Raw genomic sequence first — 56,540 nt, forward strand, 5'->3', positions numbered from 1 at the left:
CGATCTGGTCGTGCTCGACGGACCGCTCGGCGCCGGCAAGACGGCGCTCAGCCGAGGCATCGCCGCCGGTCTCGGGGTCACGGGACGCGTGACGTCGCCCACCTTCGTCATCGCGCGCGAACACCGACCCGGCGCCCGTCCCGACGGTGGCCGGGGCCCCGGCATGATCCACGTCGACGCGTACCGGCTCGGCGAACGCGGCCCGTCGGCGCTCGACGAACTCGACGCCCTCGACCTCGACACGGATCTCGAATCGGCCGTCGTGGTGGTGGAGTGGGGTGAGGGGCTCGTCGAGCAGCTCACCGACCGGCATCTGTGGGTGCGATTGCGCCGGGAGCCCGAATCGGATGTGCGGACGGCCGAGTGGGCGTGGTCGTCGTGACACCACCCGAGACTGTGGCAGGTTCGACTGGCTGAAGCGGCCGGCCGGCGCGCGTCGTCGGTCCGTGGCGCGCGAGTACCCTGGATCAACGTGCTCGTCCTCGCTCTCGACACCGCTACGCCCGCCGTCACCGCGGGCGTCGTCCAGCTGTCCCCGGACGGGGTGCGTACCGAAGCCGTCCGCGTCACGGTGAACGCCCGCGCGCACGCCGAAGTGCTCACGCCACACATCCTCGAGTGTCTCGCGGAGTCCGGGCACACCCCTGCCGATCTCGACGCCGTCGTCGTCGGCACCGGGCCCGGGCCGTTCACCGGCCTGCGCGTCGGGATGGCGACGGGCGCCGCGTTCGCCGACGCACTGTCGATCCCGGCCTACGGCGTGTGCAGTCTGGACGCGATCGCTGCCCGGGAGAGCGGCGCAGGCGAGCTCCTCGTCGTCACCGACGCGCGGCGTCGCGAGGTGTACTGGGCGCGCTACCGCGAGGGTCGGCGAGTGGAGGGGCCGAGCGTCGACCGCCCCGCCGACGTCGTTGCCGCGCCGTCGACCGCGGTCGCCGGATCGCGCGCGCACGCCGAGCCGTTCGCCCTGCCGGTGCTGCCCGCCGACGTGCCGACCCCCGAGTCGCTCGTGACGGTCGCCGCGGCCGACATCCTGGCGGGCCGCGAGCCCGAACCCCTCGAACCGCTGTACCTGCGCAGGCCGGACGCGGCGACACTCGCCGAACGCGAGGCCGCCAAGCTCGCCGCTGCCCGCACGTCGTGACACCGCTGCCATGACGGAGATCGTCCACCGGCTCGAACCGATGACGCACGCCGACGCCGCGCGCTGCGCCGAACTCGAGCGTGCCCTGTTCGACGGCGACGGTCCGTGGCCCGAGCCCGCCTTCCACGCCGAGCTCGACGCGCCGCACGTGCGGTACTTCGTCGTGCGCGGAGACGACGGCGTGGTGGTCGGGTACGCGGGCATCGGCTTGCTGGGCTCCGGCCCGAACGTCGAGTCGGAGGTGCACACGATCGGCACCGACCCCGCCCGTCGGGGCCGGGGCATCGGGACGGCGCTGCTGCACGAGCTGTTGCGCGTCGCGGATCGGCACGGGGGACCGGTATTCCTCGAGGTGCGCACCGACAACGAGCCCGCCCTCGCGCTGTACCGGCGCGAAGGGTTCGAGATCGTCGGAACCAGGAAGAAGTACTACCAGCCCAGCGGGGCCGATGCGTTCACGATGCGCAGGCCCGCACGCGACGAGGAGACCGCCCGATGATCGTCATGGGAATCGAGAGCTCGTGCGACGAGACCGGCGTCGGCATCGTCCGGTGGAACGAGGACGGCACGTGCACCCTGCTCGCCGACGAGGTGGCCTCGAGTGTGGACGAGCACGCGCGCTACGGCGGTGTCGTGCCCGAGGTCGCGTCGCGCGCGCATCTCGAGGCGATCGTGCCGACGATGCGCCGCGCCCTCGCGACCGCTGACGTCGAGCGGCCCGACGCGCTCGCGGTCACCATCGGCCCGGGCCTGGCGGGTGCGCTTCTGGTCGGTGTGGCCGCGGCGAAGGCGTACGCGGCCGCGTGGAACGTCCCGTTCCATGCCGTCAACCACCTCGGCGGGCACGTCGCGGTCGACACCCTCGAGCACGGCCCGATGCCGTCGTGCGTTGCGCTGCTCGTGTCCGGCGGGCATACGCACCTGCTGCACGTCGACGATCTGTCGAAGCCGATCGTCGAACTCGGCACGACAGTCGACGACGCCGCGGGCGAAGCCTTCGACAAGGTCGCCCGGCTCCTCGATCTCGGCTATCCCGGCGGGCCGGCGCTCGACCGCGCTGCCCGCGAGGGCGATCCGCACGCGATCGAGTTCCCGCGCGGTATGACGGGCCCGCGTGACGCCCGGCACGACTTCTCGTTCTCGGGCCTCAAGACGGCCGTCGCCCGCTACGTCGAGTCGTGCGAGCGGGCCGGAAAGGCCGTGAACGTGCCGGATGTCGCGGCGAGCTTCCAGGAGGCGGTCGCCGACGTGCTCACGATGAAGGCCGTGCGTGCGGCGGCCGATGTCGGCGTGGACACGTTGGTGCTGGGTGGCGGTGCGACCGCGAACTCGCGTATCCGGTCGCTCGCCGAGGAACGCTGCGCGGCAGCGGGATTGACGCTGCGTGTGCCGAAACCGCGGCTGTGCACCGACAACGGTGTGATGATCGCGTCGCTCGGCGCGCATCTGATCGCGGGCGGTGCGCCCGCCTCGCCGCTCACGGTTGCGAGCGACCCGGGCCTGCCGGTGGGCACGAGCCAGCTGCTCGCCTGACGCGCGACCGTTCCGTCAGCCGGCAGGCGGCGGCGTCGTGGTGGACGTGGTGGGCGCAGGGGGCTGGGGCGCAGGGGACTCCGGTGCCGGAGCCGGCGACTGGGCCGCACCGGGCATCTGGAGGGGCGGTGCGAGTTCGAGGGTCGGCCTCAGCGCCGGTGCCGGTGCGGTTTCGGTGGTCTCGACGGACTCCGGCGGCACCGTCTGCGGTGCGGAGCCGGACTGGTTCGGGCCTGTCGCATTCGGATCGGGCGCGTTCGGATCGGCCGGGCTCGGGGACGCCGGAGTCGATTCCGACTGGCTGGGATTCGGTCGGAAAGGATTGTCCGGCAACGGCAACGACGGCACCGTGGGCCAGAACGTCGGCACGTCCGGCCACTCGATGATCGACGGCTCGCTCGTCGGCGAGGTCGTCGTGGTGGTGGGCGGGGCTTCCGTGGTACCCACGTCGGTGGTGGTCGGCGGCGGGTTCTCCGTCGTCGACCACGAGGGCGCCTCCGACGGTGCCCACAGGCCGCCGGGTAGCGGGTCGAAGGTGTCACTCGACTGCACCGACGTGGAGGTGGTGGCCGGATCGTGTGAGGGGATGACCGTCGCGTCGTCCCGGTCGTCGGAGTCGGTCGGTTCGGCCGGGGTGCTCCCGTCGTCGGTCACGTCCTGCACGTCGGTCGCCGCAGGGGCGACGTCGGGTGAACCGATCGGCGTGAACTCCTTGACCCCGTAGCCCAGGGCGAGCGCGCCGAGCACGGCCACGCCGAGCACCGCGCCCGACGTCTTCGCGGTGAGTGCGGGACGCGCCGGATCGGTCGAGCTGATCGCCGGATACAGCCCGATCGAGTCGGAGGCTGCGAGCAGCGCGGCGCCCTTGGCCGTCGCGGCGTCGGGTTCGTCGACCGCAACGGTGGGGACTCCTGCGGCGTCCGTGATCGCGGCCGCCACGGCGTGCACGTGCGCGCCGCCGCCGACCAGTGCGTACGCGTCGGCGCCCCGGGGGGACGCGGCGACGGCGGATCGGACGAACTCCGCCGCGCGCGCCGCGAGGGGAGCGACGAGGAGGTCGAAGTTCTCGCGGTCGAGTGTCTTGGTCTGGACGCGACGCTGACGGTCGGTGGACGTCGCGGCCGAGTTGAGGCCCAACTCGATCTGTGCGGCGGGTGCGTCGGCGTCGGACAGCATCTCCTTCGCGAGCCGGCAGCGCGACAACAACAGGTCCGAGTCGAGCGTGCGGCGCGTCGACATCGGGACATCTGCGGTGACGTGTTCGACGACGAGTCGGTCGACTGCATCGCCGCCGATCTCGCTCGACCGTTCGGAGTGCAGTACGGTGCCGTCCGCCTGGTCGACCACCGCGACCGTCGTGCCGGATGCGCCGAGGTCGACGATCGCGACCGTGCCGTAGGGCGCGATGCGACCGGTGTGACGCAGGAATGCGAGGGTGGCCGACGCTTCCGGCACGACGTGCACGTCGTGCTTCTGCCGCCATGCCGCGGTACGGACGCTGCGGTACTGGTCCTGTGTGCGGTAGGTGACGGCGATCGTGTCCGGCGTCGAGGGCCGGCTGGGCACCTGCGTGGTCATCAGCCGGATCGACGAGCGCATGAGATCGCCGAGGTCGGTGTTCGCCGAGTCGGCCGACACGTAGCGGTACTCGACGGTCTGGGTGCCGATCTCGGAGGTGTGGACGAGTGCGGAGCCGACGCCCGCGGCGCCGGTGGCCATGCCCAGCGACGATCTCATGCTCGGCACCTCCTCACTCGTGGCTCGATCCGGTCGCCGTGACGTGCATGCGTCGGCCCCGGCTCGTCGTGCTCGCGATTGGTCGTGCTCACGTGTGCCGTGCAGCGGTGAACATTCGCAGCGGTGTTCGCCTCAGCAGCGGTGAACACTGATGTCATCGGTACAGGCCGTCGATCGTGACCAGCCGTTATCCGAACGTTACACAACTTCGCGCGCGCGTGCGTCGGGGTTTTCCCTGATTCCGGTCAGGATGGGGGCGACGCACGACGTCTCACCTGCGATGTCGATCGGTCATCTCGAACGAAAATTTCTGTGGAGGGACGGCCATGTCGGACGGCTTCCGCGCACTCGGCGACGCGCCGGCCCCGGCAGGCGCGAGGCTCGGCAGGCTCCGGATCGGTGTCGCTCTGGCGCGCGCGCTCGCGGTCGTCGTGGTGAGTGTCCTCGTCTATTTCGTAGTGCCGTGGACCTCCCTCGACGGTGCGCCGGAGATCGCCTGGCTCGTGTTCGGAGCCGTCGTGCTCGCGGTGCTGTTCGTGTGGCAGATCCGCGCGATCGCCCGGTCTGCCGTGCCGGTCGCGCGTGCTGTCGAATCTCTCGCGACCCTCGTCACCGTGCATGTGCTGGGATTCTCGGTGGTGTACTACCTGCTCGCAGCGGCGATGCCCGACTCCTTCTCCGAGGCGGTCACCCGGGTGGGTTCGTTGTACTTCACACTGTCGGTGTTCGCGACCGTCGGATTCGGCGACATCGCGGCCACCACCGACGCGTCCCGGGCGGCCGTGATCGTGCAGATGGTGGGCAATCTGGTGTTGCTCGGATTCGGTGTGCGCGCCGCCGTCGTCGCCGCGCGGTGGTCGCGTGAGCGCCCGAACGGCCCGCGAACCACCCCTCGACCTTGAGGGTTGGCACTCTCGCGTATAGAGTGCCAAATGGCGCCGATCGAAGCTCCGGCACCCGCGACGACGGGGCTCCTGTGAAGTGCCGCACTCATCAGCACCAGCAGCTGTTCGAGGCGACCAGACCTCGAACCGGATACCCCAAAGTGGAGGGCTCATCGTGGCGAGCGTCAACATCAAGCCGCTCGAGGACAAGATCCTCGTCCAGGCCAACGAGGCCGAGACGACGACTGCCTCCGGCCTGGTCATTCCCGACACGGCCAAGGAGAAGCCCCAGGAGGGCACCGTCGTCGCAGTCGGCGAAGGCCGTGTGAACGAGCAGGGCAACCGCATCCCGGTGGACGTCAAGGAGGGTGACGTCGTCATCTACTCCAAGTACGGCGGAACCGAGATCAAGTACGCCGGGCAGGAGTACCTGATCCTGTCGGCTCGCGACGTCCTCGCGGTCGTCGGCAAGTAAGCCCTACGTGACCCGCCCCGGCATCCGAACTCGGATCCGGGGCGGTGCGCGTTGAGCAGACCTTCAGTTCCGCACCTCCCTCAGGAGCAGACCCAACACATGTCCAAGCAAATCGAGTTCAACGAACACGCGCGTCGTGCTCTCGAGCGCGGAGTCGACCAGCTTGCCGATGCCGTCAAGGTGTCGCTCGGGCCGCGTGGTCGCCACGTCGTGCTCGCGAAGGCGTTCGGCGGCCCCACCGTCACCAACGACGGCGTGAGCATCGCGCGCGAAATCGAACTGGAAGACCCGTTCGAAAACCTCGGCGCACAGCTCGTCAAGAGCGTCGCCACCAAGACCAACGACGTCGCAGGCGACGGCACCACCACCGCGACCGTGCTCGCGCAGGCGCTCGTCAAGGCGGGCCTGCGCAACATCGCCGCGGGCGCCAACCCGATGGCACTCGGTGTCGGCATCTCGAAGGCGGCCGAGAAGGTCGTCGAGGCGCTGCAGGCGGCCGCGACGCCGGTCGAAGGCAAGAAGTCGATCGCCCAGGTCGCCACCGTGTCCTCGCGCGACGAGGAGATCGGCGAGATGGTGGGCGCGGCGCTCACCCGCGTCGGCACCGACGGCGTCGTGTCCGTCGAGGAGTCCGGCGCGCTCGACACCGAACTGGTCGTCACCGAAGGTGTGCAGTTCGACAAGGGCTTCCTGTCGCCGTACTTCGTCACCGACATCGACGCGCAGAAGGCGATCTACGAAGGCGCGTACATCCTGCTGTACCGCGACAAGATCAGCTCGCTGCCCGATTTCCTGCCGCTGCTCGAGAAGGTCGCCGAGACCGGCAAGCCCCTGCTGATCATCGCCGAGGACGTCGAGGGCGAGGTGCTCTCGACGCTCGTCGTCAACTCGATCCGCAAGACGCTCAAGGCCGTCGCCGTCAAGGCGCCGTTCTTCGGCGACCGCCGCAAGGCGTTCCTCGAGGACCTCGCGGTCGTCACGGGCGGCACCGTGATCAACTCCGACCTCGGCCTCACCCTCAAGGATGCGGGACTCGACCTGCTGGGCTCGGCCCGCCGCGTCGAGGTCACCAAGGACGAGACCACGATCGTCGACGGCGGCGGTGCGCAGGCCGACGTGGACGCGCGCGTCGCGCAGTTGCGTCGCGAGATCGAGAGCACCGACTCCGACTGGGATCGCGAGAAGCTCGAGGAGCGCCTCGCGAAGCTCGCGGGCGGCGTCGCGGTCATCCGCGTCGGTGCGGCCACCGAGACCGAACTCAAGGAGCGCAAGTTCCGGGTCGAGGACGCGGTCAACTCCGCCAAGGCCGCCGTCGCCGAGGGCATCGTCCCCGGCGGTGGTTCGGCGCTCGTCCAGGCTGCCAAGGCCCTCGACGGTGACCTCGGCCTCACCGGCGACGAGATCACCGGTGCCGCCGTCGTGCGCGACGCGCTCACCGCACCGCTGTTCTGGATCGCGTCGAACGCGGGTATCGACGGCTCCGTCGTCGTCAACAAGGTGTCCGAGCTCCCCACCGGTCAGGGCTTCAACGCCGCGACGCTCGAGTACGGCGACCTGGTCGCCCAGGGAGTCGTCGACCCGGTCAAGGTCACGCATTCGGCGGTCGTCAACGCGGCGTCCGTCGCGCGCATGATCCTCACCACCGAGAGCGCAGTCGTCGACAAGCCCGAAGAGGAAGAGCCTGAGGCCGGCCACGGCCACAGCCACTGATCCGGTCGCGGCCGCCGGTTCGTCCGGCGACCGTTCGAACGAAGGAAGGCCCCGCACGTGATGCACGTGCGGGGCCTTCCTTCGTCGGTAGGGCGGGATGGTGCCGGGCCGGGATGTATCGGAAGATAGCGATCATACGGCGATGCGGCCGCGCCGGTGGCGCACGTGCAGCTCACGTTCGGTCTCCGACATGCCACCCCAGATGCCGTATGGTTCGGCGACGCTGAGCGCGTGGTTGCGGCACTGGACGAGGACGGGGCAGCGGCGACACATCTCCTTCGCGCGGGTCTCGCGCTGCGCGCGGGCACGGCCGCGTTCCCCGTCCGGGTGGAAGAACACCGAGGAGTCCACTCCGCGACACAGGCCGTGCATCTGCCAGTCCCAGACGTCGGCGTTGGGGCCGGGCAGGTGTTGGGGTGCAGGCATGTCGACTCCTTTGCTGCTCGCCTCCCGTGGCGAGCGGACCAGTGGACCCGGGTGGATTTTCCGGGCCCCTCACCGTTCACGGCGCTAACGGTAAAGGCGTCGAGGAAATCGCGTCAATAGTTGTTCACCATGTGAATTCGAACGCTGAACAGCACGAAGAATTAACCCGAGAAATATTTACTTCCCGGCGATTCTGTGATTTCGGTTCGGGTTGTCGAGGTGTCCGATCCGGGCGACGATGTGCGGGTGACCGAACCCGACGCGCCGACTCCCGACGGCGCCGGCGACGTTCTCACGGTGTCGGTGTCCGCGCTGGCCAGACGGCTCGGCGTCGCGCCCTCCACGCTCCGGACGTGGGACCGGCGTTACGGTATCGGTCCCTCGGCACACCGGCCGGGAGACCACCGCCGGTACACCCCGGAGGACGTCGCCCGACTCGAATGTATGCGTTCTGCACTCGCGGGCGGGGCGCACTCGGCGGAGGCCGCGAGGTACGCGCTTAACGTCACGGCTACATCGCCGTCAGAAAGTGGTAATCCGGCGGGCGGTGACGTTCTCGTTAATTCGATGCAAACGGGGATTTCTTCCGGCGGCTCGGGTCTGTCGGCCGATTCGGCGCACACCCGCGAGCTCGCGGCTGCGGCGCGGGCTCGCGACGTCGTCGGGATCCGTCGCGTCGTCGAAGGTCGCGTCGTCGAACACGGAGTGGCACGCGCGTGGGCACACACCGTGCAGCCGCTGCTCGACGCGGCACGGACGCCGGGGCTGCAGGACGTCGACGTCGCGCTCCTCGCCGAGGCCCTCGGCGGCGTGTTCGCGACGCTCACCGTCGACGCGCCGATCGGCACCGGTCCCGCAGTGCTGTTGTCGACCGTTCCCGGTCGTGCGCCGGTGACCGGACCGGCTGCCGTCGAGTTCCACGCTCTCGCAGCCGCATTGGCCCGCGTGCCGGTCAACCTCCGGGTCACGGCGCCGGTGTCGCGGTCGGCGCTCGGCGCGACGCTCGCCGGATCCGCCGCGGACGTCGTCGCACTGTGGTGGGCCGCGCACACCGAGGACGCGGACACCTGCACCGACACCGACGCCGCCGACGTCGCGTCGCTCGTGCCGTGGCTGCGGCGCAGGCGCCGCGGTGTGACGATCGTCGCCGGCGGACCGGGCGCTCGCCCGGGCTCGCAGGGGCTACCGCGGTCGGTGCGGGGATTCGGCGACGTGACATCGGCCGTCGAATGCATCGTCGAGGCCGTCCGCACACGGTGACCGGGGCATGCGTTCTGCACAGGTGACATCATGTGCGCGTGCCGACGCCCGTGGACGATCAATGCCTGCACCGGATCGCATTCGGTGACCGGCCGGGCGAGCCGGTGCCGCCCGCGCGGCCGGGGGACACGCCGTACAGCAGGTGGCTGCGTGCCGTCGCGCTCGGTGCGCAGGGTTGGTACGCGTCGGCCCGAGTCGTCCTGGACTCGGTGCTCGTGTCGGTGCCGTCGCACCACCCGGTGCACGCGCTCGCCCTCGCGACGCGCGCGTCGCTGCTGCGGCAGCTCGGGGACCACGCGGCGGCCGCGCCGCTCGACGGCCGCGCGTTCGTCGCCGTGAGTTCGACCCCGCGGGGCCCTGTGGATCGCGCCGCGCGGTGCGATGCGCTGACGGGGCTGGCGGCCGATGCGCTCGGTTGCGGACGCCTCGAGCTGGCGGACCGTCTCCTCGCCCGCACACAGGCGGAGTTGACGGTGGATCTCGGACCGCGTGACGGCCTCGCCCGCGCCCGGATTCGGTTGCACTGGGTCCGGGCCGAGGTGGCGCTGGCGCGTGGGCAGTTCGGCAGTGCGGCCGAGGACGCCGCGACGGCGCTCGGTGCGGCGCGCGAGTTCGGCTCGGTGCGGCACGTCGCCAAGTCGCGACTGCTCGCCGCGGCGGCGCTCACGGGCACGTCCCACGCTGCGGCGGCGTCCGCAGGCGAGGAGGTCCTCGAGCTGTGCGACGAACATCACCTGATGCCCCTCGCCTGGGCCGCGGCGATGCTCGTGGCAGGCGTGAGTTCGGACACGGCGCGCGCCGCGCGCGCCGAGCGGATGCGCCGGGACTACGAGCGCGTGCTCGCCCGCCGCGGGGGCCGATTCCGTCGGTGAACCGCGGTTCGGCAGCGGACGCAGGGGATATGACGCGGCGGGCGGGCGAGCGCAGACCGTGTGGTCTGCCACCGCTACCCTGGGAGCGTTCCGCTTCGCGCGGGAGCACGCCCGATCGGGGGAGGTGCCGACGTAACAGCAGGATATTCACTCACGATGACTGATTCGAGCGACGAGCTGGACTCCGCGGTCGCCGCGGCGGTACGCGGCGACCGTGCCGCGCTGTCCGTCGTGCTGGAGAATGTCCGGCCGCTGGTGGTGCGGTACTGCCGCGCACGTGTCGGCTCGGCGGAGCGGGGCCAGATCTCCGCAGACGACGTCGCGCAGGAGGTGTGTATGGCCGTGATGACCGCGCTTCCGCGTTATCAGGATCAGGGCAGGCCGTTCATGGCCTTCGTGTACGGCATCGCGGCACACAAGGTGGCAGACGCGCACCGCAGCACCGCGCGTAACAAATCGGACCCGGTTGCCGACATACCGGATGTAGTGGTCGCTGAAGGTGGCCCCGAACAGCGCGCGCTCGAGGCCGAAGCCGGTCGCGAAATGCATGCGCTGCTCGCGACCCTGCCCGACAAGCACCGGGAGATCCTGGTCCTCCGGCTCGTTGTGGGGCTGTCCGCGGAGGAAACCGCCGCGGCAGTCGGCAGCACTGCGGGAGCAGTTCGCGTGGCCCAGCACCGGGCCCTCGCGAAGTTGAAGAAGGAAGTTATGAAGGCAGGTGAGAGCAGTGGCAAGGGGCCGTGACGACGCACCTGATCCCGATGACATCGAGCCCACCGATGTTGCCGCTGTACGTCGAGACGACGCGTTCGTCGATGCGATCGCGGGCGACGGTCCGGTTGCGACCGACAGCCCGGAGCAGTACGAACTTGCCCTTCTGCTGACCAACTGGCGAGCCGACGCGCTGTCTGCGCCCATGCCCGCCGGGCCCACGCTCGACGAGGTCGTCGCGGCGATGCCCACGCAGCGCGAGTCACGTCGGCTTCGCGTCGTGCGTCCGTTCGCGGGTGCGGCCGCGGCAGCCGCCCTCGTACTGGGCGGTGCCACGATGGTGTCGGTGAACGCCGAGCCGGGCGACCCGTTGTGGGGCGTCAAGTCCGTCGTGTTCAGCCAGCAGGCCGACGCGACGCTCGCGCGCACCGACGTGCGTGCCGATCTCGACGCCGCCGAGGCCGCACTCGCCGCGGGGGAACTCGACCGCGCGGGAGTACTCATCGACTCCGCGTCGCTGCGCCTCGCCGACATCCGCGACGACGGCGTGCGCGCCGAGCTCCAGGCAATGCTCGACCAGCTGATCGACGAGTACGACGCCGCCGTCGAGGCACGGCAGGTCGGTTCCTCGAGTCCGAATTCGACGGTCCCGTCGCCGCGCACGAGCACGGCCGATCCGCAGGAGACCACGCCCGCACCGCCCGAACCCCCGACGTCGGGTGCCGTGGTGGTGCCGCCGCCGCCGACGTCGGTGCCGGGACAGACCGAGCAGACCCCCTCGTCGTCGCCCACCACCACGTCGTCGGAGACACCCGACATCTCGATCATGCAGGCACCGGTCGAGTCGAGCACCACACCCGGTGTGCCCACCACCACGGCGGGCGGGTCGCCCACGACGACGACCACCACCACACCTCCGCCCGGGAGCTGAGCTCGGACAATCGCTCACCCGAATACGACGAAACCCCGATCACCTGCACGGTGGTCGGGGTTTCGTCGTTGGAGCGGGTGGCCGCGTTCGGGCGTCGTCAGGCGTCGAAGCTGTCGCCGTGCACCGCGTCGTTCATCGACGCGTCGGCGTAACCGCGGCAGTAGTCCCACGTGACGTACGCGTCGGGCGTGGGGTCGTACGCGGGCTCGTGCGGACGGACGGTGCCGTCGACGAGCAGTTGCAGAAGGTTGGCGCGGAGCATGTCCCAGTCGTGGTAGTGGTCCTGCTGGCAGTCGTCGCAGCACACGACGAGGCCGCGGATGCCACGGTGGGCGAGCAGGGCTTCGTAGACCGCGAGGTCGGCGAGATCCTCCTCGACGGCGAGGCGCTCTTGAGGGTCCAGGGGTTCGCCCGGCTCGATGGCGTCGAGCGCTGCCGACGGGTCGGCAGGGTCGCCGGCGAACGGGTCCGGGGGCAGTCCGGGAGGCAGTTGATCGCGCACAGCACCACGGTACGCAGTGACCCGGCTCTCGCGCCAGCGGTAGCGCGCACGCCCCGCGCGGGTGGGGCGCGGGCACGGCGACAACCTGCCGATATCATGGAGACAGGCCCAAGGAATACAGGTTCTCTTCGGCGCCTTGTCCGTATCAGGAACGTTCGACCGGCCTCACGCGACCGGCTGTTCGTTCGCGACGATCATCCGCAGTCCCGCAACGACTGCACCCGAGAGCCAGGGAGGGCGCGAGCCGCATGACCAACACTGCAGGACATGTACACACCGGCGGTGACGACCCGAACAAGGTCGCCATGCTGGGCCTGACCTACGACGATGTCCTGCTCCTGCCCGCGGCATCGAACGTCATCCCCAGTCAGGTCGACACGTCGAGTCGGATCACTCGTGACATCCGGCTGCGCATCCCGCTCGTCAGCTCCGCGATGGACACCGTCACCGAGTCCCGCATGGCGATCGCGATGGCGCGCGCGGGCGGCATGGGCGTGCTGCATCGCAACCTGTCGATCGAGGCGCAGGCCGCGCAGGTCGAAACGGTCAAGCGGTCCGAGGCCGGCATGGTCACCGATCCGGTCACGTGTTCGCCGTCCGACACGCTCGCCGACGTCGACGCCAAGTGCGCCCGGTTCCGTATCTCCGGTCTTCCGGTCGTCGACGACGCGGGCCAGCTGGTGGGCATCATCACGAACCGCGACATGCGCTTCGAGGTCGACCAGAACCGACCGGTCGCCGAGGTCATGACGAAAGCGCCACTCGTCACCGCGCAGGAAGGTGTCACCGCCGAGGTCGCGCTCGGCCTGCTGCGCCGGCACAAGATCGAAAAGCTCCCGATCGTCGACGGAACCGGCAAGCTCACCGGTCTCATCACCGTCAAGGACTTCGTCAAGACCGAGCAGCATCCCGACGCGACGAAGGACCGCGACGGTCGGCTGCTCGTCGGTGCCGCGGTCGGTGCGGGCGACGAGGCGTGGGGCCGGTCGATGGCGCTCGCCGACGCGGGCGTGGACGTCCTCGTCGTCGACAGTGCGCACGGACACTCTGCGGGCGTGCTCGACATGATCGCGAAGATCAAGGCCGAGCTCGGCGGACGCATCCAGATCATCGGTGGCAACGTCGCCACGCGTGCCGGGGCAGCAGCGCTCATCGACGCGGGCGTCGACGCCGTCAAGGTCGGTGTCGGTCCCGGTTCGATCTGCACCACACGCGTCATCGCGGGTGTCGGTGCGCCGCAGATCACGGCGATCCTCGAGGCCGTCACCGTCGCGAAGCCGAGGGGCATCCCGGTCATCGCCGACGGCGGCCTGCAGTTCTCGGGCGACATCGCGAAGGCGCTCGCGGCGGGTGCGTCCACCGCGATGCTCGGCTCGCTGCTCGCGGGCACGGCCGAGTCGCCGGGCGAGCTGATCCTCGTGGGCGGCAAGCAGTTCAAGAGCTACCGCGGCATGGGGTCGCTCGGTGCGATGCAGACGCGCGGCGCCGCCAAGTCGTACTCGAAGGACCGGTACTTCCAGGACGACGTGCTGTCCGAGGACAAGCTCGTGCCCGAGGGCATCGAGGGTCGCGTGCCGTTCCGTGGCCCGCTCGAGCAGGTCACGCACCAGCTCACCGGCGGCCTCAAGGCGGCGATGGGCTACACCGGGTCGACCACGATCGAGGAGCTGCAGAACGCGCAGTTCGTGCAGATCACGGCCGCGGGTCTCAAGGAGAGCCACCCGCACGACATCACGATGACGGTCGAGGCGCCCAACTACGCTGCGCGCTGACCTTCGATCACGCTGACGGCAGGCCCGGGACACGGAAATCCGGGCACACGAGAAAGGGAGGCGCGTGCGCGACCTCGTGGAGATTGGCATGGGCCGTACGGCCCGACGGAGCTACGAGCTGGACGACATCGACATCGTCCCGTCGCGGCGCACGCGGTCGTCGAAGGAGGTGTCGACGACGTGGCAGCTCGACGCCTACCGGTTCGAGATCCCGATCGTCACGCATCCCACCGATGCACTCGTGTCGCCGAGCTTCGCGATCGAGCTCGGCAAGCGCGGTGGCCTCGGCGTGCTCAACGGCGAGGGCCTGTGGGGCAGGCACGCGGACGTGGAAGCGAAGCTCGAGCGTCTGTTCGAGATGGCCGATTCGGACGACGACGATCGCGCGATCGCGTATCTGCAGGAGCTGCACGCGGCGCCGCTGCAACCGAACCTGCTCGCGGCCGCGGTCGCGCAGGTGCGTGACGCGGGCGTCACGACGGCGGTGCGCGTGAGCCCGCAGAATGCGCGTGCGCTCACGCCGCAGCTCGTCGAGGCCGGTATCGACCTGCTGGTCATCCACGGCACGATCATCTCGGCCGAGCACGTCGCGCACGGCGACAGCGAGCCGCTGAACCTCAAGACGTTCATCGGCGGGCTCGACGTTCCCGTCGTCGCGGGCGGCGTGAGCGACCACCGCACGGCGCTGCACCTGATGCGCACCGGCGCGGCGGGTGTCATCGTCGGCTACGGTTCGACGCCCGGCACCACGACGACGGGTGAGGTGCTCGGCATCGGTGTGCCGATGGCGACCGCGATCGCCGACGCCGCGGCCGCCCGCCGCGACTACCTGGACGAGACGGGTGGCCGGTACGTGCACGTCCTCGCCGACGGCGACATCCTCTCGTCGGGAGATCTCGCGAAGGCCATCGCATGCGGCGCCGACGCGGCCGTGCTCGGCGCGCCGCTCGCGGTGTCGGCCGAGGCGCCCGGCAACGGCTGGTACTGGCCGTCGGCCGCCGCGCATCCGTCGGTGCCGCGTGGCGCGCTGCTTCCCGTCGCGCTCGGCGAGCGGCCCACTCTCGACCGGGTCCTCACCGGCCCGTCGGACGATCCGTTCGGTTCGCTGAACCTCGTCGGCGGCCTGCGCCGGTCGATGGCCAAGTCGGGCTACTCCGATCTCAAGGAGTTCCAGAAGGTCGGGCTGTCCGTGCACGGCTGACCTCGCCGTCACCACCACGGACACTGGTTTCTGCGACACCGCGTAACAGGTAAGGCCACCCTTGTGGCTGTTGTCACAGCGCGTGGGTGCATACTGGCGAGTAGCAACCAGTTCCGTGGTGGAGGTCTCGCGCATGAGTAAGAAGTCGGCACAGGGTCGCACTGATTTCGACGTCCTGGTCGTCGGGTCCGGGTTCGGGGGGAGCGTCACGGCGCTCCGGCTGGTCGAGAAGGGTTACCGCGTCGGCGTCCTCGAAGCCGGCAGGCGCTACGCCGACGCCGACTTCGCCAAGACCAGCTGGGATCTGCGGAAGTTCCTGTGGGCCCCGGCGCTCGGCCTGTTCGGCATCCAGCGGGTCCACCTGCTGCGCAACTGCCTGATCCTCGCGGGCGCAGGCGTCGGCGGCGGCTCGCTCAACTACGCCAACACGTTGTACAAGCCGCCCGCGCCGTTCTTCGAGGATCCGCAATGGTCCGGCATCACGGACTGGCACGACGAGCTGAGCCCGTACTACGAGCAGGCACGCCGGATGCTCGGCGTCGTACAGAACCCGCACATGACGCCGGCCGACGAGGTGATCAAGTCGGTCGCCGACGAGATGGGTGTGGGCGAGACGTTCATCCAGACGCCGGTCGGCGTCTTCTTCGGCGAGCCCGGCAAGACCGTCGCCGACCCGTACTTCGGCGGCGTGGGCCCCGATCGCACGGGCTGCATCGAGTGCGGCGAGTGCATGACCGGATGCCGGCACGGCGCCAAGAACACGCTGCTCAAGAACTACCTGGGCCTCGCCGAGCGGGCAGGTGCGCATATCGTGCCGATGACCACGGTGACCCGCCTGCACGAGCGCCCCGACGGCACGTGGGAAGTCGACACCCGCCGCACCGGGCCGATCAAGAAGCGTGGCCGCAAGACCTACACCGCGAAGAATGTCGTGCTCGCCGCCGGCACCTGGGGTACGCAGCACCTGCTGTTCGAGCAGAAGGACACGGGCGCGCTGCCGCGTCTGTCGGATCGTCTCGGGGTGCTCACGCGCACCAACTCGGAGGCGATCCTCGGCGCGGCGCGCAACAAGGTCGACCCGAACATGGACCTCACCAAGGGCGTCGCGATCACGTCGTCCTTCCATCCGTCGTCGGACACGCACATCGAACCCGTGCGGTACGGCAAGGGGTCGAACGCGATGGCGCTGCTGCAGACCCTGCTGACCGACGGCGGCGACGGCCGCCGGTGGGTGAAACTGCTGCGGCAGTTCGTCACCGAGCTGAAGCGGCCCAAGACGCTGCTCGCGCTCACGCCGTACCGGTGGAGCGAGCGCACGATCATCGCCCTGGTGATGCAGAACCTCGACAACTCGATCACCACCTACACCAAGAAGGGGCTGTTCGGGCGGCGCCGGGTCACGAGCAAGCAGGGGCACGGTCAACCGAATCCGACGTGGATCCCGTCGGGCAACGACGCGACTCGCCGCATCGCCGACAAGATCGACGGCAAGGCGGGCGGCACGTGGGGCGAGGTGTTCGACATTCCGCTCACCGCGCACTTCCTCGGTGGCTGTGCGATCGGCGCGGACGCGTCGACCGGCGTCATCGATCCGTACCACCGTGTGTGGGGCTACCCGACACTCAGCGTCGTCGACGGCTCGTCGGTGTCGGCCAACCTCGGCGTCAACCCGTCGCTCACGATCTCGGCGCAGGCCGAGCGCGCGGCGGCGCTGTGGCCGAACAAGGGCGAGGCGGACGCGCGTCCCGAGCAGGGGGAGCCGTACCGGCGGGTCACGCCGGTCGCGCCGCAGCGGCCGGTCGTGCCTGCCGATGCGCCTGGCGCGCTGCGTCTTCCGATCGTGGAGGTCCGCACCGGTGAGGGTGCGGCCGGGGCGGGCACCGGCGTCGCGTGACGCCGGTCGGGACGAGGGCGCGCCCCCGTTAGACTGGACAGGTGGCACACACCGAACAACAGGGGCATCCCGAGCAGCCGGAACCGCAGCGTCCCGTCCTGGTCGTCGACTTCGGCGCGCAGTACGCGCAGCTGATCGCGCGGCGGGTCCGCGAGGCGAACGTCTACTCGGAGGTGGTTCCGCACACCGCGACGGTCGACGAGATCGCGGCCAGGAATCCGCGGGCCGTCGTGCTGTCGGGCGGACCGTCGAGTGTGTACGCCGAGGGCGCGCCGTCGCTCGATGCGGCGCTGTTCGAGCTCGACGTCCCGGTGTTCGGCATCTGCTACGGCTTCCAGGCGATGGCGAACGCCCTCGGCGGCACCGTCGCGAAGACCGGCACCCGCGAGTACGGCCGCACCGACCTCACGGTGGAAGGCGGCAGGCTGCACGAGGGCCTTCCTGCGCGCCAGCCCGTCTGGATGAGTCACGGCGACGCCGTCACCGCGGCGCCCGAGGGCTTCGAGGTCACCGCCACGAGTGAGGGTGCGCCGGTCGCGGCCTTCGAGAACCGCGAGCGGCGTCTGGCAGGTGTGCAGTACCACCCCGAGGTGCTGCACTCGCCGCACGGCCAGCAGGTGCTCAGCCGGTTCCTGCACGACATCGCGGGGATCGCGGGCGACTGGACCGCCGCCAACATCGCCGAGTCGCTGATCGAGCAGGTGCGCGCGCAGATCGGCGACGGTCGCGCGATCTGCGGTCTGTCCGGTGGCGTCGACTCCGCCGTCGCGGCCGCGCTGGTGCAGCGCGCGATCGGCGACCGCCTCACGTGTGTGTTCGTCGACCACGGGCTGATGCGCGAGGGCGAGCGCGAGCAGGTCGAAAAGGATTTCGTCGCCGCGACGGGCGCCAAGCTCGTCGTCGTCGACGCGTCGGAGAAGTTCCTGTCGGAACTCGACGGTGTGTCCGATCCGGAGACCAAGCGCAAGATCATCGGACGCGAGTTCATCCGCACGTTCGAGGGCGCGGTCGCGGACGTGCTCGGTGAGCAGGCCGAGCAGGGGGCCACGGTCGACTTCCTGGTCCAGGGCACGCTCTACCCGGATGTCGTCGAGTCGGGCGGCGGTACCGGCACCGCGAACATCAAGAGCCACCACAATGTGGGTGGGTTGCCCGAGGATCTGCAGTTCACCCTCGTCGAGCCGCTGCGACTGCTGTTCAAGGACGAGGTGCGCGCGGTGGGCCGCGAGCTGGGTCTGCCCGAGGAGATCGTGGGACGCCAGCCGTTCCCGGGCCCGGGCCTCGGCATCCGCATCATCGGCGCGGTCACGCGTGAGCGGCTCACGATCCTGCGCCAGGCCGATTCGATCGCCCGCGAAGAACTCACGGCAGCCGGCCTCGACGGCAAGATCTGGCAGTGCCCGGTCGTGTTGCTCGCGGACGTCCGCAGCGTCGGTGTCCAGGGCGACGGCCGCACCTACGGCCATCCGATCGTGCTGCGGCCGGTGTCGAGTGAGGACGCGATGACGGCCGACTGGACGCGGCTGCCCTACGAGGTTCTCGAGCGCATCTCGACGCGTATCACCAACGAGGTCGCCGACGTCAACCGCGTCGTGCTCGACGTCACGAGCAAGCCGCCGGGCACGATCGAGTGGGAGTGATCGCCCCGGCGGCGTGCACGGAATTCAGCGTGAGCGCCGCCCGGGCGTGAACACCAGCACGAGTCCGACCACGACGGCGACGCCCACCACGATCCATCGGAATGCGCCGTCGCCCAGTGGCTCGAGCGAGAACGGGCCCGCCAGGGCCCAGCCGCTCACGAGCAAAGCGAGGACACCCGTCACGAGCAGTACGGCCGACGGCCGTCTGCTGCGGGGCGCGTCGCTCGCCTGATCGGTGTCGCCTGCGCTCCCGGTGTGCTGATCAGGGTTTCCGTGTTCAGCCACGGTGCACCTCCACATTTCCGAACTGGTTCTCGATGTCGAGGGTGAGCAGCGGCCCGTCGCCCGGTGGGGTGTCGGGCAGGCACTGTGCCTCGCCGAATGCGCTGTCGCAGTGGTTGGCGACGTTCATGCCGTCCGGCACGTACACGATCACCTCGCCGAACCGGTTCTCGACCGCCACCGTGCGGTCCTCGGTGAGGGTGAGTCCCCGCAGGTCCAGCTCGGCCGATCCGAACGTGCTGCGGTAGTCGCCCTGCAGCGCGGCGGTCGTGGTCGGTGCCCAGCGTTGTTCGCCCATGTGCGACGTATCGAAGTCGATCGGGCCCACGAGCGACGCGAGGATCACGAAGCCGGCGAGTGGACCGGTGACGACGAGCAGTCCATGACCGCGCCGGACGAACGCGCCGACGACCAGTCCGAGCCCGACGACGGCGAGTGCGACAGCGCCGATGCGTGCGGGCGTGAGCCATTCCGCGTCGGTCGCGACGGCGATCGCGCTCGCGGCTGCGGCCGCGATGATCGCGAGACCCAGGAACAGCGGGGTGATGCGCGAGCGCTGCTTCGGCTGCACGTCCGGCGTGAGGTCGGGAGCCGGTGTCGGCAGATCCCACGCGAAGGGCGCGACACCGAGCGGGTCCCAGCTCGGTGGCTCGGGGTGCTCCATGCTGTTCGGGCTCGCCGTGCTGTTCGCGGGCGCAGTCGCGGTCCCGGACGTACTCGGCGCGCCGTCGGTCCCGGCCCGCTGCTCGCGGTCGGGTGCCGGTTCCGGGGTGTAGCTCTCGGGGAGCCGGACGTAGGGCCCGTACGTGGTGAACGGTGACCCGAAGGTGCCGGGTACGGGCGGATACGTGCCGGCGACGGGGGGCGTCGTCTCGTGCGGAAGCGACGGTGCGACCGGTTGCCGTTGGTACAGCAGCCACCAGCCGGCGAGCATCAGCAGCAGCCCCACCATGCCGGAGCCGCCGAGCCCGATCCCGGCCGGGCCGAGCGTGCTGAGCGCCACCACCAGCGCGACGAGGAGCACGACCGTCCTGGTGCCGGAGTCGGAGCTGTGACCTCGCCCGACGAGTGCTTCGGCGGCGGACGAGTCGTCGCCGGTCCTGGGCAGCACGAGCCATGCCGCGAGGTACAGGACGATGCCGGATCCGCCGAACACGGTCGCGACGACGAACGCGACGCGCACCAGCACGGGATCGACACCGTAGCGGTGTCCGACACCCCCGCACACGCCCGCGATGTGGCCCTGTCCGGGCAGGCGCGCGGGCCGCGTCCGCCAGAGGTCGGCGAGTTGCTCCTGGAGACTGCGCTCTGTCATGACATCCATCGTCGGTCGCATGCGCCTTCCGCACATCCGGGTGTACCCCTGATCTCGAGGCGCGTCCCGGTGAACCCGAACTCAGGGCCCAACCCTGATGCTGCGCTCGGGGCCGCGTGCCAGTATCGAAGACGTGCGCCCTGTTTCCCATGCCCAGGCGGAGGACCGGCTCGTCCCCCGACTCGAGCGACGGTCGGGTGGACGCATCGTCGGTGGCGTCGCGGGTGGTATCGCAGACCACCTCGGCGTCGACGTCATGAAGGTGCGCGTCGTGTTCGCGCTGCTCGCGGCGCTCGCCGGGGCAGGCATCGCGGCCTACGGTCTGCTGTGGATCTTCACGCCGCAGGGCAACGACACCGCTCCGCCGTCGCCTGCCGAACGGAAGAGGGCGTACGGGCTCATCGCGCTCGGACTCGGTGCGTCGGTCGCCCTGTCGTGGCTGTTCAGCGGAAATGCGGGATCGGTCATCGGTCCGGTCGTCGCGGTCGCCGTGGGTGCTGCCCTGGTATGGCGCGAGTTCGACACCGAGGGGCCTCGGTCGGCGATCGGGCTCCCGCGCAGGCCCACGGTGCTCACGTGGGCGCGGGTGCTGGGCGGTATCACGCTCATCGTGCTCGGCCTCGGTGTCGTGATCCTCGCGCAGGTCGACGTCGATGCACTGCGGTCGTCGCTGCTCGCGGTCGTCGCGACGCTGATCGGTGCCGGCCTGCTCACCGTCCCGCTGTGGCTCAAGCTGTGGCGTGCTCTCGAGTCGGAGCGGGCGGCGCGCATCCGCACCGACGAGCGCGAGGAGATCGCGTCGCACCTGCACGACTCGGTGCTGCAGACGCTCGCGCTCATCCAGAAGCAGTCGGGCGACGCACACGAGGTCGCACGGCTCGCGCGTGGCCAGGAGCGCGAACTACGCAGGTGGTTGTTCGGTGGCGGCGACACGGACCACACGTCGCTCGCCGAGGCGCTGCGCACGATCGCGGGTGAGGTCGAGGACCAGCACGGTGTCACGGTCGGAGTCGTCACGGTCGGCGACGTCGTCCTGCACGAGGACATGGCGAAGGAAGGCTTCACGGCGGTGCTGGGTGCGGTGCGCGAATCGTTGGTCAATGCCGCCAAGCACTCCGAGACGACCGAGTCCGATCTCTACATGGAGGCCGAGCCCGAGCAGGTGAGCGTGTTCGTGCGCGATCGCGGTGTCGGTTTCGATCCCGACGCGGTGCCCGGCGGCAGGCAGGGGCTCGCGAAGTCGATCCGCGGCCGTGTCGAACGCCGCGGCGGCCGGGTCGAGGTGCGGTCGTCGCACGGCAAGGGAACCGAGATCCGTATCCACATGCCGCGCAACGGCGGTGCCGCACAGGACGTGGGAGAAACGGGTGACGCGGGACAGGCGGGCGAGTCCGACGAGTCCGGTGCCGGTCTACAGTGGGAGGGTCTTGCCGCCGACCGCGAGGAACAGGCCCAGTGACCGCACCTGCCGCGCCGCCCTATCGAGTTTTCCTGGTCGACGATCACGCCGTGTTCCGTTCGGGGGTGCGTGCCGAGCTGGGGCGCGAACCCGACATGGAGATCGTCGGCGAAGCCGGTGGGGTAGCCGAAGCGATCGCGGGAGTGAAGGCGTCGCGCCCGCACGTCGTGCTGCTCGACGTCCACATGCCCGACGGCGGGGGAGTCGCGGTGCTGCGGGGTCTCGATCCGGGCCCGGTGTGCTTGGCGCTCAGCGTGTCCGACGCGGCCGAAGACGTCATCGCGGTCATCCGGGCGGGGGCGCGTGGGTACGTCACCAAGAGCATCTCGGGTCACGAGCTCGCCGACGGCGTGCGCCGCGTGGCCGGGGGAGATGCGGTGTTCGGGCCGCGGCTCGCGGGTTTCGTGCTCGACTCGTTCACCGGCCGGTCCAGCGTGCCGGAGCCGCCGCTCGATCCCGAACTCGATTCGCTCACCCCGCGTGAACTCGAAGTCCTGCGACTGCTCGCGCGTGGCTACACCTACCGGGAGATCGCCGAGGAACTGTTCATCTCGATCAAGACGGTCGAGACGCACGCGTCGAACGTGCTGCGAAAGACTCAGCAGTCCAACCGCAATGCGCTCACCCGGTGGGCACACCGCCGCCGGATCGACTGATCCCCGTCCCGGCCGGGAGGGGGGCCGCTCAGGGCTGCATGATGAGCACGATGAGTGCGACCACGGCGGCGAGCACCAGGATCGCCACCATCACACCCATGGCGATGGGTGCCCACGCCACCACACGCTCGCGTAGCTCGGCCTGTTCGGTGGGGGTGCGCGGCGGCCACTGCAGCTTCCCGACGGGACGCGCGACGGCGCCGAGCGGCGTGCCGTGTTGGACGGCAGGCAGTCCCGCGACGGTCGAGCCGATGGGCCTGCGTCGCGACTCCTGCATCGGGGTGCCGCGGTGGGCCCAGCGGGGCACCGTGCCGTCGGCCGACACGATGGGAGCGTCGAGCAGCTGCGCGACGCGGCCGCCGGGGCCGAGCACGACGTGCGCGAGTTCGTCGCGCGCCTGCGCCATCGTGGGACGGCGCGCGGGATCGGGCTCGAGCATGTGCAGCAGTGCGTCGGTGAGCGGGCCCGCCCTGTGCGGCGCGCGGATCTCGCCCTTGGCGACGCGGTGCAACAGTGCGATCGAGTCGGAGTCGATACCGAACGGCGGCTGGCCTTCGACGACGGTGTAGAGCGCGGAGCCGAGTGAGAACACGTCGCTCGCCTCGGTGGGGTCCTGACCGCGCGCCACCTCGGGTGCGAAATACGCAGGGGTGCCGGTGATGACGCTCGCGTCGGCTTCGGACGTGTCGCCCTTCGCGCGGGCGATGCCGAAGTCGCTGATGCGGGCCTTGCCGAGGTCCTTCCCCCGGTCGGCGACGAGGATGTTGCCGGGTTTGATGTCGCGGTGCACGATGCCCGCCGCGTGCGCGGCGGCGAGTGCGTCGGCCACCTGTGCGCCGATCTGCGCGGCCTCGAGTGGCGGGATGGTGCCGGTGCCGTCGGTGCCCTGCACGATTCCGAGCCCCTGCGCGAGGCTGCGGGACGGCACGTACTCCATCACGAGCCACGGCTCGCCTGCCTCGAGCGCGACGTCGTACATCGCGATCGAGTGGGGGTGGGTGAGCTTGGCGGCATTGCGGCCCTCGCGCAGTGTGCGATCGCGCACCGCGCGCGCCTCTGTGGGATCGAGGTCCGCGGTGGTGGTGACCTGTTTGACGGCGACGTCGCGGTGCAGCAGCGTGTCGCGGGCGAGCCACACCGCGCCCATGCCGCCACCGCCGAGCTTGGAGCGCAGACGGTAGCGGCCCGCCACGAGGTAGTCGGGCCCGATGCCCCGCTCTGTCTGCCCCTGCTCGGTCACGAGATCAGCCTAATTGATGTGCGGGCGTGCCCCGTGCAGGCGGATCGGTCGGCGCGCGAGCAGCGGTTTCCTGGATCGCTTGACGTTCGGGCCGGTCATCGGCTTAAACTTGCCAGTGGTTCGAAAACGTGTTCGAACCGGTTCGAGCTGCGTCTTCCCCGTGGCGTCGATCACCGGAGGTGCCCCAGTGGCACGGGATCGAGGTGCGTATGGGTGGAACGGAAGGTGCCGTGGACGCTGCGGGAGCGGTGGGCGCGGGCATGTCGCGGCGCGAGCGGCTCGCACAGTTGCGCAGACAGATCGCGGCGGTCCCCGCGCGGGGCGGCGAGACCACCACGACACACGCCGGTGCGGGTGTCCCGGTGCTGCCCGTTCCCGAGCCGCTCGCCGCGCTCCTGCCGCACGGCGGGCTTGTGCGCGGTTCGGTCGTGTCGGTGTCGGGTGCCACGTCGCTGTTGCTCGGTCTCGTCGCGTCGATCACGGCGTCCGGCGGGCATGTCGCGGTGGTCGGCAGGCCGCAGCTCGGTCTCCTCGCGGCCGTCGAGATGGGCACGCGGCTGGACCGCCTCGCGCTCGTCCCCGAACCCGGTCCCGATCCCGTCGAGATCGCGGCCGTGCTGCTCGACGGCATGGACCTGGTGGTTCTCGGGCTCGGTGGCGGTGCGGTCGCGCCGTCGCGGGCTCGGGCGGTCATGGCACGTGCGCGCAGCAAGGGCTGCACGTTGGTCGTCACCGACGGCCGGTGGGACGGCGCGGAGATGACACTCGACGCCGAAGTCGACGGGTACGACGGGCTGGGGGACCGGCACCGGCGCGACCGGGGCCGGGTGTGCTCGGTGCGGTTGTCGGTGCGTGCGGGCGGCAAGACGTTCCGGCCGCGAACGACGCGTCTCGACGTCCGGTCGGCGCGTGGGCGCGTGGAGTGGGGGCAGGCGGCCGGGCCCTCCGCCGTCGACGGCCCCGCCGCCGGGGTCGCGAGCGCATGACCGGTGCACGGGTCATGGCGCTCTGGTGCCCGGATTGGCCGGCCGTCGCGGCGGCGGCCTCGGTCGACCTGTCGCCCGCCCACCCGGTCGCGGTGCTCGCGGGCAGCCGTGTCGTCGCGTGCTCGGCGCCTGCACGTGCCGAGGGTGTGGTGCGCGGCCTACGCAAACGCGAAGCGCAGGCACGATGTCCGCGGCTGCACGTCGCCACCGCGGACGACGACCGCGACGCGCGGCTGTTCGAGACGATCGTGGCGGCGGTCGATGCCGTCGCGCCGGGTGTCGAGGTGCTGCGTCCGGGGCTGATCGTGTTGTCGGCGCGGGGCGTGGCGCGATACTTCGGGTCGGAGGAGGTCGCGGCGGAGCGGTTGATCGACGAGGTCGCGGCGCAGGGCGTCGAATGCCAGGTCGGGGTCGCCGACCATCTCACGGTCGCGGCTGTCGCGGCACGTCGCGGCATGCTCGTCGCTCCCGGATGCAGCGCCGATTTCCTTGCACCGCTGCCCATGTCGGAACTCGCCGCCGAGCCGTCGCTGTGCGCGCCCGACCGCGGCGACCTGGTGGATCTGTTGCGGCGTCTGGGCATACGTACCGTTGGCTCGTTCGCCGCGCTCGCGTCCGTCGACGTCGCCACGCGGTTCGGTCCCGACGCGGTGCGCGCGCACCGGGTCGCGCGCGGCGAGGACGAACGTCCGCCGTCGGCGCGTCGTGTGCCTCCCGATCTCGACGTCGAACTGCGGTGCGATCCGGTGATCGAGCGCGTCGACGCCGCGGCGTTCGCGGGCAGGCGGCTCGCCGAGCGTCTGCACGGTGTGCTGTCGGCCGCGGGCGTGGCATGTACCAGGCTCACCGTCACCGCCGTCACGGAAACCGGCGAAACACACGTCCGCACATGGCGTCTCGCGGAACCGCTCACCCCGGAGGGCACGGCCGACCGGGTGCGCTGGCAACTCGACGGCTGGTTGAGTGGGCGTGGGGCGCCGCGGCCGAGTTCCGGTGTCGCGATGCTGCGGCTCGAGCCCGTCGAGGTCGTCGCGGCAGGCACGCTGCAACTCGGGCTGTGGGGCGGGGTCGGCGAGCAGGAGGAACGCGCCCGCCGCGCGCTCGTCCGGGTTCAGGGCATTCTCGGCGGCGAAGCCGTCCAGGTGGGAGTGCTCAGTGGTGGCCGCGGGCCCGCCGAACGGATCACCTTGCTGCCGTTGGGCGAAGAGCGGGTGCCTGTCACCGATCCGGCACAGCCGTGGCCCGGCAGGCTCCCCGAGCCCGCCCCCGCGTCGCTCCCGGTCGGCTCTCCCCGCATCGAGGTGACCGGCGCGGACGGCACGCCGGTCACCGTCTCCGAGCGGGGCCTGTTCAGCGACGCCCCCGAGCGGGTGCGCTGGGGCAGTCGCGAATGGGCGGTGCAGGCGTGGTCGGGTCCGTGGACGGCCGACGAGCAGTGGTGGGATCCTGCCCACGCTCGTGCGATCGCCCGCGCACAGGTCCTGCTCGAGGACTCGCGTGCCCTGCTGGTGCGCTACACGGCGGGGACGTGGACGGTCGAGGGGATCTACGAATAGCCGCACCGGCGCGCGGGTCGTCATCGACGAGTGGAATCCTGGAAGACCGTGAACACCGGCACCACGTCTCTCCCACTCGGCGGTATCGACATCTCGTATCGCGATTCGGGTCCCACCGAGCATCCGGTTCCGGTGCTGCTGGTCCACGGCATGGGCGGCGACGGCCGCACCTGGGACCGCTTCGCGCGGACGCTACGCGGCGAGGGGCGCCGGGTGCTCACGATGGATCTGCGTGGCCACGGCCGCAGCGCGAAGGCGACCAGCTACCGATTCGAGGAGTTCGGCTCGGACGTCGCCGAGGTGTGCGACGAGCTGGGGATCGAGCGGGTCGACCTCGTCGGCCACTCGCTCGGTGGGCATGCCATCGGCTTGGTCGCGCGGGAACGTCCCGACCTCGTGCGACGCCTCGTGATCGAGGAGGCGCCGCTGCCGCTGCGCGACGGTTCCGACACGCACGACGAGACGCCGCGCAGGCCGACGCCGCAGGAACTGTGGCATGCCACCACGAGCCTGCTGCGCAGCCCGCGCGCGCTGTTCGCGTTCGACCGGGCGATGACCGGGCCCGCGCTCGAACAGTTCCACACGCCGGACCCCGAGTGGTGGGAGCGGTTGTCGTCCATCGAATCGGACGTGCTGTTCCTGCGGGGCGGGCCGACCGGCATGGTCGATCCCCAGCGGCTCGAGCACTTCACGCAGGCACTGCCGCGCACCCGTGTCGTGTCGTTCACCTGCGGGCACAGCATCCACCGGGACCGCTACCGCGAGTTCGAGAAGGTGGTCGTGCCGTTCCTGATGCGTCCGGACGGCCGCTGACCCGCGCGCCTGCCGGAGCATGTCGTTGTGATGTGCACCACTGGTTCGAGGACTAGTGTCGGGGACGGCGACGATGCCGGCGGCATCGTCGCGTCGTAGCGGCAGCCGTCCGGAGACAGGAGCGCTCATGACCACCATCACCCCTCACCCGTCTCGCGAAGGGTTCAGCTCGCTGCGTGCGGGCGGCTTCAACTGGGATTCGTTTCCGCTGCGCTTGTTCGTGAAGGGCAACGGCAAGTTCTGGAACCCCGCGGACATCGACTTCTCGCAGGACGCGCGCGACTGGCAGGAGCTGAACGACGAGCAGCGGCGCAGCGCGACCTATCTGTGTGCGCAGTTCATCGCGGGCGAAGAGGCGGTCACCGAGGACATCCAGCCGTTCATGAAGGCGATGGCCACCGAGGGTCGGTTCGGCGACGAGCTGTACCTCACGCAGTTCTGTTTCGAGGAAGCCAAGCACACGCAGGTGTTCCGGTTGTGGATGGACGCGGTCGGTCTCGACGGCGACCTGCATCCCTATGTCGCCGAGAACCCCTACTACCGCAAGCTCTTCTACGAGGAGCTGCCCGACTCGCTCCGCGTCCTCGAGACCGACCCCAGTCCGGTCAACCAGATCCGCGCCTCGGTCACCTACAACCACGTCATCGAGGGTTCCCTCGCGCTCACCGGCTACTACGCGTGGCAGAAGGTGTGCGCCACCCGCGGCATCCTCCCCGGCATGCAGGAACTGATCAAACGCATCGGCGACGACGAACGGCGGCACATGGCGTGGGGCACGTTCACATGCAGGCGGCATGTCGCGGCCGACGACAGCAACTGGGCGGTGGTGGGCGAGCGGATGGGCGAGCTCATGCCGCTCGCGCTCGGCATGATCGAGTGGGTGAACGACCAGTTCGAGGAGCAGCCGTTCGGTCTCGACAACCAGGAGTTCCTGTCGTACGCGGCCGATCGCGCGCAACGGCGGCTGTCGGCGATCGAATCCGCGCGGGGCAAGCCCGTCGATCAGATCGACGTCGACCACTCGCCCGAGACGCTCGAGGACAAGTTCGGTGAAGAGGATGCCGCCGCGCTGGAAGGGGCGTGACGTCGACGGCTCTGGAGGGGCGTGACGACAAGGCGCGCAAAGGGAATGATGGCGGTATGGAGCCTCCGAAACTCACCTCCCTCGACCGCGCGCTCGTCGGGTGGTCGCTCGTGTTCGTGGTGTCGCAGTCGCTCATCGCGCGGCTGCTCGGCCCGGTCGCACCGCGCGTGCTCGAAGTGCAGACCGCGTGGTCGGCGCGCCGGTACGCCGCGATCCTCGCGAAGATGGACGACGACGAACTCGCGCGCTACCGCAGCCATTTCTATCCGGACTTCGTGCACCCGCTGATCTATGCGATCGCGCTGCGCACCGGGGTGGCGCGACTGCACGAACTCGCGCCGACCGGCCGGACGGCACACGCGCTGCTCTCGGCGGCCCCCGCGGTGTCGGCCGCGGGGGATTACGTCGAGAACGTCGCGGGCCTGTATCTGCTCGCCCATCGCGATCGCGCGACCGACGGTGTCGTCCGGGCGGTGTCCACCGTGAGTATCGTCAAGTGGATCCTCGCACTCGGTGTACTCGGTTATCTCACACAGGGTTTCGCGCGGATATGGTTGCGCGCCTTGCGGCGGGGGTGACCGGTGCCCGAACTCGAGACGCTCACCTTCGCCGATCGCGACCACTTCGCGTCGTGGCTGGCCGAGCACGGTGCGTCGTCGCCGGGTATCTGGCTGCGGATGGCGAAGAAGGCCTCTCCGCACTCGACGATCGACTACGCGAACGCTCTCGAAGTGGCGTTGTGCCACGGCTGGATCGACGGCCAGGTGAAGAGTCTCGACGCGGACTTCACCTTGCGGCGCTTCACTCCGCGCACGGCGCGCAGTCCGTGGTCGAAACGTAACTGCGCACTCGTCCTCGACCTCGACGCCAGGGGGCTGCTGACCCAGGCCGGCCGCGCCGAAATGGAACGTGCCCAGGCGGACGGCCGTTGGGACCGGGCCTACGAGGGGCAGGCGAAAGCCGAGGTGCCGCAGGATTTCCTCGACGCGCTTGCGCAGAACGACGCGGCCGCGGAATTCTTCGCGACGCTCGACCGCCGGAACCGGTATTCGGTCGTCCACCGATTGCAGCAGGCCGTGCGCCCCGAGACCCGTGCGCGACGGATCGCGCAGTTCGTCGAGATGTTCGCGCGCGGCGAAGCGATTCACCGAGCCGGCCGGTAGGCGGCGAAGCGACTCACCGAGCCGGCCGGTAGGCGGCGATGCGATTGACCGAGCAGGCCGGTCGCGCAATGCGCCGGTGCGTGTCGGGCATGCGGGCTATCGTCGGTGCATGATCGATCACTTCGGGTTTCCGGTCGCCGACGCCGCCCGTTCGGTGCCGTTCTACCTCGACGTCTTCGGGCCGGTGGGGTTGGCCGAGATCATCAGGGTCGACACCGCGGAGGCGCTCGTCGTGGGCATGGGCACCGACCAGGCCCCGTACTTCTGGCTGCATCAGGCGCAGGCCGTCGAGCAGGAACTGCACATCGCGTTCTCGGCCGCGAGCCGCGAGATCGTCGACCAGGTGCATGCGCGGGCAGTCGCGGCGGGCGCCGAGGTCCTGCATGCCCCGCGGTTGTGGCCGGAGTACCACCCCGGCTACTACGCGGTCTTCCTGCGCGATCCCGACGGTCACAATGTCGAGGCCGTGCACCACAGCTTCTGACGTCCGGGTGAGCTGCGGCGCGGCGGCCGAGCCGGTCACGACCTACGACGCACGGGTGCGAGGCGGGCCGACCTGATCCGTGGTCACCAGTGTGCTCCCGGGACCAGGCGGCCGAGCCGTCGTGCGGCCTTCGTCCACGGCGTCGAGTCGTGGCGGCGGGTGAGCGGTTCCGGTCCGTCGGGTACGTCCGGCGTCGGAGCCTTTTCTCCGCGTGCGGCGGGCGCGTCCGGGTACGCCCGGTACATCTGGTGCAGAGTGCGGTCTTTCAGCTTGGGTGCGAACATGTGCCCGAACTCGCCGAGCGTGCCGATCGGCACGTCGATCCGCTTGGGCTTGTCGATCAGCGCGCGCACGACCATCGCGGCCGCCTTGTCGGGGGTCGCGACGGGGCCCGCGTTGTAGTTCCCCGACGGGGCGATCATCGGTGTCTGGACGAGCGGCATGTGGATCGTCGTGAACGTGATGCCGTCGGACAGGGTCTCGGCCGCGGCGACGTCGGCGAAGCCGTCGAGCGCGGCCTTGCTCGCGACGTACGCGGCGTAGCGGGGCGTGCGTGCCTGCACGCCCGCGGTCGAGATGTTCACGATGTGCCCGAAGCGGCGCTCACGCATGTGTGGCAGCAGCGCGAGCACCATGCGTACCGCGCCGAAGTAGTTGACCGCCATCGTCCGTTCGAAGTCGTGCAGCCGGTCGGTCGACCTGTAGAGGCCACGCCGGATCGAGCGGCCCGCATTGTTGACCAGCATGTCGACATGTCCGTGGTCGGCGAGCAGTGACTCGACGGTGCTCACGACGGACTCGTCGTCGGTGAGATCGCACGGATACGCGAACGCCGATCCGCCGCGTTCGCGGATCCCGGTGACGACGTCGTCGAGTTCGGCACCGCGGCGGGCGAGTAGTAGCACCGTCGCGCCCTTGTCCGCGATCGCGTACGCCGAGTGCTTGCCGATACCCGACGACGCTCCGGTCACGACGACGTGCCGTCCGACGAGCACGCCGTCCGGATGCGGTCGCCGGGCCCGGTCGGGGTCGAGTTGTGTGCGCCAGTAACGCCACAGGACGTCCGCATAGGACGCGAACGCCGGCACGGTGATCGCGTGCGGCTCGAGGGCCGCGCGCGTCGCGTCGTTGCGGAACACGGTGGGCAACGTCATGTTCTCGAGGAGGACAGGTGGCACGCCGAGGCGGTGGAGCGCGGTGCGGCGGAGGCGTTCGACGGACCGGATCGGCACCGGAGCGAGCGCCGCGCGGCCGAGCGCGCCCGGAAGGTCGGCGACGGCGACGGGCGCGCCCGCGGCCGACGCGAGCGCGGAGTAGACCTCGCGAACCGGCTGCGGCCGGTCCGCGACCAGATGGAATGTGCGGCCGTCGAGATCCGGGCTGGTGACGAGCGCGGCGAGCGCGTCCGCCACGTAGTCGACGGGCACGAGGTTCGTCGCCCCGAGGTCGGGGACCGCGACGGGCAGCGAGCGGGGCAGCCGCGCCAGCGCACCCAGCGCGGGGAAGAGGAAGTACGGCCCGTCGATCTTGTCGATCTCGCCGGTGCCCGAGTGCCCCACGACGACCGACGGCCGGTACACGCGGCGACGCAGGTCGTCCGCGTCGCGCACGAGGCGCTCCGCCTCGAACTTCGTGCGGTGATAGGGCGTCGGGAAGCGCTGGCCGAGGTCGAAGTCGTTCTCGGTGAACTCGCCGCGGTGGTCGCCCGCGACGGCGATCGACGACACGTGGTGGAGCGTCGCGTCGAGGCTGCGGGCGAGTGCGACGACCGCGAGGGTGCCGTCCACATTGGTCTCGGCCTGCTCGTCACCCGCCGTGAGGTCGTAGATCGCGGCGAGGTGCACGACATGATCCACCTCGGCGAGCCGGCCGGAGCCGGCGGGATCGGCGAGACCCAGCCCGGGCGCCGTCAGGTCGCCCACGAGTGGGCGGATGCGCTCTCTCGCCTCGAACCCCAGCGCGATCTGTTCGAGCCGGGCGACGGACGCCTGCCGGACCAGAACGTGCACCTGCGCGTCCGGGTCGCGCCGCAGCAGTGCGGAGAGGAAGTGGCGGCCGAGGAAGCCGGTGCCGCCCGTGACGAGGTACGTGGCCATGGCCTGAACTTACTTCAAAGTAAGTTCAGGGGCCAGGGTGCGGGTCAGTGCCCGATACCGACCTTCGAGTGCACCTTCTTCATCCATGTGGGGGCCCACCAGTTGGCATTGCCCATCAGCTTGACGAGCGACGGAACGAGCAGCATGCGCACGATGGTCGCGTCGACCAGGAGCGCGACGATCATGCCGACGCCGAGGAATCGCATGATCGACAGGCCCGAGATGGTGAACGCGCCGGTGACGACCACGAGCAGCAACGCCGCCGCTGTGACGATGCGGCCCGTGGTCTGGGCCCCGAAGCGCACCGCGTCCTCGGTGGACGCGCCCGCGGTGCGCGCCTCCACCATGCGCGAGAGCAGGAACACCTCGTAGTCGGTCGACAGGCCGAACACGACCGCGAGGATCAGCACCACGAATGTCGGTTCGAGTGCGTTCGGCGTGACCCCGAGCAGCGATGCGCCGTGGCCCAGCTGGAACACCCAGGTGAGCACGCCGAATGTCGCGGCGAGGCTGAGTCCCGCCATCGCGACCGCCTTGAGCGGCAACACGATCGAGCCGAACGCGAGGAACAGCAGGACGAGCGTGGACAGGACCATGATCGCGATCATCACCGGGAGCCAGTGCACGATCGCGGCATTGCTGTCGTCGACGGTGGCCTGGCCGCCGCCGACGAGCAGTTCCGTGCCGTCCGGCGGCGACAAGCCGCGGAGCGCGGACACCGCATCGCTCTGCTGATCGGTGCTCACACCTTCCGAGTAGACGGCCGAGATGCCGACGTACTGCCCGTTCGAGCCGAGGACCGTCGCGGCCGCGATGCCGGGCACCTTGCCCGCTTCGGCGGCGACGGCCGCCCCGTCGGCGACGGTGGGCGGTGTGCCGTCGGCGGCGCGCAGCACGAGCGTCGCGCCGTTGCCCGTCGTCGGGTATTCGTCGGACAGTGTTTGGGCGGCGATGCGCGCGGGATCGTCCTCGGGCAGCGCCGTGTACGTGACCTCACCGAAGGACGCCTTCGTGAGCGGGAACGCGAGAACGAGAAGCCCCGCGACGATCGTCACGGCGACCACCGCCGGACGACGCATCACGGCGGTGACGACGCGGCCCCAGAACCGGTGGGCGCGTTCCTCCGCACGATCGGCCGCACCCTTGCGCCAGGTGATCGCGTCGATCCGCGGACCGAGGATCGCGAGCAGTGCGGGCACGATCGTGAGCGACAGCACGGCCGCACCGAACACCGCGGCCATGGCACCGAGACCGAGCGACTTCACGACTCCCTGCGGGAACACGAGCATGCCCGCGAATGCGCACATCAGCAGCAAGCCCGAGAACGCGATGGTGCGGCCCGCGCTGAGCACGGTGCGTGCCGTCGCGTCGCGGGTCGTGGCACCCGAGCGCATTTCCTCACGGAAACGGCCGACGACGAACAGTCCGTAGTCGATCGCCAGGCCCAGGCCGAGCAGCGACGCGACGTTGACCGCGAAGGAACTGACGTCGGTGACGAGGGTGAGCAGTCGCAGCACGGCCAGCGCGACCATCACCGCCATCGCCCCGACGAAGACCGGAACCGCGGCCGCGACGAGACCGCCGAAGACGAAGAACAGCAGGACGAGCGTGACGGGCAGCGCGATCGCCTCCGCCAGCACCAGGTCGTGTTGCAGCTGTTCGGTGAACGCGACGCCCACCACCGAGTTGCCTGCGAACTGTGTCTGCACTCCGTCGATCTCGAGTTTCGGCAGCAGGTCCGCGAAGGTCGCCATCGTGACCCCCGAATCGGGGTCGAGCGTGATCGCGGCGGACGCGCTCGTGCCGTCCTCGGCGCGCTGCAACTGTCTGCTCTGCGGATTGCCGTCCCAATAGGACGTGACGGATTCGGTGGGGACGTCGGCCGCGAACTCGTCGAGACTCGCCGAGACGGCGGGCCCGATGTCGTCGAGCGAGCGCCCGTCCTCGGGGGTGTAGAGCACGACGATGTCCGGCGATCGGGCGCCGAGATTCTCCTCGACGATGTCGGCGACTTCGGCGGATTCGCTGTGCGGGTCGACGAATCCGCCGTCGCTCATCTGCCCGAACACGCCTGCGCCCCAGACGCCTGCCACGAGTGCGGCCGCGACGACGACGGCGAGGACCCACCACTTGCGGGTGACGACGAACGAGGCCCAACGAGTCATGCGATTCATTTCCGTTCGGTTCCGGTGGCAGGGCAGCCACTCGAGGTTATATGCGCGCGAACGCGATGTGGGGGCCAGGCGGGAGGGCCGCCGGTGCGGAACAATCGGTCGGGTGGACCCCGAACACGAGCCGCTGCGTGCGCTCGCCGATCCCGTGCGTATGCGCGCGCTGCTCGACGCGCGCACCGCGCTGTGGGGCAGCCCCGATCCTCGCACCACCGCGAGCCTGTGGTGGTACGCGGCGAGCTGGCTCCTCGTCCGCGGCCCGATCGAGACACGGCTCCGAGGCGGCGCCGAAGTCGCGACCCTCGACTCGAATGCGGTCACCGCGCCGAGCGGGTACCTGTCGGATGTCGGTCCCGCCACGCCGACCGACGACGCTGCGGTCGCACTGCTCGAGCTGCTCGCCCCGCTCGTCGACGCGCTCGCCGACGCGGGCGGGCCGCCGCGCCGGGTGCTGTGGGCACTCGTGACCGACTCGGTCGCGAACTGTGCGCTCGCCGCGGCACCGCGCGACGGAGTCGCGGTGACATCGCGCGACGGAGTCGCGGTGACATCGGGCGACGGAGTCGCGGTAGCCAACCTGTGGGTGAGTGAATTGCACAGTGCCGGGGCCGCATTGCCGACGCCGCGCTTCGAGGTCGTGGACGGCCGGGTCCTGACTCGCCGCTCCTCGTGTTGCCTGATCTATCGCGTCGGCCCGCGGGAGCACGCGGTGCCGATGTGCACGAGCTGTCCCAAACGGCATCCCGACGACCGTCACGCCCGACTCTCGGGCAACTGACGACGGCGTTACGGCTCGGACGTGGCCGGTGCGCAGTGCGGCGCGGCGGACCATCGAGCCGCGCGCACCTGCGGAACCCGTGACGCCTGCCGGTGTTCGGGCACGATGTTGGGTAGCAACAACTCCCACATGCCGTCGATGTGTTGTTCGAGTTTCGTGCGCTCGTCGAGCACATTCGACACGAGCTGGATGCCGGCGTACGCGCTCACCAGGAAGTGTGCGAGGACCGCCAGGTCGGTGGCCGGGTCGACGTCCCCCTCGTCGACTGCCTGGCGGAGCAGCTGTTCGCACCGGTCGATCCAGCCGAACTCGGGCCTGCGTGTCGTACGGGTGCGTTCGAGGCGCAGTCGCAGCCCGGCCCGAACGACGATGTCGGCGGCGAGTCTGCGCCCGAGTTCGTGGCACACCATGACCATCTTGTCGAGCGCGGGCGCCTCGGTCGCGACGACCGTCTCGAGCACATCGCTGGTCACCGCCTTGTGGTGGACCGCGACGACGTGCGCGAGCTCGTCCTTCGACGCGAAGTGGAAGTACAGGGCGCCCTTGGTGATGCCCGCGCGTTCGACGATGTCGTTGAGCGAAGAACCCTCGTAGCCGCTGCGTTCGAACACCGCTGCTGCCGCGAGCACGATGTGCGCACGCGTGGCGACAGCGCGAGCTTGACGGGCCACGAGCCACCTTTCGGGACGGACGACGAGCGGCGACCCCCGAGACTATCCGTAGTCCGTCGGCACCGGCCACCGTGCCCCGCCTGCCGGGACGCAGGTCACGACAGGTAGTGCGGCTGTGGGTCGCTCTTGTGCGTCCAGTCCCAGCCCAGCGCCTTCTGCTCGCCGCCGAGATGCTCACGGCGGACGGTGCCCGCAGGCTCGAGCCGCACCACGATCGACTTCGACGTGGGGCAGTTGCTGCCGCGGGCGGTCGAGTCGAGCGGCACGAGGGGATTGGTCTCCGGGTAGTACGCCGCCGCGGTGCCGCGCGGGATGTCGTACTCGACGATGCGGAAGTCGGTGGCGTACCGCACGTGGTCGTCGTCGTCCCATTTGGTGATCAGGTCGATCATGTCGCCGTTGTCGTAGCCGAGCGCCGCGATGTCGTCGTGGTGCATGAACACGACGCGCCTGCCGCCCTCGATGCCGCGGTAACGGTCGCTCAGGCCGTAGATCGTGGTGTTGAACTGGTCGTGGCTGCGTAGCGTCTGCAGCAGCAGGTGGCGCTCGGGAACCTGCATCACCTCGAGCGGGGACACCGCGAACTCGGCGCGGCTCGACTGCGTCTCGAACCTGCGCTCGTCGCGCGGCGGGTGCGGCAGGATGAACCCACCGGGCCTGCGGACGTTGACCTCGTATCCCTCGCACCCGGGGACGACGGCGGCGATGTAACGGCGGATGACGGCGTAGTCGTCGCGCATCGCGAGCCAGTCGAGGCCGTACCGGTCGCCGAGGGTGGCGTGCGCGATCTGGGTGACGATGCCGGTCTCCGATTCGAGATACGGGCTCGCCGGTTCGAGGGGGCCGCGCGACGCGTGTACCGAACACGTCGAGTCCTCGACGCTCACGTACTGCGGCCCCGACGCCTGGACGTCCTTCTCGGTGCGTCCCTTGACGGGGAGGATGAAGGCGGTCTCGCCGGTGACGAGGTGCGAGCGGTTGAGTTTCGTCGACAGTTGCACCGACATGCGGGTGTTCTGCATCGCGGCCGCGGTGACGCGCGAATCGGGTGCGGCGTCGACGAAGTTGCCGCCGAGGCTCATGAAGAACTTCGCCTTGCCGTCGCGCATGGCGCGGATCGAATCGACCGTGTCGTGGCCGTTCTCGCGCGGCGGGTCGAAACCGAACACCTCCTGCAGCGAGTCGAGGAAGCTCTGTGGCGGACGCTCCCAGATGCCCATCGTGCGGTCGCCCTGCACATTGGAGTGGCCGCGCAGCGGCAGCAGGCCCGCGCCGGGCTTGCCGATGTTGCCCTGCGCGAACGCCACATTGCACACCTCCTTGATGATCGCGACCGCGTTGCGGTGCTGCGTGAGCCCCATCGCCCAGCAGAACACCGTCTTCTTCGAATCCGCCAGCATACGAGCGGCTTTCGTGATCTCGGCCCGGGTGAGCCCGGTCTCCTGGAGCACGTCGTCCCAGTCGACGCGCTGTACGTGGTCCTTCCACTGCGCGAAGCCGTGCGTGTACTCGTCGAGGAACTCGTGGTCGAGTGCGTCCCACTCGACCAGCAGCGAGCCGATCGCCTGCATCAGCGCGAGATCGCCACGCGGGCGGATCTGCAGGTGGAAATCGCTGAGGTCGGTACCGCGGCCGAGCACGCCGGAGGGTGTCTGCGGATTCTGGAAGTGCAGCAGCCCGGCTTCCTTGAGCGGGTTGATCGAGAGGATCTTCGCGCCGTTGCGTTTCGCCGTCTCGAGGTGGGTGAGCATGCGCGGATGGTTCGTGCCGGGGTTGTGGCCTTGCAGCACGATCAGCTCGGCGTCGTGCACGTCGTCGAGGACGACGCTCGCCTTGCCGATGCCGATCGACTCGGCGAGGGCGATCGAGGTGGACTCGTGGCACATGTTCGAGCAGTCGGGCAGGTTGTTCGTGCCGAATGCGCGCACGAACAGTTGGTACGCGAATGCGGCCTCGTTGGACGCGCGCCCGGACGTGTAGAAGATCGCCTCGTCGGGGCTGTCGAGACTGTTCAGCTCGGCTCCGATCAGCCGGTAGGCCTCGGCCCACTCGATCGGTTCGTAGTGTGCGGCGCCCGCGCGTTTGATCATCGGGTGGGTGATGCGTCCCTGCTTGCCGAGCCAGTAGTCGCTGTGCGACGCGAGATCCTCGATCGAGTACTGCGCGAAGAACTCGGGGGTGACCCGTGCCGTGGTCGCCTCCTCGGCGACGGCCTTGGCTCCGTTCTCGCAGAACTCCGCCGGGTGGCGGTGGCCGGGGTCGGGATCGGGCCACGCACAGCTCATGCAGTCGAAGCCCTCGGCCTTGTTGAGTTCGAGCAGTGTCTCCCCGGTGCGGACGAGGCCCATCTGGCGCAGCGAACGGTTCATCGAGACGGCGACCGCGGTGGCACCGGCAGCTTTGGTCTTGGGTTTGCCCACGCGCAGATCGGCTTCGTCGTAGTCGGGGTGGTGGTCGACGACGCCGCCGTCCCCGGTGACGCCGTGATCGCGTGCCGAACCGTTGCTACCCATCGTGCGACCTCCCACTCGGTGACGCAGTGCGTCTCCGAGCCTAGGCACTGGGCGCGAGGGGTGGGGGCGAACGCGCCGGGGCGGGTGCCGGAGGTCATGACTTGCCCGGAGGCGCCGACTCGAGCGATGATCGAACACAAGTTCGATTGCAAAGCCGGCCCGGGGTACGGGCCGGATCCAAGTGTTCGGGTCCGAGTGTGGAGTGGTGATGGCTGGGTTCGGTGTGGGCCCGCCTACGTGGTCCGAGATGGAGCGGGTGCTTTCCGGGCGCCCGCCCGTGCGCCGCGACGAACAGCCGGACGGCGGGTATCCCGGGGACGGCAACGACAGTCCTGCCTGGACTCGCACGCGGGGTCCGTACGAGGGTGTCGCGGTGCGGGGACAGTCGACCGTCCCGTACGCAGAACTGCACGCACACTCGGCCTACAGCTTCCTCGACGGGGCGTCCCCGCCCGAGGAACTCGTCGAGGAGGCCGCGCGGCTCGGGCTCGAGGCCGTCGCACTCACCGACCACGACGGTTTCTACGGCGTCGTCCGGTTCGCCGAGGCCGCCCGCGAACTCGGTGTACGCACCGTCTTCGGCTCCGAACTCACCCTCGACGACCAACACCTGCTGGTGCTCGCCCGCGGGCAGGAGGGATACCGGCGGCTGTCCCGGCAGATCGCCGCCGCGCACCTCGCCGGCGGCGAGAAGGGGATGCTGCGATACGACCTCGACGCGCTCTCCGACGCCGCGGGCGGGCACTGGCAGATCCTCACCGGCTGCCGTAAGGGCAGCGTGCGTGCCGCGCTCGCGCGGTCGGGCGAATCGGCCGCCGAGTCGGCGCTGCACGCGCTGATCGACCGGTTCGGCCGCGAGCGCGTCACGGTCGAACTCACCCATCACGGCATGCCCGAGGACGTCGAACGCAACGGCATCCTCGCGCGGCTCGCCGCGCGAGCGGGCGTCGGCGTGGTCGCGTCGACGGCGGCGCACTTCGCGCGGCCCGACCGCAGCCGGCTCGCGATGGCGATGGCTGCGGTGGGCGCCCGCTCGAGCCTCGACGACGCCGCGGGCTGGCTCGCCTCGACGGGCGGCGCGCACCTGCGTTCGGGCGACGAGATGGCACATCTGTTCGCCGAGCACCCGCAGGCCGTCACCGCCGCGGCGGAGTTGGGCCGCGAGTGTGCCTTCGATCTGTCGCTCATCGCCCCGAAGTTGCCGCCCTTCGACGTGCCCGAGGGGCACACGGAGGCGAGTTGGTTGCGGCAGTTGGCCTTCGACGGTGCCGCGCGCCGTTACGGTACGCGCGCCGCGCGGCCCGACGCGTATGCGCAGATCGAACACGAGCTGCGAGTCGTCGAACAACTCGAGTTCCCCGGCTACTTCCTGGTCGTGCACGACATCGTGTCGTTCTGCAGGAACAACGACATCCTGTGCCAGGGCAGGGGATCGGCGGCCAACTCGGCCGTGTGCTACGCGATCGGCATCACCCATGTCGATCCGGTGGGCAACAACCTGCTGTTCGAGCGGTTCCTCGCACCCGAACGCGACGGCCCACCGGACATCGACCTCGACATCGAGTCGGATCGGCGCGAGGAGGCCATCCAGTACGTCTACCGCCGATACGGGCGCGACTACGCGGCGCAGGTGGCCAATGTCGTCACCTATCGTGGCAAGTCGTCGGTCCGCGACATGGCGCGCGCTCTCGGGTACTCGCAGGGCCAGCAGGACGCGTGGAGCAAACAGGTCAGTCGCTGGACCGGCGTCGGCAAGGAGACCGGCACCGACATTCCCGCGCCCGTACTCGAACTCGCGGCCCAGATCGAGGGATTTCCACGGCATCTGGGCATCCATTCCGGTGGCATGGTGATCTGCGACCGGCCGATCGCCGACGTGTGCCCGGTCGAGTGGGCCCGCATGGAGAACCGCAGTGTCCTGCAGTGGGACAAGGACGACTGCGCCGCGGTGGGATTGGTGAAATTCGACCTGCTCGGCCTCGGCATGTTGTCGGCGCTGCACTACATGATCGATCTCGCCGCCGAGCACAAACAGCTCGACGTCGATCTCGCGCAACTCGATCTCACCGAGCCCGCCGTGTACGAGATGCTGTGCCGCGGAGATTCGGTCGGTGTGTTCCAGGTCGAGTCGCGTGCCCAGATGGCGACGCTCCCACGGCTGCGCCCGCGCACGTTCTACGATCTCGTCGTCGAGGTCGCGCTCATCCGCCCCGGCCCCATCCAGGGCGGCTCGGTGCACCCGTACATCCGGCGGCGCAACGAGCTTGAGCCCGTCGAGTACGACCATCCGTCGCTGAAGCCGTCCCTCGAGCGCACGCTCGGCATCCCACTGTTCCAGGAGCAGCTGATGCAGGTCGCCGTCGACGTCGCGGGTTTCAGTGCGGCCGAAGCGGATCAGCTGCGCCGTGCGATGGGGTCGAAACGCTCGACGGAGAAGATGGACCGGCTGCGAGACCGGTTCTTCGCGGGCATGCGGGAGCGGCACGGCATCGAGGGCGAGGTCGCCGACCGGATCTACGAGAAGGTGCGCTCGTTCGCGAACTTCGGCTTTCCCGAGAGTCATTCGCAGTCGTTCGCATCGCTGGTGTTCTACTCGGCGTGGTTCAAGCTGCACCACCCGGCGATCTTCTGCGCGGGCCTGCTGCGCGCGCAGCCGATGGGTTTCTACTCGCCGCAGTCGCTCGTCGCGGACGCGCGCCGCCACGGAGTCACCGTCCACGGGGCCGACGTCAACCGCAGCCTCGCGCACGCGGGCACCTCGAACCACGGTCTCGAGGTGCGACTCGGGCTGGGCGAGGTGCGACACATCGGCGACGCGCTCGCCCAGCGCATCGTCGACGAGCGCGAGCGGGGCGGGTCGTTCACGTCGTTCGTCGACCTCACCGGCCGTGTCGAACTCACCGTGCCGCAGGCGGAGGCGCTCGCGACCGCGGGTGCGCTCGCGTCGCTCGGGCTCACCCGCCGCGAGGCGCTGTGGGCCGCGGGTGCGGCGGCGGGGGAGCGGAGCGGGCGCCTGCCGGGGCTCGGCACGTCGATCACCGCGCCCACGCTGCCCGGTATGAGCGATCTCGAACTCGCGGCGGCCGATGTGTGGGCCACCGGGGTGTCGCCCGACAGCTATCCCACCGAGTTCCTGCGTGGACAGCTCGACGAACTCGGCGTCGTGCCCGCGGGACGGCTGCTCGACGTCGCGGACGGCACCCGGGTCCTGGTGGGCGGCGCGGTCACCCACCGGCAGCGCCCCGCGACCGCCGCGGGCGTCACCTTCCTCAACCTCGAAGACGAGACCGGCATGGTCAACGTCGTGTGCTCGACGGGCTTGTGGGCCAGGTACCGCACGCTCGCGAACAGCGCTCCGGCACTGCTCGTGCGCGGGCGAGTGCAGAACGCCGAGGGTGCCGTGACGGTGGTCGCCGACCGGCTCCAGCGGATGGATCTGCGGATGCGTAGTTCGTCGCGCGACTTCCGGTGAGAATGCCGGCCTCGGCGGCCACCCCGAGGGTGGCCGCCGACGCGAAAGGTGGGACAACTTTCAATGGCTCCGGTGGTGCACGACACACCCGTTTCGCGCCGTTTTCTCCCCACTGAGCTGGGTATTCGGAAACAATGGGCGGCCGGGCTGGTGTACCCGTGGACAAGGGCGTACCGTCGCTCTGGTTGTCAGGCGAAAGGCCTGGAGAAGTCGACCAGAGAGCTCAGGTACGAGGTGCGTCATGCGTATCGCGAAACCGAAATCCATGAAGACGGAATGTGACCTTCAGGCCCTCGAGGCCGCCCTTGCCGACGGAGCGCCCGTCATCGACGTACGGGAGCTCGACGAGTACATCCAGGTACACGTCCCCGGCGTTACCTTGATCCCGCTGAGCGAGTTCGCCGGTCGCACCCACGAGATCCCCGACGCCGAGGTCGTCTACGTCGTCTGTGGTGTCGGCGGGCGCAGCCTGCAGGCCGCGAACTATCTCAACGCGCACGGCATTCGCGCCGTGTCCGTGTCCGGTGGCACCACCGCCTGGCTTCAGTCCGGACGCCCCGTCGAGGCCGGTGCCCCCGAGTCCGCCCCGGCTCCCTCGAACGCTGCGGTCTGATCGAACACCGCAGCTCGGTCGAACGTCCCGGTTCGACCCTTCTCACCCATCGGGTTCTTCACGGGCGCTTTCCCGCCCAGGCCGCGCACGAGCCACCATGCCGTCGCCGACGCGGCCGTCAGCCACATCCCGCACAGCGCGATCCATACCGCGCTGCCCACTGCATGGGGTACCGCTGTGCCGGTGGTGGACCCGAAGGCGTGTGCGCCCACCGCGCACGTGCCGAGCGGGAAGGTGAAACTCCACCACGACGGTGAGAACGGAAGCCCTCCAGCAAATGTGGTGAGCGTCACGTACGTCAGGGCGGCGATCGCGGCCGCGGCGAGCGTGCCGACGACGACCCCGTAGCCGACCGCGGCGAGGTGCACGCCCGGCCACGCCACGGCGCCGAGCAGGCTCACGGCCGCAATCGACTGACCGAGCACACCCAGCGGGATCCACAGTGTGGGCCTGGCCGCCGGATCCGGAAGCCCGCTGCGCCGCAGCCGCGTGAGTACTCCGCGGCCCACTGCGAACACACCGACCGCCACCGCCGCGACCTGGGTCCAACACGCACAGGCGAGGACGTCGCGCGCGAACCCGGAGGTGTGCGGCACGAGCGCGGCGCCGGTGGCCGCCGACACCATCGGCGGCACCACGGCCAACAGCACCGTCGGCGGCGCGTCGGACACATGCCGCGCGCGGCGCCGAATCGCCTCGGTGAAGGTCGCGAGACCGAGAAGTGTTCCCACGAACCACATTCCGACCGCAGGTACGAGCAGAGCGTCGAAATGTATGCGCACTGCCGCGCCCACTGCGAGAACGCCCATCGCGATCGCCCCGTGGAACGGGAACTCCGCGTCGTCCACGATGTCGGCGAGCGCCGACGCCGGAGTCGTGATCCAGCGCCTCGCATATCCCACGAGCAGGACGACGAGCACCGCGCCGGAGGCAACCGCCGCGACACGTCCGATCACCTGCTCGGTGTGTGAGGGTCCCGCGGCGACGGCGATCACACCTGTACCCATCGCTGCGGCAAACCATTTCGGCGTCATGCGCTCAGGCTCTCAGGGGCACGCCGCGGCCGGTAGAAGGGTTGGCGTTGGTCGCTCACAAACAGCGCTTGTGACTGCGGTATCGTCGTCCGGGTGCCGTTGTCGCCCCGTGTTCCCGAACTGAGCGCCCTCGACGTCCTCGTGACCGTCGAGCGTCTCGGCAGCATGGGCGCCGCCGCACGGGCCCACGGTCTCAGCCAGCAGGCCGTGTCGGCACGTGTCCGTTCCGCCGAACGCCAGTTCGGGATCAAGGTGTTCACCCGCGGCGCCTCGGGGGTCCGGCCCACCGCCGAAGGGGCGCTGCTGCTCGAGTGGGCGGGGCGCATCCTCGACGCGGCCGAGGAACTCGCGTCGGGTGTGAGTGCCCTGCGCGGCGAGCGCAGCCGCGGCGTCGACATCGCCGCGAGCATGACGATCGCCGAACACCTCGTGCCCGCGTGGACGGTCACGATGAGGCGCCGGTTTCCCGACGTCGTCACGTCGGTGCGCCTGCAGAATTCCGCCGAGGTCCTCGCCCGAGTCCGGTCCGGCGAAGCCGATCTCGGCTTCGTCGAGGGGCCCGACATCCCGAACGACCTGCGCAGCCGCGAGATCGGCCGCGACCAGCTCGTCGTCGTAGTGCCGCCGGGGCATCGCTGGGCGCGCATGGGGTCCGTGCCGCACGACGAGTTCGCCGCGACGCCGCTCGTGCAGCGCGAGCCCGGCTCGGGCACCCGCACCACGCTCGAACACGCGGTACCCGACGCCGCACCGCCGCTGCTCGAGCTCACCTCGGGTACCGCCGTCAAAGCCGCGGTCGTCGCGGGCAATGCGCCCGCCGTGCTGTCGTCGCTCGCGGTCGCAGGCGAACTCGACGACGGCAGACTGGTCGAGGTGCACGTCGAGGGCCTCGAGCTGCCTCGCTCGTTGCAGGCCGTGTGGGACCCCGCCCGGGGCGTGCGCGGGGCGGCACGCGAATTCCTCGACATCGCCCTCACCGCGCGCTGACGGCCACTCCCGCCGCGCCGACTACGAGGAGCGGGCTGCCCCGTCGAATCCGTGCTGACGCCACGCCTCGTAGGTCACGACGGCCGCCGCATTGGACAGATTGAGTGATCGGCGCCCCGCGAGCATCGGGATCCGCACGCGCTCGGTGACGTGCGGATCGGCCAGCACGTCCTCCGACAGCCCGGTGGGCTCGGGCCCGAACAGCAGGACGTCGCCTTCGCGGTACTCGATCTCGGTGTGGAAGGTCGACGCGTGCGCGGTGAACGCGAACACGCGGGCGTCGCCGACCGCTGCCCACGCGGCTTCGAGGTTCTCGTGGACCACGACGGACGCGAGATCGTGGTAGTCGAGGCCCGCACGCTTGAGCTTGGGTTCGGACAGGTCGAACCCGAGCGGTCCGACCAGATGCAGCGTGCTGCCGGTCCCCGCCACCATGCGGATCGCGTTGCCCGTGTTCGGCGGGATCCTCGGCTCCACGAACATCACGTCGCACGGAACTCCGCGCCGGCCCGAGGCGGCTGGGGCGGGTGTGTCTGGACGGTCCGGATTCCGCGAGATCATGGCTCCGATTCTGCTCCTGCGCGCCGTCCGCGCCTCGCCGGGTTGCGGTCGGCGCTAGCGTGAGACGCGACAGGCACGACGACGGGAGCGCGCGAGTGGCGGACGACACGGGCGGCACCGGCGCCGCCCCCGAGCACGAGTGGGGCGAGAACTACGACGACGCGGTGTGCTCGGGCAGCGAGTGGCACGGGCGGCATTTCACCGACTGCACCTTCCGCGACGCGGACCTGTCGGGTCTGAGCACCACCGCAGTCGTGTTCTCGCGGTGCGATTTCACCGGCACCGACCTGTCCGAGTCCCGGCACGTGCAGACAGCCTTCCGCAACTGCACCTTCACCGGGACGACACTGTGGCACAGCACCTTCCGTGCCTGCAGCTTCCTGGGTTCGGCGTTCGAGCGGTGCCGGCTGCGCCCGATCGTGGTCGACGACGTCGACTTCACGCTCGCCTCGCTCGGGGGCGCCGACCTGCGCGGTGTCGACTTCACCGACTGCATGATGCGCGAGGTGAACCTCGTCGGCGCCGATCTACGTGAGACGGTGCTGCGTTCGGTCGACCTGCTCGGCGCCCGCACCGGAGACACCCGTCTCGACGGTGCCGACCTGCGCGGCGCTCACGTCGAACCCGAACTGTGGCGCACCGCCGCGCTGCGCGACAGCCGTATCGAGCTCACCCAGGCGGCCGCATTCGCGGCGGCTCACGGATTGCGCGTCGAATAGGAGGCGAGCCTGGCTGACGCCGCGCGCGGCGACCTGAGACAATACGGGCCGTGACTGCAACGAGGCTCGACGGCAAGCTGACCCGCGACGAACTCTTCGACGATCTGCGCACGCGGGTCGCGGCGCTGAAGGAGCGCGGCGTCACGCCCGGCCTCGGCACGGTCCTCGTCGGCGACGACCCAGGATCGGCCGCGTACGTGCGCGGCAAGCATGCCGACTGTGCGAAGGTCGGCATCACGTCCATCGCGCGCCATCTACCTGCCGACGTCTCGCAGGCCGATCTCGACGCCACGATCGACGAACTCAACGACAACCCCGAGTGCACCGGGTACATCGTGCAGCTGCCGCTGCCCAAGCATCTCGACGAGAACGCCGCACTCGAGCGCATCGACCCGTCGAAGGACGCGGACGGCCTGCACCCGCTCAACCTCGGTCGTCTCGTGCTCGGCAAGGCCGCGCCGCTGCCGTGCACGCCGCGTGGCATCCTGCACCTGCTGCGCCGCTACGACGTCCCGATCGCCGGGGCGCACGTCGTCGTCATCGGCCGTGGCGTCACGGTCGGCAGGCCCATCGGCCTGCTGTTCACGCGTCGTTCCGAGAATTCGACGGTCACGTTGTGCCACACCGGCACCCGCGACCTCGCCGCCGAGGTACGCCGCGCCGACATCGTGATCGCGGCAGCGGGAGTGCCGTCGCTGATCACGCCCGACATGGTCAAGCCCGGCGCGGCGGTCGTCGACGTGGGAGTCAGCCGCACCGAGGAGGGTCTGCGCGGCGACATCGCCGAGGGAGTCGACGAGGTGGCAGGCTTCCTGTCGCCCAATCCGGGCGGTGTCGGCCCGCTCACGCGCGCCTTCCTGCTCACCAACGTGGTCGAGCGAGCCGAAGAGCTCGCCGCGGATGCCTGACGCACCGGTGCGCTGACATGGCCGACGTGCGGACAGCGGTGCGACGCCACGCCCCGATCCTGCTGGTACTCGTGATCGTGCTCGTCGCGGTCGGATTCGTACTGGCCGACCGCTGGCGCCGCGGCGCGTTCGTCATCGGGCTCGCCGCGGTCGTCGCGGGCGTGCTGCGGCTCGTCCTGTCCGACGACGCTGCGGGCCTGCTCGCGGTGCGCAGCAAGGCCTTCGACGTGGGTGCCCTTGCCGTGGTGGGCGGCACGATCGTGTGGCTCGCGGTGTCGATCGACCCGCTCGGCACCGACTGACCCCGTGAGCGATTTCGGCGTGCCCGGACTCGCAGAGTGCTCACGAGCCGGTCGAGCGCTCACGGGCGTCGGGTCAGCGCTCGCGGCGGGCCAGCTCCATCGTCTCGGTGAGCAGCGCCGCGACGGCCTCGGCTTCGGTGAGGAATCCGTCGTGCCCGTCGCGTGACTCGAGCACGCGGAGCCCGTCGCACGTCGGGATGTCGGCGGCCAGCTCTTCCTGCAGGCGCAGCGGGTAGAGCCGGTCGGAATCGACGCCCGCGACGATCGTCGGTGCGGTGATGCGCGCGAGCGCGGCGGCGATGCCGCCGCGGCCACGTCCGACGTCGTGCCGGTTCATCGCCTCGGACAGCAGCACGTACGTTCCGGGATCGAAACGTGCCACCAGCTTGTCGGCCTGGTGCTCGAGATAGCTCTGCACCGCGTAACGGCCACCGTCCCACGGGTTCTCGTCGGCTTGCGGAGCGTTGGTGAAGCGGCTGTCGAGCTCGGCCTCGCTGCGGTACGTGAGGTGCGCGATGCGCCGGGCGATGCGCAGCCCCTGCACCGGGACGCGTCCGGTGCCGTAGTAGTCGCCGCGCTGCCAGTCCGGATCGCTCGCGATCGCCTCGATCTGCGTCGTCTGTGTGCCGATCTGATCCGCCGTGGCGCGTGCCCCCACCGCGAGTACGAGCGCCGCCGCGACCCGCTCGGGATGCGTGATCTCCCACTCGAGCGTGCGCATGCCGCCCATCGAGCCGCCCACGACCGCGGCCAGTCGGTCGATGCCGAGTCGGTCGAGCAGCTGGCGTTCGGCCGTGATCTGGTCTCGGATCGAGATGCGTGGGAACCGGCTGCCCCACGCGCGGCCGTCGGCCGCGAGCGAGCCGGGGCCGGTACTGCCCTGACAGCCGCCGAGTGCGTTGATCGCGACGACGCACCACTCGTCGGTGTCGACCGCGGCGCCGGGACCGATCATGCCGTTCCACCAGCCCGGCGCCGGATGGTCGGAGTCCGCGGGCCCGACGACGTGCGAGTCGCCGGTCAGTGCGTGCTCGACGAGCACCACATTGTCCTTCGCGGGGGACAGCGCGCCCCAGCGCTGCACCGCGAGCGTGACGTGCGGCAGGTGCGCGCCGTTCTCGAGGTCGACGGGGCCGATGTCGATGTAGCTCATCCGGCCGTCGGGCAGCAGCAGCTCCTGCACGTCGGTGTGTTCCCGTCCGGTCGTGGTGTGCCTGTCGGTGATCGGTGAGGTGGAGGTCAAGACGCGGCCGCCGCGGTCAGGCCGGACTCGAGGTCGGCGAGGATGTCGTCGAGGCCTTCGATGCCCACGGCGAGACGGACGAGTCCGGGCGTGACACCGGCGGCGAGCTGTTCGTCGGACGACAGCTGCGAGTGCGTCGTGGACGCGGGGTGGATGACGAGCGAGCGGACGTCGCCGATGTTGGCGACGTGGCTGTGCAGCGTGAGCGCGTCGACGAACCGCTTGCCCGCCTCGACGCCGCCTTCGAGTTCGAACGACACGATCGCGCCCGTGCCTCGGGGCGCGAGCTTTCCGGCGCGCTCGTGCCACGGCGACGACGGTAATCCCGCGAAGTGGACCGACGACACACCCGTATGCCCTTCGAGGAACTCCGCGACCGCCTGCGCGTTCGCGACGTGCCGTTCCATGCGCAGGCTCAGCGTCTCGATGCCCTGGCTGATGAGGAAGGCGTTGAACGGCGACACCGCCGACCCCAGGTCGCGCAGCAGCTGCACACGCGCCTTGAGTGCGTACGCGGGCGCGCCGAGGTCGGCGAACACGACACCGTGGTAGCTGGGGTCGGGCTCGGTGAAATCGGTGTGCCTGCCCTGGGTCCAGTCGAACGACCCGCCGTCGACGATCACGCCCGCGATGGCCGTGCCGTGGCCGCCGAGATACTTCGTGGCCGAATGGACGACGATGTCGGCGCCGAGCTCGAGCGGACGCACGAGATAGGGCGTCGGGACGGTGTTGTCGATGATCAGCGGCAGTCCGTGACGGTGCGCGACCTCGGCGACGCCGGGGATGTCGAACACGTCGCCGAGCGGGTTGGACACGGTCTCGCCGTAGAACGCCTTGGTTTCGGGGCGCACGGCCGCGGCCCACTGGTCCAGGTCGTCGGGGTCGTCGACGAAGGACACCTCGACGCCCAGCTTCGGCAGCGTGTAGTGGAACAGGTTGTACGTGCCGCCGTAGAGGCGAGGGCTCGACACGACGTGATCGCCTGCGCCCGCGAGGTTGAGGACGGCGAGGGTCTCGGCGGCCTGGCCGGACGCCAGCAGGAGCGCGGCGACGCCGCCTTCGAGCGCCGCGATGCGCTGCTCGACGGCGTCCTGCGTGGGGTTCATGATGCGCGTGTAGATGTTGCCCGGCTCGGCGAGGCCGAACAGCGCGGCGGCGTGATCGGTGTTGTCGAAGGTGTACGACGTCGTCTGGTAGATCGGCAGTGCACGCGCACGCGTGGTGGCGTCGGACGTCTGGCCCGCGTGGATCTGCTTGGTCTCGAACGACCAGGCTGCCGCCGGATCGGCGGGCGTGTCGGACGCGGCCTCGGGGCTGGTACGGGGTTCGGTCATCGAAGTGCTCCCGGAGAGTTGTCGGATCCGCGCGGCGCCGGATGTGAGCGTGCTCTCACGTGGGCGCGCGGAAGGGCTCGGTGCTGGGGCCTATCCGCGACAACAACACATGGTCAAAACCTCCACGCGTCTGACAAGGCATGGGGACCGCGCTTGTCACCCGACTCGTTCCGTTCGATCAGGAAACCAGGTCATCACCCGGGGCACCCCACCGCGGTGGAGGGTTGCCGGCCAGCAAGCCGGGGCTCGATGCTGGCACTCATGACCTGAGGCCGATCTTAACGGGTGGTGCGCACGATGCCCGAGTCGGCATGGCGACCCGGGCTGAGCAGCGGAATTGTTACTCACCGGTAGCCCACGGGAGGCGACCCCGCGGTTGAACTCCGAGGCCATAGCAGTACGCTTGTTCTGTATGGGACCGGACTCCTCGGAGTGTCCCACACCGACTAGCTTTGAAAGCGAAACCGTTCGCGGACCACCCACAAAGTGCGTTCGTGGCCGTGCAACCAGGGAAACGCCTACAGCGACCCAGGAAACTCAGGAGGACGCGAAGCACCCATGTCCAAGATCAAGGTAGAGGGCAAAGTCGTCGAACTCGACGGCGACGAGATGACCCGGATCATCTGGCAGTTCATCAAGGACAAGCTGATCCACCCGTATCTCGACGTCGACCTCGACTACTACGACCTCGGCATCGAACACCGTGATGCCACCGACGACCAGGTCACCGTCGACGCCGCCAACGCGATCAAGAAGTACGGCGTCGGCGTCAAGTGCGCCACCATCACCCCCGACGAGGCACGCGTCGAGGAGTTCGGTCTCAAGAAGATGTGGCGGTCGCCCAACGGCACCATCCGCAACATCCTCGGCGGAACGATCTTCCGCGCGCCGATCATCATCTCCAACGTTCCGCGTCTCGTGCCGGGCTGGACCAAGCCGATCATCATCGGCCGCCACGCGTTCGGCGACCAGTACCGCGCCACCGACTTCAAGGTGCCCGGCCCCGGTACCGTCACGATCACCTACACCCCCGAGGACGGCAGCGAGCCGATCCAGCACGAGCTGGTCAACTTCCCCGAGGCCGGCGGTGTCGTGCAGGGACAGTACAACTTCACGAAGTCGATCGAGGACTTCGCGCGGGCGTCGCTCAACTACGGCCTGCAGCAGAACTACCCGGTCTACCTGTCGACGAAGAACACGATCCTCAAGGCGTACGACGGTGCGTTCAAGGACATCTTCCAGCACATCTACGAGACCGAGTTCAAGGCAGAGTTCGACGCCGCGGGTCTCACCTACGAGCATCGCCTGATCGACGACATGGTCGCGTCCGCACTCAAGTGGGAGGGCGGCTACGTCTGGGCGTGCAAGAACTACGACGGCGACGTCCAGTCCGACACCGTCGCGCAGGGCTTCGGCTCGCTCGGCCTCATGACGTCGGTGCTGCTCACGCCGGACGGAAAGACGTGCGAGGCGGAGGCCGCGCACGGCACCGTCACGCGCCACTACCGTCAGCACCAGCAGGGCAAGCCCACCTCGACCAACCCGATCGCGTCGATCTTCGCGTGGACGCGCGGGCTCGAGCATCGCGGCAAGCTCGACGGCACTCCCGAGGTCATCGGCTTCGCGCAGGACCTCGAGGACGTCGTCATCAAGACCGTCGAGGGCGGCCAGATGACGAAGGACCTCGCGATGCTGGTCGGCGGCGACCAGGGTTACCTCACCACCGAGGAGTTCCTCGCCGCGCTCGACGAGAACCTGCAGAAGGCGCGTTCGAACGCCTGACGTTCGCATCCCACACGGGCGCACTGCCGCACGACGTGCATTCCATGCACATGGTGTGACAGTGCGCCCGTTGTGGTTTCGGGCGCCGTTGTCATGTCGGGATCAGCGCGGGGCGACGGTGGTGTCGAGCCTCTCGTGGTAGAAGCACACGTGCCCGGCGATGCCCGACGCGACGTCGAGCGGCTGGTGGTACGTCCAGGCGATGTCGCTGAGCAGGGAGTCGCCCACCCGCACGCTCCAGTACGACGCCTCGCCCTTGTACGGGCACACCGAGCGGGTGTCGCTCGGGATCAGGTCGACGGCGACGTCCTCGCGCGGCACGTAGTAGCGCGGGAACGGAAAGCTCGTCTCGAACAGCATTGCGCAGCGGTCGGTTTCGGCGAGGACGCGGCCGGGCGCCGCGATTCGCACGTGGCGTGAGCTGCGGCGGACGTCCACCCGGTGGAACGGGTCGCGGGGGTGGCCGAGCACCTGTTCGTCCTCGACGAACCAGTCGAACCCGTCCCAGTCGAACACGAAGTACGTCGCGAGGTCGGCGTCGTCGGGCCGGAATGCGGTGCCGCGCCTGCGACCGCCCACCGCGACGTGGAAGGACGTGCCGGGAGTCGTGTGCTCGTCGCCGGTCTGGTTCGCCGCGACGAGCGAGAGCCCCACGTCCTGCCCGGGAATCGCGTAGCGCGGCAGGTACTGACCCGGCTCCCACACCAGGAGGGCGTCGATCGAATCCGCGACCACGACGCCGTCGACCTGCGCACGGATCCGTGACACGAGGGGCAGATAGCGGAGGTCTTCGCGCAGCCGGGTCATCGCGTCGTTCATCTCGAGGGCCATGTCTTCAGAGTGTGCTCCGCACGCGCACATTCCGTGAGAGATCTCACCGGACGCGGCGCCGCGGAACAATCGCGGACCTCGTGGGACTTGAAGAACCGGGTCGCGTCCGCGACCGACCGTTTCCCACCGCGTAGGAGTGTTTCGTGACCGCTACCGCCGCTGTGGCCGACCCGGCGCCCGGCCTGTCGCTCACGCCCACCGCGCGCAGGATCGCGCTGCTCGCGCTCGCGCTCGGCGGGTTCGGCATCGGCACCACCGAGTTCGTGTCGATGGGGCTGTTGCCGGACATCGCAGCCGGACTGGACATCACCGAGCCGGTCGCCGGCCACGCGATCTCGGCGTACGCGCTCGGCGTCGTGATCGGTGCCCCGCTGATCGCGGTGTTCACCGCGCGGGTGCCGCGCAAGGCGCTGCTGCTCGCACTCGTGGCGCTGTTCGTCGTGGGCAATGCCGCGACGGCCTTCGCGCCGAGCTACGGCTGGTTGCTCGCTGCGCGGGTGCTCGCGGGCCTGCCGCACGGCGCGTACTTCGGCCTCGCCGCGCTCGTCGCGGCGCACATCTCGCTGCCCGGGCACCGGGCGAAGAGCGTGTCGATGGTGATGCTGGGACTCTCGGTCGCCAATGTGGTCGGCGTGCCCGCGGCGTCGTGGCTCGGACAGTCGTTCGGGTGGCGGGTTGCGTTCGTGCTCGTCACCGCGATCGGAGTGGCGACCTTCCTGGCGGTCGCGGCGCGCGTGCCGCATCTCGCATCGATGCCACGGTCGCGGCCGAAGACCGAGCTCGGCGCACTGCGCAGCCCGCAGGTACTGCTCACGCTGCTCGTCGGCATGGTCGGCTTCGGCGGCCTGTTCGCGGTCTACACGTACGTCGCGACCTCCCTCACCGATGTCGCGGGCCTGGATCGCTCGTGGGTGCCGCTCGCGCTGATGGGCTACGGCCTCGGCATGGTCAGCGGCAACCTGGTCGGCGGTCGGCTCGCGGACCGCGCGCTCGTCCCCGGCCTCTTCGCGGCGATGTCCGCGATGGCTGTCGTGCTCGCACTGTTCGTGCTCGCGCTGCACAACCCGGTCACAGCGCTCGTCGGGCTGTTCTTCGTCGGCTTCGCAGGGGCCGCCGCGATTCCGGGGCTGCAGACGAGGCTGATGGACGTCGCCGCCGACGCTCAGACACTCGCCGCGTCGCTCAACCACGCGGCGCTCAACGCCGCGAATGCATTCGGGGCGTGGATCGGTGGCGTCGTCGTGACCGCATACGGATACACCGCGCCCGCCGCGGTCGGTGCCGTACTCGCCGCGGCCGGCGTCGGCGTACTCGTGGTCGCGGTACTCCAGGAGCGGCGCACCGCCGCGGCGGCCGGGCCTGTGGGCGGCGTCCGTTAGCCTGTCCGCCGTGCCTCACATCGTCACCACCGTCAACGTCAACGGCGTGCGCGCCGCCGCGCGCAAGGGCCTCGTCGAATGGCTCGGTGCCACGGCCGCCGACGTCGTGTGCCTGCAGGAGACCCGCGCCACCGACGACCAGCTGCGCTCGACGCTCGCCGGTCCGCTCGCCGACGGGTGGCACGTGGTGTCCGCCGAGTCCGCTGCCAAGGGCCGCAGCGGCGTCGCGATCCTCTCCCGCAGGCCCCCCGATGCGGTGCGCGTGGGCCACGGGGACGACGAGTTCGCCGATGCCGGCCGCTACCTCGAAGCCGACTTCGACGACCTGACCGTCGCGAGTCTGTACCTGCCGACGGGGCAGGTCGACACGCCCAAGCAGGAGCAGAAGGACCGCTTCCTCGTGTCGTTCGCGCGGTACCTCGACGGCGTCGCGTCGGCGGCCGATGACGCCGGCCGCGACGTCGTGGTGTGCGGCGACTGGAATATCGCGCACACCGAGCTCGACATCAAGAACTGGAAGGGCAACGTCGAGAACTCGGGCTTCCTGGCACACGAGCGCGAGTGGGTCGCCGCGCTGCTGTCCACGCACTGGTTCGACGTCGTACGACACCTGCATCCGGACGTGCCGGGCCCGTACTCGTGGTGGTCGTACCGCGGCAAGGCGTTCGACAACGACGCCGGCTGGCGCATCGACTACCAGCTCGCCACCGCAGGCCTCGCGTCGCGAGCCAAGGCCGCACACGTCGAGCGTGCCGCGAGCTACGACCTGCGCTGGTCCGATCACGCACCGGTCACCGTGCAGTACCGCTGAGTCCTGAGCCGCCGAGGGTCCTGAGCCGCCGAGGCGACCGGTTCCGCCGGCGCGGGAGGACGCTGAAAGCCGCTTGTGCACGCGTGGAAAGATCGAAGGCATGTCCACTGCTGCAGAACGTACGACGAAACCCCGCGTGCTCTCGGGTATCCAGCCCACCGCCGACTCGTTCCACCTCGGCAACCTGATCGGCGCGCTGCAGCAGTGGGTGCCCCTGCAAGAGGACTTCGACGCCTTCTACTTCATCCCGGACCTGCACGCGATCACCGTCGCGCAGGATCCGAAGGAACTCCGCAAGCGCACCAAGGTCGGGGCGGCGCAGCTGCTCGCTCTCGGCATCGACCCGCAGCGGTCGACACTGTTCGTGCAGAGCCAGGTGCCCGAGCACGCGCAGCTGGCGTGGGTGCTCAACTGCATCACCGGCTTCGGCGAGGCGAGCCGAATGACCCAGTTCAAGGACAAGTCCGCCAAACAGGGCACCGACAACACGACCGTCGGCCTGTTCACCTACCCGGTGCTGATGGCCGCCGACATCCTGCTGTACCGCCCGCAGCGCGTGCCGGTGGGGGAGGACCAGCGGCAGCATCTCGAACTCGCGCGCGACCTCGCGGCGCGGTTCAACTCGCGCTTCGGCAAGACCTTCGTGGTGCCCGAGGCGCAGATCGTCAAGGAAACCGCCAAGATCTACGACCTGCAGGATCCGACGTCGAAGATGAGCAAGTCCGCGGCGAGTCCGAACGGCCTGATCAACCTGCTCGACGACCCGAAGGTGTCGGCCAAGCGCATCAAGTCGGCAGTCACCGACAACGAGCGCGAGATCCGGTACGACCCGTCGGCCAAGCCCGGCGTCAGCAATCTGCTCACCATCCAGTCGGCACTCACCGGCACGCCCGTCGAGACGCTCGTGACCGAGTACGAGGGCAAGGGCTACGGCGATCTCAAGGCAGGCACCGCCGACGCGCTGGTCGAGTTCGTCACCCCGTTGCAGGCGAAGGTGCACGAATATCTGTCCGACGAGGCGGAACTCGATCGTGTTCTGGCCGCCGGTGCGGACCGCGCTCGGGAGGTATCGTCCAAGACACTGGCGGACGTGTACGACAGGGTCGGGTTCCTGACGACCTAGCCCGAAAGGACTGGGATGGCGGACGACAAGAACGGCAATGTCGGGGCACTCGAAGACCCTTCGAGCACGTCCGAACGAGACTCCGACAAGCCGGGCTTCCTCGCCCGCCAGCGTGCCGCCCACCCGTGGTTCGACCACGTCATGCGCGCCGCGCAGCGCTATCAGAACCAGAAGGGCGACTACTACGCCGCGGGCATCACGTACTTCTCGGTGCTCTCGCTCGTCCCGATCCTGATGGTCGTGTTCGCCGTCGCAGGCTTCGTGCTGGCCGGCAGGCCCGACCTGCTCGACGAGATCAAGAACAGCATCACCGACAACGCACCGGGCAGCCTCGGCTCGACGCTCAACGATCTGGTCGATTCGGCCATCTCGTCGCGCAACACGGTCGGTGTGCTCGGTCTGCTCGGTGCCGCCTACGGCGGTCTCGGGTGGATGGCGAACGTCCGCAACGCCCTCACGGCGATGTGGGAGAGCAAGCACGAGGACGGCAACTTCCTGCGCACCAAACTCGGCGACGCGGGCGCGCTCATCGGTCTCGGGCTCGCGCTCGTGGTATCCCTCGGTCTTTCGGCTCTCGGCAGCGGGCCGGTCGTGCACCAGGTCGTGGAGTGGCTCAACCTCGACAACGTCACCGGCATCGGTACCGCGCTGCGCATCCTGTCGATCGTCGTGGGTCTCGTGGCGATGTGGGCGGTGTTCGCGTGGGTCATCGCCCGCCTGCCCCGCGAACCGGTCGCGATCCGGAGCGCCCTCGGTGCCGCCGTGCTCGCGGCCGTGGCCTTCGAGATCTTCAAGCAGGTCGGCGCCGTGTACCTGTCGTCGGTGCTCAGTGGACCCGCAGGTGTCGCCTTCGGGCCGATTCTCGGTCTGCTGGTGTTCGTGTTCTTCACCGCGCGCATGCTGCTGTTCTGCACCGCATGGGCCGCCACCACCCGCAGCAGCCTGGCGCTCGCGTACGTTCCGCCGCCCGACCCCGCGGTCATCTCGCCCCGCGTCACTGTGCGCGAGGGCCCGGGCGTGCTCGGCGGACTCGCCCTCGTCGGTGTGGGCGCGCTCGCGGTCCTCGGTGTGCGCGGGTTCGGCCGCCGCCGCTGACCCTTCGCGCCGGTCGTCTCTCGGGCTCAGTCGCGGCGGCGTCGTGCCAGCGCCCATGCTCCCGCGAGCAGCGCCAGGACCACGAGCCCCCCGACGACGCCGACGACGACGCGTGCGGTGGTGTCGGACCCGGAGTCGCCGGACGCCTCGGCAGCCTCGCTCGTGTCGGGTGCGGCCTGGGTGTCCGTGGTGCCGGTGCCCTCCGCGGGCGGTTCGGCGAGTGCCACCGTCGAGTGCGAGGTGGCGCCGGCCGCGTAGTCGAGCGTGCCCACCGAGGTGCCGGCGGGGAGCGCGAAACCGTAGTCGAGCAGACGGGCCGCCTGCACCCAGGGGCGGTCGGGAATCGCCTCGCCGCCCATCAACGTGACCTGCAGTGTGCGGCCGTCA

52 protein-coding genes, 1 pseudogene and 1 riboswitch (2 of these 54 only partly in view) are annotated in these 56,540 nt (G+C 70.0%); of the genes and pseudogenes, 37 read left to right on the forward strand and 16 right to left on the reverse strand.

Annotated features, from left to right (window positions below):
• From tsaE to tsaD, 4 genes are all read left to right on the forward strand, one after another.
• Positions 1–382: the 3' portion of a tRNA (adenosine(37)-N6)-threonylcarbamoyltransferase complex ATPase subunit type 1 TsaE gene (gene tsaE, locus HCA44_RS03160; protein WP_169647086.1), read on the forward strand. Its footprint begins 113 nt before the window's first position; 382 of the gene's 495 nt are visible here — the last part of the coding sequence; its start codon lies off the left edge, out of view; it ends in the stop codon at positions 380–382.
• 90 nt (positions 383–472) lie between these two features.
• Positions 473–1,144: a tRNA (adenosine(37)-N6)-threonylcarbamoyltransferase complex dimerization subunit type 1 TsaB gene (gene tsaB, locus HCA44_RS03165; RefSeq protein ID WP_169647087.1), complete on the forward strand. Its 672-nt coding sequence runs from the start codon at positions 473–475 to the stop codon at positions 1,142–1,144.
• Positions 1,145–1,163: 19 nt separating this feature from the next.
• The gene (gene rimI / locus HCA44_RS03170; protein ID WP_346764576.1) at positions 1,164–1,643 is read left to right on the forward strand and encodes a ribosomal protein S18-alanine N-acetyltransferase; all 480 of its coding nucleotides are present in this window, start codon (positions 1,164–1,166) and stop codon (positions 1,641–1,643) included.
• Entirely contained in the window at positions 1,640–2,677 is a 1,038-nt protein-coding gene (gene tsaD / locus HCA44_RS03175; protein ID WP_169647089.1) for a tRNA (adenosine(37)-N6)-threonylcarbamoyltransferase complex transferase subunit TsaD, read from the forward strand. The genes rimI and tsaD overlap by 4 nt, the downstream gene beginning before the upstream one ends.
• Positions 2,678–2,692: 15 nt before the next feature.
• On the opposite strand, the gene HCA44_RS03180 is transcribed toward tsaD, so the two are convergent.
• Complete coding sequence (locus HCA44_RS03180; protein ID WP_169647090.1) at positions 2,693–4,414, reverse strand: Hsp70 family protein; 1,722 nt, start codon at positions 4,412–4,414, stop codon at positions 2,693–2,695.
• 326 nt (positions 4,415–4,740) lie between these two features.
• On the opposite strand from HCA44_RS03180, the gene HCA44_RS03185 reads away from it, so the two are divergent.
• From HCA44_RS03185 to groL, 3 genes are all read left to right on the forward strand, one after another.
• The gene (locus tag HCA44_RS03185; RefSeq protein ID WP_169647091.1) at positions 4,741–5,316 is read left to right on the forward strand and encodes a potassium channel family protein; all 576 of its coding nucleotides are present in this window, start codon (positions 4,741–4,743) and stop codon (positions 5,314–5,316) included.
• 157 nt (positions 5,317–5,473) lie between these two features.
• Complete coding sequence (groES, locus tag HCA44_RS03190) at positions 5,474–5,773, forward strand: co-chaperone GroES (RefSeq protein WP_169647092.1); 300 nt, start codon at positions 5,474–5,476, stop codon at positions 5,771–5,773.
• A 99-nt stretch (positions 5,774–5,872) separates the two neighbouring features.
• Positions 5,873–7,483 (forward strand): chaperonin GroEL, encoded by a 1,611-nt coding sequence (groL, locus tag HCA44_RS03195; RefSeq protein WP_169647093.1) that lies wholly within the window; start codon positions 5,873–5,875, stop codon positions 7,481–7,483.
• A 132-nt stretch (positions 7,484–7,615) separates the two neighbouring features.
• Here the strand turns inward: groL and HCA44_RS03200 are convergent, their stop codons facing one another.
• Positions 7,616–7,909 (reverse strand): WhiB family transcriptional regulator, encoded by a 294-nt coding sequence (locus HCA44_RS03200; RefSeq protein WP_169647094.1) that lies wholly within the window; start codon positions 7,907–7,909, stop codon positions 7,616–7,618.
• A 303-nt stretch (positions 7,910–8,212) separates the two neighbouring features.
• Between HCA44_RS03200 and HCA44_RS20905 the strand changes: the two are divergent.
• The 5 genes and pseudogenes from HCA44_RS20905 to HCA44_RS03220 form a co-directional block, all read left to right on the forward strand.
• Positions 8,213–8,392 (forward strand): annotated as a pseudogene (locus tag HCA44_RS20905) (MerR family transcriptional regulator); the annotation flags it as partial.
• Positions 8,393–8,476: 84 nt separating this feature from the next.
• Positions 8,477–9,169, forward strand: a complete 693-nt coding sequence (locus tag HCA44_RS03205) for a transcriptional regulator (protein ID WP_240945312.1) — start codon at positions 8,477–8,479, stop codon at positions 9,167–9,169.
• Positions 9,170–9,207: 38 nt separating this feature from the next.
• Positions 9,208–10,041 carry a hypothetical protein gene (locus HCA44_RS03210; protein WP_346764553.1) on the forward strand — a complete coding sequence of 278 codons (834 nt, stop codon included), beginning with the start codon at positions 9,208–9,210 and terminating at the stop codon, positions 10,039–10,041.
• A 156-nt stretch (positions 10,042–10,197) separates the two neighbouring features.
• Positions 10,198–10,785: a sigma-70 family RNA polymerase sigma factor gene (locus HCA44_RS03215; RefSeq protein WP_169647096.1), complete on the forward strand. Its 588-nt coding sequence runs from the start codon at positions 10,198–10,200 to the stop codon at positions 10,783–10,785.
• Positions 10,769–11,683, forward strand: a complete 915-nt coding sequence (locus HCA44_RS03220) for an anti-sigma-D factor RsdA (protein ID WP_346764554.1) — start codon at positions 10,769–10,771, stop codon at positions 11,681–11,683. Before HCA44_RS03215 ends, HCA44_RS03220 begins: the two co-directional genes overlap by 17 nt.
• Before the next feature lie 97 nt (positions 11,684–11,780).
• On the opposite strand, the gene HCA44_RS03225 is transcribed toward HCA44_RS03220, so the two are convergent.
• Complete coding sequence (locus HCA44_RS03225) at positions 11,781–12,185, reverse strand: DUF5319 domain-containing protein (protein ID WP_169647098.1); 405 nt, start codon at positions 12,183–12,185, stop codon at positions 11,781–11,783.
• Positions 12,186–12,433: 248 nt separating this feature from the next.
• Between HCA44_RS03225 and guaB the strand changes: the two genes are divergently transcribed.
• From guaB to guaA, 4 genes are all read left to right on the forward strand, one after another.
• Positions 12,434–13,957 carry an IMP dehydrogenase gene (gene guaB, locus HCA44_RS03230; protein WP_169647099.1) on the forward strand — a complete coding sequence of 508 codons (1,524 nt, stop codon included), beginning with the start codon at positions 12,434–12,436 and terminating at the stop codon, positions 13,955–13,957.
• Between the two features lie 64 nt (positions 13,958–14,021).
• Complete coding sequence (locus HCA44_RS03235) at positions 14,022–15,158, forward strand: GuaB3 family IMP dehydrogenase-related protein (protein ID WP_169647100.1); 1,137 nt, start codon at positions 14,022–14,024, stop codon at positions 15,156–15,158.
• Positions 15,159–15,291: 133 nt separating this feature from the next.
• A complete protein-coding gene (locus HCA44_RS03240; protein ID WP_169647101.1) occupies positions 15,292–17,052 on the forward strand; it encodes a GMC family oxidoreductase in 1,761 nt (586 codons plus the stop codon).
• Between the two features lie 41 nt (positions 17,053–17,093).
• Complete coding sequence (guaA, locus tag HCA44_RS03245) at positions 17,094–18,692, forward strand: glutamine-hydrolyzing GMP synthase (RefSeq protein WP_169647102.1); 1,599 nt, start codon at positions 17,094–17,096, stop codon at positions 18,690–18,692.
• A 24-nt stretch (positions 18,693–18,716) separates the two neighbouring features.
• Here guaA and HCA44_RS03250 read toward each other — a convergent pair whose 3' ends face one another.
• Positions 18,717–18,977: a hypothetical protein gene (locus tag HCA44_RS03250; protein ID WP_346764555.1), complete on the reverse strand. Its 261-nt coding sequence runs from the start codon at positions 18,975–18,977 to the stop codon at positions 18,717–18,719.
• A complete protein-coding gene (locus HCA44_RS03255; protein ID WP_169647104.1) occupies positions 18,970–20,289 on the reverse strand; it encodes a PspC domain-containing protein in 1,320 nt (439 codons plus the stop codon). Before HCA44_RS03255 ends, HCA44_RS03250 begins: the two co-directional genes overlap by 8 nt.
• A 97-nt stretch (positions 20,290–20,386) precedes the next feature.
• Here HCA44_RS03255 and HCA44_RS03260 point away from each other — a divergent pair, with 97 nt between their 5' ends.
• Both HCA44_RS03260 and HCA44_RS03265 read left to right on the forward strand, forming a co-directional pair.
• Complete coding sequence (locus tag HCA44_RS03260) at positions 20,387–21,748, forward strand: ATP-binding protein (RefSeq protein ID WP_169647105.1); 1,362 nt, start codon at positions 20,387–20,389, stop codon at positions 21,746–21,748.
• Positions 21,745–22,404, forward strand: a complete 660-nt coding sequence (locus tag HCA44_RS03265) for a response regulator transcription factor (protein ID WP_169647106.1) — start codon at positions 21,745–21,747, stop codon at positions 22,402–22,404. The genes HCA44_RS03260 and HCA44_RS03265 overlap by 4 nt, the downstream gene beginning before the upstream one ends.
• Positions 22,405–22,432: 28 nt before the next feature.
• On the opposite strand, the gene HCA44_RS03270 is transcribed toward HCA44_RS03265, so the two are convergent.
• The gene (locus HCA44_RS03270) at positions 22,433–23,644 is read right to left on the reverse strand and encodes a serine/threonine-protein kinase (protein ID WP_169647107.1); all 1,212 of its coding nucleotides are present in this window, start codon (positions 23,642–23,644) and stop codon (positions 22,433–22,435) included.
• Positions 23,645–23,904: 260 nt separating this feature from the next.
• Between HCA44_RS03270 and HCA44_RS03275 the strand changes: the two genes are divergently transcribed.
• From HCA44_RS03275 to HCA44_RS03305, 7 genes are all read left to right on the forward strand, one after another.
• A complete protein-coding gene (locus tag HCA44_RS03275; protein WP_240945289.1) occupies positions 23,905–24,630 on the forward strand; it encodes a hypothetical protein in 726 nt (241 codons plus the stop codon).
• A complete protein-coding gene (locus HCA44_RS03280) occupies positions 24,627–26,186 on the forward strand; it encodes a DNA polymerase Y family protein (RefSeq protein ID WP_169647109.1) in 1,560 nt (519 codons plus the stop codon). The genes HCA44_RS03275 and HCA44_RS03280 overlap by 4 nt, the downstream gene beginning before the upstream one ends.
• A gap of 48 nt (positions 26,187–26,234) precedes the next feature.
• Positions 26,235–26,999 (forward strand): alpha/beta hydrolase, encoded by a 765-nt coding sequence (locus HCA44_RS03285; protein WP_169647110.1) that lies wholly within the window; start codon positions 26,235–26,237, stop codon positions 26,997–26,999.
• A gap of 127 nt (positions 27,000–27,126) precedes the next feature.
• Positions 27,127–28,083, forward strand: a complete 957-nt coding sequence (locus HCA44_RS03290) for a R2-like ligand-binding oxidase (RefSeq protein WP_169647111.1) — start codon at positions 27,127–27,129, stop codon at positions 28,081–28,083.
• A 56-nt stretch (positions 28,084–28,139) separates the two neighbouring features.
• Positions 28,140–28,661, forward strand: a complete 522-nt coding sequence (locus tag HCA44_RS03295) for a hypothetical protein (protein WP_169647112.1) — start codon at positions 28,140–28,142, stop codon at positions 28,659–28,661.
• Positions 28,662–28,718: 57 nt separating this feature from the next.
• Positions 28,719–29,246 carry a YdeI/OmpD-associated family protein gene (locus HCA44_RS03300; protein ID WP_240945290.1) on the forward strand — a complete coding sequence of 176 codons (528 nt, stop codon included), beginning with the start codon at positions 28,719–28,721 and terminating at the stop codon, positions 29,244–29,246.
• 109 nt (positions 29,247–29,355) lie between these two features.
• Positions 29,356–29,730 (forward strand): VOC family protein, encoded by a 375-nt coding sequence (locus tag HCA44_RS03305; protein WP_169647113.1) that lies wholly within the window; start codon positions 29,356–29,358, stop codon positions 29,728–29,730.
• An 83-nt stretch (positions 29,731–29,813) separates the two neighbouring features.
• Here HCA44_RS03305 and HCA44_RS03310 read toward each other — a convergent pair whose 3' ends face one another.
• Together HCA44_RS03310 and HCA44_RS03315 are read right to left on the reverse strand one after the other, a co-directional pair.
• Positions 29,814–31,826, reverse strand: coding sequence for an SDR family oxidoreductase (locus HCA44_RS03310; protein ID WP_169647114.1), 2,013 nt, complete (start codon positions 31,824–31,826; stop codon positions 29,814–29,816).
• A 44-nt stretch (positions 31,827–31,870) separates the two neighbouring features.
• Positions 31,871–33,991 (reverse strand): MMPL family transporter, encoded by a 2,121-nt coding sequence (locus HCA44_RS03315; protein WP_169647115.1) that lies wholly within the window; start codon positions 33,989–33,991, stop codon positions 31,871–31,873.
• Positions 33,992–34,103: 112 nt separating this feature from the next.
• On the opposite strand from HCA44_RS03315, the gene HCA44_RS03320 reads away from it, so the two are divergent.
• A complete protein-coding gene (locus HCA44_RS03320) occupies positions 34,104–34,775 on the forward strand; it encodes a (2Fe-2S)-binding protein (RefSeq protein ID WP_169647116.1) in 672 nt (223 codons plus the stop codon).
• A gap of 8 nt (positions 34,776–34,783) precedes the next feature.
• On the opposite strand, the gene HCA44_RS03325 is transcribed toward HCA44_RS03320, so the two are convergent.
• Complete coding sequence (locus HCA44_RS03325) at positions 34,784–35,446, reverse strand: ScbR family autoregulator-binding transcription factor (protein ID WP_169647117.1); 663 nt, start codon at positions 35,444–35,446, stop codon at positions 34,784–34,786.
• A 95-nt stretch (positions 35,447–35,541) separates the two neighbouring features.
• Positions 35,542–37,959, reverse strand: a complete 2,418-nt coding sequence (locus HCA44_RS03330; RefSeq protein WP_169647118.1) for an FdhF/YdeP family oxidoreductase — start codon at positions 37,957–37,959, stop codon at positions 35,542–35,544.
• A gap of 208 nt (positions 37,960–38,167) precedes the next feature.
• Between HCA44_RS03330 and HCA44_RS03335 the strand changes: the two genes are divergently transcribed.
• The gene (locus HCA44_RS03335; protein ID WP_206037641.1) at positions 38,168–41,431 is read left to right on the forward strand and encodes an error-prone DNA polymerase; all 3,264 of its coding nucleotides are present in this window, start codon (positions 38,168–38,170) and stop codon (positions 41,429–41,431) included.
• 265 nt (positions 41,432–41,696) lie between these two features.
• Positions 41,697–42,044 (forward strand): rhodanese-like domain-containing protein, encoded by a 348-nt coding sequence (locus tag HCA44_RS03340; RefSeq protein WP_169647119.1) that lies wholly within the window; start codon positions 41,697–41,699, stop codon positions 42,042–42,044.
• Here HCA44_RS03340 and HCA44_RS03345 read toward each other — a convergent pair.
• Entirely contained in the window at positions 41,975–43,078 is a 1,104-nt protein-coding gene (locus HCA44_RS03345) for a C4-dicarboxylate ABC transporter (protein ID WP_277350748.1), read from the reverse strand. The two genes, HCA44_RS03340 and HCA44_RS03345, sit on opposite strands and share 70 nt — an antisense overlap.
• Positions 43,079–43,171: 93 nt before the next feature.
• Here HCA44_RS03345 and HCA44_RS03350 point away from each other — a divergent pair, with 93 nt between their 5' ends.
• Positions 43,172–44,065: a LysR family transcriptional regulator gene (locus tag HCA44_RS03350; protein ID WP_169647121.1), complete on the forward strand. Its 894-nt coding sequence runs from the start codon at positions 43,172–43,174 to the stop codon at positions 44,063–44,065.
• A gap of 21 nt (positions 44,066–44,086) precedes the next feature.
• Here HCA44_RS03350 and HCA44_RS03355 read toward each other — a convergent pair whose 3' ends face one another.
• The gene (locus HCA44_RS03355; protein ID WP_169647345.1) at positions 44,087–44,548 is read right to left on the reverse strand and encodes a tRNA (cytidine(34)-2'-O)-methyltransferase; all 462 of its coding nucleotides are present in this window, start codon (positions 44,546–44,548) and stop codon (positions 44,087–44,089) included.
• 242 nt (positions 44,549–44,790) lie between these two features.
• Between HCA44_RS03355 and HCA44_RS03360 the strand changes: the two genes are divergently transcribed.
• The 3 genes from HCA44_RS03360 to HCA44_RS03370 are packed head-to-tail and all read left to right on the forward strand — an operon-like array spanning position 44,791 to position 46,555.
• Complete coding sequence (locus HCA44_RS03360) at positions 44,791–45,345, forward strand: pentapeptide repeat-containing protein (protein ID WP_169647346.1); 555 nt, start codon at positions 44,791–44,793, stop codon at positions 45,343–45,345.
• Positions 45,346–45,395: 50 nt separating this feature from the next.
• Positions 45,396–46,253: a bifunctional methylenetetrahydrofolate dehydrogenase/methenyltetrahydrofolate cyclohydrolase gene (locus HCA44_RS03365; protein ID WP_346764556.1), complete on the forward strand. Its 858-nt coding sequence runs from the start codon at positions 45,396–45,398 to the stop codon at positions 46,251–46,253.
• A gap of 17 nt (positions 46,254–46,270) precedes the next feature.
• Positions 46,271–46,555, forward strand: coding sequence for a DUF3017 domain-containing protein (locus HCA44_RS03370; protein WP_169647122.1), 285 nt, complete (start codon positions 46,271–46,273; stop codon positions 46,553–46,555).
• A gap of 73 nt (positions 46,556–46,628) precedes the next feature.
• On the opposite strand, the gene HCA44_RS03375 is transcribed toward HCA44_RS03370, so the two are convergent.
• Positions 46,629–47,708, reverse strand: a complete 1,080-nt coding sequence (locus HCA44_RS03375) for a homoserine O-acetyltransferase (RefSeq protein WP_169647348.1) — start codon at positions 47,706–47,708, stop codon at positions 46,629–46,631.
• Positions 47,709–47,794: 86 nt separating this feature from the next.
• Positions 47,795–49,132 carry a bifunctional o-acetylhomoserine/o-acetylserine sulfhydrylase gene (locus HCA44_RS03380; protein WP_169647123.1) on the reverse strand — a complete coding sequence of 446 codons (1,338 nt, stop codon included), beginning with the start codon at positions 49,130–49,132 and terminating at the stop codon, positions 47,795–47,797.
• Positions 49,133–49,276: 144 nt separating this feature from the next.
• Positions 49,277–49,399: riboswitch (SAM riboswitch) on the reverse strand.
• A 291-nt stretch (positions 49,400–49,690) separates the two neighbouring features.
• Here HCA44_RS03380 and HCA44_RS03385 point away from each other — a divergent pair.
• Positions 49,691–50,914 (forward strand): NADP-dependent isocitrate dehydrogenase, encoded by a 1,224-nt coding sequence (locus HCA44_RS03385; protein WP_169647124.1) that lies wholly within the window; start codon positions 49,691–49,693, stop codon positions 50,912–50,914.
• 102 nt (positions 50,915–51,016) lie between these two features.
• On the opposite strand, the gene HCA44_RS03390 is transcribed toward HCA44_RS03385, so the two are convergent.
• On the reverse strand, positions 51,017–51,745 hold the full coding sequence (locus tag HCA44_RS03390) for a DUF427 domain-containing protein (RefSeq protein ID WP_169647125.1): 729 nt from the start codon (positions 51,743–51,745) through the stop codon (positions 51,017–51,019).
• Between the two features lie 143 nt (positions 51,746–51,888).
• Between HCA44_RS03390 and HCA44_RS03395 the strand changes: the two genes are divergently transcribed.
• The 4 genes from HCA44_RS03395 (at position 51,889) to yhjD (ending at position 56,153) form a co-directional block, all read left to right on the forward strand.
• A complete protein-coding gene (locus HCA44_RS03395) occupies positions 51,889–53,124 on the forward strand; it encodes an MFS transporter (RefSeq protein WP_169647126.1) in 1,236 nt (411 codons plus the stop codon).
• A gap of 10 nt (positions 53,125–53,134) precedes the next feature.
• On the forward strand, positions 53,135–53,935 hold the full coding sequence (locus HCA44_RS03400; protein ID WP_169647127.1) for an exodeoxyribonuclease III: 801 nt from the start codon (positions 53,135–53,137) through the stop codon (positions 53,933–53,935).
• Between the two features lie 100 nt (positions 53,936–54,035).
• Positions 54,036–55,058 (forward strand): tryptophan--tRNA ligase, encoded by a 1,023-nt coding sequence (trpS, locus tag HCA44_RS03405; RefSeq protein WP_169647128.1) that lies wholly within the window; start codon positions 54,036–54,038, stop codon positions 55,056–55,058.
• 15 nt (positions 55,059–55,073) lie between these two features.
• The gene (gene yhjD / locus HCA44_RS03410; RefSeq protein WP_169647129.1) at positions 55,074–56,153 is read left to right on the forward strand and encodes an inner membrane protein YhjD; all 1,080 of its coding nucleotides are present in this window, start codon (positions 55,074–55,076) and stop codon (positions 56,151–56,153) included.
• A 26-nt stretch (positions 56,154–56,179) separates the two neighbouring features.
• Here yhjD and HCA44_RS03415 read toward each other — a convergent pair whose 3' ends face one another.
• A protein-coding gene (locus tag HCA44_RS03415) for a D-alanyl-D-alanine carboxypeptidase family protein (RefSeq protein ID WP_169647130.1) crosses the window boundary here: on the reverse strand, positions 56,180–56,540 show its 3' portion. 974 nt of this gene lie beyond the right edge of the window; only the last 361 of its 1,335 coding nucleotides appear in the window; the start codon falls outside the window, past its right edge; its stop codon occupies positions 56,180–56,182.

Source organism: Rhodococcus sp. HNM0569 (assembly GCF_012726205.1).
Classification (GTDB): Bacteria; Actinomycetota; Actinomycetes; order Mycobacteriales; family Mycobacteriaceae; genus Rhodococcus_F.

What these genes read in the sequence shown, in the direction of transcription:
- HCA44_RS03340 (WP_169647119.1), top strand. Translation starts at nt 41,697, where the DNA reads ATGAAGACGGAATGTGACCTTCAGGCCCTCGAGGCCGCCCTTGCCGAC.
- HCA44_RS03205 (WP_240945312.1), top strand. Translation starts at nt 8,477, where the DNA reads ATGCAAACGGGGATTTCTTCCGGCGGCTCGGGTCTGTCGGCCGATTCG.
- HCA44_RS03345 (WP_277350748.1), bottom strand. Translation starts at nt 43,078, where the DNA reads ATGACGCCGAAATGGTTTGCCGCAGCGATGGGTACAGGTGTGATCGCC.
- HCA44_RS03295 (WP_169647112.1), top strand. Translation starts at nt 28,140, where the DNA reads ATGGAGCCTCCGAAACTCACCTCCCTCGACCGCGCGCTCGTCGGGTGG.
- HCA44_RS03335 (WP_206037641.1), top strand. Translation starts at nt 38,168, where the DNA reads ATGGCTGGGTTCGGTGTGGGCCCGCCTACGTGGTCCGAGATGGAGCGG.
- HCA44_RS03330 (WP_169647118.1), bottom strand. Translation starts at nt 37,959, where the DNA reads ATGGGTAGCAACGGTTCGGCACGCGATCACGGCGTCACCGGGGACGGC.
- yhjD (WP_169647129.1), top strand. Translation starts at nt 55,074, where the DNA reads ATGGCGGACGACAAGAACGGCAATGTCGGGGCACTCGAAGACCCTTCG.
- HCA44_RS03315 (WP_169647115.1), bottom strand. Translation starts at nt 33,991, where the DNA reads ATGACTCGTTGGGCCTCGTTCGTCGTCACCCGCAAGTGGTGGGTCCTC.
- HCA44_RS03310 (WP_169647114.1), bottom strand. Translation starts at nt 31,826, where the DNA reads ATGGCCACGTACCTCGTCACGGGCGGCACCGGCTTCCTCGGCCGCCAC.
- HCA44_RS03290 (WP_169647111.1), top strand. Translation starts at nt 27,127, where the DNA reads ATGACCACCATCACCCCTCACCCGTCTCGCGAAGGGTTCAGCTCGCTG.
- HCA44_RS03385 (WP_169647124.1), top strand. Translation starts at nt 49,691, where the DNA reads ATGTCCAAGATCAAGGTAGAGGGCAAAGTCGTCGAACTCGACGGCGAC.
- guaB (WP_169647099.1), top strand. Translation starts at nt 12,434, where the DNA reads ATGACCAACACTGCAGGACATGTACACACCGGCGGTGACGACCCGAAC.
- HCA44_RS03260 (WP_169647105.1), top strand. Translation starts at nt 20,387, where the DNA reads ATGCTGCGCTCGGGGCCGCGTGCCAGTATCGAAGACGTGCGCCCTGTT.
- HCA44_RS03200 (WP_169647094.1), bottom strand. Translation starts at nt 7,909, where the DNA reads ATGCCTGCACCCCAACACCTGCCCGGCCCCAACGCCGACGTCTGGGAC.
- tsaD (WP_169647089.1), top strand. Translation starts at nt 1,640, where the DNA reads ATGATCGTCATGGGAATCGAGAGCTCGTGCGACGAGACCGGCGTCGGC.
- HCA44_RS03185 (WP_169647091.1), top strand. Translation starts at nt 4,741, where the DNA reads ATGTCGGACGGCTTCCGCGCACTCGGCGACGCGCCGGCCCCGGCAGGC.
- HCA44_RS03215 (WP_169647096.1), top strand. Translation starts at nt 10,198, where the DNA reads ATGACTGATTCGAGCGACGAGCTGGACTCCGCGGTCGCCGCGGCGGTA.
- HCA44_RS03240 (WP_169647101.1), top strand. Translation starts at nt 15,292, where the DNA reads ATGAGTAAGAAGTCGGCACAGGGTCGCACTGATTTCGACGTCCTGGTC.
- trpS (WP_169647128.1), top strand. Translation starts at nt 54,036, where the DNA reads ATGTCCACTGCTGCAGAACGTACGACGAAACCCCGCGTGCTCTCGGGT.
- HCA44_RS03280 (WP_169647109.1), top strand. Translation starts at nt 24,627, where the DNA reads ATGACCGGTGCACGGGTCATGGCGCTCTGGTGCCCGGATTGGCCGGCC.
- HCA44_RS03370 (WP_169647122.1), top strand. Translation starts at nt 46,271, where the DNA reads ATGGCCGACGTGCGGACAGCGGTGCGACGCCACGCCCCGATCCTGCTG.
- HCA44_RS03255 (WP_169647104.1), bottom strand. Translation starts at nt 20,289, where the DNA reads ATGACAGAGCGCAGTCTCCAGGAGCAACTCGCCGACCTCTGGCGGACG.
- HCA44_RS03180 (WP_169647090.1), bottom strand. Translation starts at nt 4,414, where the DNA reads ATGAGATCGTCGCTGGGCATGGCCACCGGCGCCGCGGGCGTCGGCTCC.
- HCA44_RS03380 (WP_169647123.1), bottom strand. Translation starts at nt 49,132, where the DNA reads ATGACCGAACCCCGTACCAGCCCCGAGGCCGCGTCCGACACGCCCGCC.
- HCA44_RS03355 (WP_169647345.1), bottom strand. Translation starts at nt 44,548, where the DNA reads ATGTTCGTGGAGCCGAGGATCCCGCCGAACACGGGCAACGCGATCCGC.
- HCA44_RS03305 (WP_169647113.1), top strand. Translation starts at nt 29,356, where the DNA reads ATGATCGATCACTTCGGGTTTCCGGTCGCCGACGCCGCCCGTTCGGTG.
- HCA44_RS03375 (WP_169647348.1), bottom strand. Translation starts at nt 47,708, where the DNA reads ATGAGCTACATCGACATCGGCCCCGTCGACCTCGAGAACGGCGCGCAC.
- HCA44_RS03390 (WP_169647125.1), bottom strand. Translation starts at nt 51,745, where the DNA reads ATGGCCCTCGAGATGAACGACGCGATGACCCGGCTGCGCGAAGACCTC.
- HCA44_RS03275 (WP_240945289.1), top strand. Translation starts at nt 23,905, where the DNA reads ATGTCGCGGCGCGAGCGGCTCGCACAGTTGCGCAGACAGATCGCGGCG.
- groL (WP_169647093.1), top strand. Translation starts at nt 5,873, where the DNA reads ATGTCCAAGCAAATCGAGTTCAACGAACACGCGCGTCGTGCTCTCGAG.